This window comes from Dorea formicigenerans (genome assembly GCF_025150245.1).
GTDB classification, from domain to species: Bacteria; Bacillota; Clostridia; order Lachnospirales; family Lachnospiraceae; genus Dorea; species Dorea formicigenerans.
In genome coordinates, this window is record NZ_CP102279.1 from 1,638,431 (window position 1) to 1,696,101 (window position 57,671).

General features: G+C 41.4%; 52 protein-coding genes and 1 tRNA gene (2 of these 53 running past the window's edge). 4 read left to right on the forward strand and 49 right to left on the reverse strand.

Annotated elements, in window-relative coordinates; all coding sequences use genetic code 11:
- From NQ560_RS08070 to NQ560_RS08085, 4 genes are all read right to left on the reverse strand, one after another.
- Window positions 1-976 carry the 5' portion of an ATP-binding protein gene (locus NQ560_RS08070; RefSeq protein WP_005332586.1) on the reverse strand. 467 nt of this gene lie to the left of the window's left edge, so only the first 976 of its 1,443 coding nucleotides appear in the window; the start codon lies at window positions 974-976; its stop codon lies off the left edge, out of view.
- A 52-nt stretch (window positions 977-1,028) separates the two neighbouring features.
- Window positions 1,029-1,778 carry a YibE/F family protein gene (locus tag NQ560_RS08075; protein WP_005332585.1) on the reverse strand — a complete coding sequence of 250 codons (750 nt, stop codon included), beginning with the start codon at window positions 1,776-1,778 and terminating at the stop codon, window positions 1,029-1,031.
- Window positions 1,772-2,872, reverse strand: coding sequence for a YibE/F family protein (locus NQ560_RS08080; RefSeq protein ID WP_005332584.1), 1,101 nt, complete (start codon window positions 2,870-2,872; stop codon window positions 1,772-1,774). Before NQ560_RS08080 ends, NQ560_RS08075 begins: the two co-directional genes overlap by 7 nt.
- A 69-nt stretch (window positions 2,873-2,941) precedes the next feature.
- A complete protein-coding gene (locus NQ560_RS08085; RefSeq protein ID WP_005332583.1) occupies window positions 2,942-3,637 on the reverse strand; it encodes a DNA alkylation repair protein in 696 nt (231 codons plus the stop codon).
- Window positions 3,638-3,759: 122 nt separating this feature from the next.
- On the opposite strand from NQ560_RS08085, the gene NQ560_RS15770 reads away from it, so the two are divergent.
- Window positions 3,760-3,972, forward strand: a complete 213-nt coding sequence (locus NQ560_RS15770; protein ID WP_005332582.1) for a TrkA C-terminal domain-containing protein — start codon at window positions 3,760-3,762, stop codon at window positions 3,970-3,972.
- 3 nt (window positions 3,973-3,975) lie between these two features.
- Here NQ560_RS15770 and NQ560_RS08095 read toward each other — a convergent pair whose 3' ends face one another.
- The 17 genes from NQ560_RS08095 to NQ560_RS08175 all read right to left on the reverse strand — a co-directional run bounded on the left by NQ560_RS08095 (window position 3,976) and on the right by NQ560_RS08175 (window position 22,364).
- Window positions 3,976-4,464: a GNAT family N-acetyltransferase gene (locus tag NQ560_RS08095; RefSeq protein WP_005332579.1), complete on the reverse strand. Its 489-nt coding sequence runs from the start codon at window positions 4,462-4,464 to the stop codon at window positions 3,976-3,978.
- A 49-nt stretch (window positions 4,465-4,513) separates the two neighbouring features.
- Window positions 4,514-5,371, reverse strand: coding sequence for a DegV family protein (locus NQ560_RS08100; RefSeq protein WP_005332578.1), 858 nt, complete (start codon window positions 5,369-5,371; stop codon window positions 4,514-4,516).
- 16 nt (window positions 5,372-5,387) lie between these two features.
- Window positions 5,388-6,752 (reverse strand): PFL family protein, encoded by a 1,365-nt coding sequence (locus NQ560_RS08105; RefSeq protein ID WP_005332577.1) that lies wholly within the window; start codon window positions 6,750-6,752, stop codon window positions 5,388-5,390.
- A gap of 25 nt (window positions 6,753-6,777) precedes the next feature.
- Window positions 6,778-7,050: an ACT domain-containing protein gene (locus NQ560_RS08110; protein WP_005332576.1), complete on the reverse strand. Its 273-nt coding sequence runs from the start codon at window positions 7,048-7,050 to the stop codon at window positions 6,778-6,780.
- Window positions 7,051-7,157: 107 nt separating this feature from the next.
- Entirely contained in the window at window positions 7,158-7,955 is a 798-nt protein-coding gene (locus NQ560_RS08115; protein WP_005332575.1) for an MBL fold metallo-hydrolase, read from the reverse strand.
- Between the two features lie 43 nt (window positions 7,956-7,998).
- Window positions 7,999-8,589 carry a dephospho-CoA kinase gene (gene coaE, locus NQ560_RS08120; RefSeq protein ID WP_005332574.1) on the reverse strand — a complete coding sequence of 197 codons (591 nt, stop codon included), beginning with the start codon at window positions 8,587-8,589 and terminating at the stop codon, window positions 7,999-8,001.
- Between the two features lie 12 nt (window positions 8,590-8,601).
- Window positions 8,602-11,229: a DNA polymerase I gene (polA, locus tag NQ560_RS08125; RefSeq protein ID WP_005332572.1), complete on the reverse strand. Its 2,628-nt coding sequence runs from the start codon at window positions 11,227-11,229 to the stop codon at window positions 8,602-8,604.
- A gap of 240 nt (window positions 11,230-11,469) precedes the next feature.
- On the reverse strand, window positions 11,470-12,453 hold the full coding sequence (locus NQ560_RS08130) for an electron transfer flavoprotein subunit alpha/FixB family protein (RefSeq protein ID WP_005332571.1): 984 nt from the start codon (window positions 12,451-12,453) through the stop codon (window positions 11,470-11,472).
- A 4-nt stretch (window positions 12,454-12,457) separates the two neighbouring features.
- Window positions 12,458-13,249, reverse strand: a complete 792-nt coding sequence (locus NQ560_RS08135) for an electron transfer flavoprotein subunit beta/FixA family protein (protein WP_005332570.1) — start codon at window positions 13,247-13,249, stop codon at window positions 12,458-12,460.
- 61 nt (window positions 13,250-13,310) lie between these two features.
- On the reverse strand, window positions 13,311-14,477 hold the full coding sequence (locus NQ560_RS08140; protein WP_005332569.1) for an NAD(P)/FAD-dependent oxidoreductase: 1,167 nt from the start codon (window positions 14,475-14,477) through the stop codon (window positions 13,311-13,313).
- Window positions 14,478-14,538: 61 nt separating this feature from the next.
- Entirely contained in the window at window positions 14,539-15,774 is a 1,236-nt protein-coding gene (locus tag NQ560_RS08145; protein WP_040015436.1) for a Zn-dependent hydrolase, read from the reverse strand.
- 148 nt (window positions 15,775-15,922) lie between these two features.
- Entirely contained in the window at window positions 15,923-17,605 is a 1,683-nt protein-coding gene (locus tag NQ560_RS08150) for a PucR family transcriptional regulator (protein WP_005332558.1), read from the reverse strand.
- 143 nt (window positions 17,606-17,748) lie between these two features.
- A tRNA-Leu gene (locus NQ560_RS08155) sits at window positions 17,749-17,831 on the reverse strand.
- 60 nt (window positions 17,832-17,891) lie between these two features.
- Window positions 17,892-19,163: a diaminopimelate decarboxylase gene (locus tag NQ560_RS08160; RefSeq protein WP_005332556.1), complete on the reverse strand. Its 1,272-nt coding sequence runs from the start codon at window positions 19,161-19,163 to the stop codon at window positions 17,892-17,894.
- Window positions 19,160-19,891, reverse strand: a complete 732-nt coding sequence (locus NQ560_RS08165) for a TrmB family transcriptional regulator (protein ID WP_005332555.1) — start codon at window positions 19,889-19,891, stop codon at window positions 19,160-19,162. Before NQ560_RS08165 ends, NQ560_RS08160 begins: the two co-directional genes overlap by 4 nt.
- A gap of 142 nt (window positions 19,892-20,033) precedes the next feature.
- Window positions 20,034-21,470: a pyruvate kinase gene (pyk, locus tag NQ560_RS08170; protein ID WP_005332554.1), complete on the reverse strand. Its 1,437-nt coding sequence runs from the start codon at window positions 21,468-21,470 to the stop codon at window positions 20,034-20,036.
- 27 nt (window positions 21,471-21,497) lie between these two features.
- Window positions 21,498-22,364, reverse strand: a complete 867-nt coding sequence (locus NQ560_RS08175; protein WP_005332553.1) for a rhomboid family intramembrane serine protease — start codon at window positions 22,362-22,364, stop codon at window positions 21,498-21,500.
- 311 nt (window positions 22,365-22,675) lie between these two features.
- On the opposite strand from NQ560_RS08175, the gene NQ560_RS08180 reads away from it, so the two are divergent.
- A complete protein-coding gene (locus tag NQ560_RS08180) occupies window positions 22,676-26,920 on the forward strand; it encodes a 2-hydroxyacyl-CoA dehydratase (protein WP_005332551.1) in 4,245 nt (1,414 codons plus the stop codon).
- Between the two features lie 445 nt (window positions 26,921-27,365).
- On the opposite strand, the gene NQ560_RS08185 is transcribed toward NQ560_RS08180, so the two are convergent.
- The 12 genes from NQ560_RS08185 to NQ560_RS08240 all read right to left on the reverse strand — a co-directional run bounded on the left by NQ560_RS08185 (window position 27,366) and on the right by NQ560_RS08240 (window position 38,650).
- Entirely contained in the window at window positions 27,366-28,016 is a 651-nt protein-coding gene (locus tag NQ560_RS08185; RefSeq protein ID WP_005332550.1) for an HAD family hydrolase, read from the reverse strand.
- A 29-nt stretch (window positions 28,017-28,045) separates the two neighbouring features.
- On the reverse strand, window positions 28,046-28,750 hold the full coding sequence (locus tag NQ560_RS08190) for a TraX family protein (protein WP_005332549.1): 705 nt from the start codon (window positions 28,748-28,750) through the stop codon (window positions 28,046-28,048).
- 27 nt (window positions 28,751-28,777) lie between these two features.
- A complete protein-coding gene (gpmI, locus tag NQ560_RS08195) occupies window positions 28,778-30,316 on the reverse strand; it encodes a 2,3-bisphosphoglycerate-independent phosphoglycerate mutase (RefSeq protein ID WP_005332548.1) in 1,539 nt (512 codons plus the stop codon).
- Window positions 30,316-31,155, reverse strand: a complete 840-nt coding sequence (locus tag NQ560_RS08200; RefSeq protein ID WP_005332547.1) for an alpha/beta hydrolase — start codon at window positions 31,153-31,155, stop codon at window positions 30,316-30,318. Before NQ560_RS08200 ends, gpmI begins: the two co-directional genes overlap by 1 nt.
- 113 nt (window positions 31,156-31,268) lie before the next feature.
- Window positions 31,269-32,018, reverse strand: a complete 750-nt coding sequence (gene tpiA / locus NQ560_RS08205; protein ID WP_005332546.1) for a triose-phosphate isomerase — start codon at window positions 32,016-32,018, stop codon at window positions 31,269-31,271.
- 96 nt (window positions 32,019-32,114) lie between these two features.
- The gene (locus NQ560_RS08210) at window positions 32,115-33,308 is read right to left on the reverse strand and encodes a phosphoglycerate kinase (protein ID WP_005332544.1); all 1,194 of its coding nucleotides are present in this window, start codon (window positions 33,306-33,308) and stop codon (window positions 32,115-32,117) included.
- 148 nt (window positions 33,309-33,456) lie between these two features.
- Window positions 33,457-34,470 (reverse strand): type I glyceraldehyde-3-phosphate dehydrogenase, encoded by a 1,014-nt coding sequence (gene gap / locus NQ560_RS08215; protein WP_005332543.1) that lies wholly within the window; start codon window positions 34,468-34,470, stop codon window positions 33,457-33,459.
- 141 nt (window positions 34,471-34,611) lie between these two features.
- Complete coding sequence (locus NQ560_RS08220; RefSeq protein WP_005332541.1) at window positions 34,612-35,418, reverse strand: histidinol-phosphatase HisJ family protein; 807 nt, start codon at window positions 35,416-35,418, stop codon at window positions 34,612-34,614.
- Window positions 35,415-36,494, reverse strand: a complete 1,080-nt coding sequence (mnmA, locus tag NQ560_RS08225) for a tRNA 2-thiouridine(34) synthase MnmA (RefSeq protein ID WP_005332539.1) — start codon at window positions 36,492-36,494, stop codon at window positions 35,415-35,417. Before mnmA ends, NQ560_RS08220 begins: the two co-directional genes overlap by 4 nt.
- 18 nt (window positions 36,495-36,512) lie before the next feature.
- Entirely contained in the window at window positions 36,513-36,956 is a 444-nt protein-coding gene (gene nifU, locus NQ560_RS08230) for a Fe-S cluster assembly scaffold protein NifU (protein ID WP_005332537.1), read from the reverse strand.
- 33 nt (window positions 36,957-36,989) lie between these two features.
- Entirely contained in the window at window positions 36,990-38,171 is a 1,182-nt protein-coding gene (nifS, locus tag NQ560_RS08235; protein ID WP_005332535.1) for a cysteine desulfurase NifS, read from the reverse strand.
- A gap of 20 nt (window positions 38,172-38,191) precedes the next feature.
- Window positions 38,192-38,650, reverse strand: coding sequence for an RrF2 family transcriptional regulator (locus NQ560_RS08240; protein ID WP_022279039.1), 459 nt, complete (start codon window positions 38,648-38,650; stop codon window positions 38,192-38,194).
- Window positions 38,651-38,785: 135 nt separating this feature from the next.
- Between NQ560_RS08240 and NQ560_RS08245 the strand changes: the two genes are divergently transcribed.
- Window positions 38,786-40,138 carry a polysaccharide biosynthesis protein gene (locus tag NQ560_RS08245; RefSeq protein WP_040015435.1) on the forward strand — a complete coding sequence of 451 codons (1,353 nt, stop codon included), beginning with the start codon at window positions 38,786-38,788 and terminating at the stop codon, window positions 40,136-40,138.
- A gap of 14 nt (window positions 40,139-40,152) precedes the next feature.
- Here NQ560_RS08245 and NQ560_RS08250 read toward each other — a convergent pair whose 3' ends face one another.
- The 11 genes from NQ560_RS08250 to NQ560_RS08300 form a co-directional block, all read right to left on the reverse strand.
- Window positions 40,153-40,692, reverse strand: a complete 540-nt coding sequence (locus NQ560_RS08250; protein WP_005336570.1) for a hypothetical protein — start codon at window positions 40,690-40,692, stop codon at window positions 40,153-40,155.
- A 151-nt stretch (window positions 40,693-40,843) separates the two neighbouring features.
- The gene (locus NQ560_RS08255; protein ID WP_005332516.1) at window positions 40,844-41,383 is read right to left on the reverse strand and encodes an NUDIX hydrolase; all 540 of its coding nucleotides are present in this window, start codon (window positions 41,381-41,383) and stop codon (window positions 40,844-40,846) included.
- A gap of 16 nt (window positions 41,384-41,399) precedes the next feature.
- Complete coding sequence (locus NQ560_RS08260) at window positions 41,400-41,699, reverse strand: hypothetical protein (RefSeq protein WP_022279035.1); 300 nt, start codon at window positions 41,697-41,699, stop codon at window positions 41,400-41,402.
- Between the two features lie 140 nt (window positions 41,700-41,839).
- The gene (gene rny / locus NQ560_RS08265) at window positions 41,840-43,393 is read right to left on the reverse strand and encodes a ribonuclease Y (protein WP_005332505.1); all 1,554 of its coding nucleotides are present in this window, start codon (window positions 43,391-43,393) and stop codon (window positions 41,840-41,842) included.
- 122 nt (window positions 43,394-43,515) lie between these two features.
- On the reverse strand, window positions 43,516-44,136 hold the full coding sequence (locus NQ560_RS08270; RefSeq protein ID WP_005332503.1) for a regulatory protein RecX: 621 nt from the start codon (window positions 44,134-44,136) through the stop codon (window positions 43,516-43,518).
- Between the two features lie 3 nt (window positions 44,137-44,139).
- Window positions 44,140-45,231 (reverse strand): recombinase RecA, encoded by a 1,092-nt coding sequence (gene recA, locus NQ560_RS08275; protein WP_005332501.1) that lies wholly within the window; start codon window positions 45,229-45,231, stop codon window positions 44,140-44,142.
- Between the two features lie 154 nt (window positions 45,232-45,385).
- Window positions 45,386-46,678 carry a D-alanyl-D-alanine carboxypeptidase family protein gene (locus NQ560_RS08280; protein ID WP_005332500.1) on the reverse strand — a complete coding sequence of 431 codons (1,293 nt, stop codon included), beginning with the start codon at window positions 46,676-46,678 and terminating at the stop codon, window positions 45,386-45,388.
- Between the two features lie 100 nt (window positions 46,679-46,778).
- Window positions 46,779-47,360 carry an SMC-Scp complex subunit ScpB gene (scpB, locus tag NQ560_RS08285; protein ID WP_005332498.1) on the reverse strand — a complete coding sequence of 194 codons (582 nt, stop codon included), beginning with the start codon at window positions 47,358-47,360 and terminating at the stop codon, window positions 46,779-46,781.
- Between the two features lie 286 nt (window positions 47,361-47,646).
- Complete coding sequence (locus NQ560_RS08290; protein ID WP_005330340.1) at window positions 47,647-48,390, reverse strand: segregation and condensation protein A; 744 nt, start codon at window positions 48,388-48,390, stop codon at window positions 47,647-47,649.
- Window positions 48,391-48,463: 73 nt separating this feature from the next.
- Window positions 48,464-49,327, reverse strand: a complete 864-nt coding sequence (locus tag NQ560_RS08295) for a metallophosphoesterase (protein ID WP_005330339.1) — start codon at window positions 49,325-49,327, stop codon at window positions 48,464-48,466.
- Window positions 49,328-49,383: 56 nt separating this feature from the next.
- Window positions 49,384-50,250: an HAD-IIA family hydrolase gene (locus tag NQ560_RS08300; protein WP_005330337.1), complete on the reverse strand. Its 867-nt coding sequence runs from the start codon at window positions 50,248-50,250 to the stop codon at window positions 49,384-49,386.
- A gap of 144 nt (window positions 50,251-50,394) precedes the next feature.
- Between NQ560_RS08300 and NQ560_RS08305 the strand changes: the two genes are divergently transcribed.
- Window positions 50,395-52,200 carry an aminopeptidase P family protein gene (locus NQ560_RS08305; RefSeq protein WP_005330336.1) on the forward strand — a complete coding sequence of 602 codons (1,806 nt, stop codon included), beginning with the start codon at window positions 50,395-50,397 and terminating at the stop codon, window positions 52,198-52,200.
- Window positions 52,201-52,263: 63 nt separating this feature from the next.
- Here the strand turns inward: NQ560_RS08305 and NQ560_RS08310 are convergent, their stop codons facing one another.
- The 5 genes from NQ560_RS08310 to tsaA all read right to left on the reverse strand — a co-directional run.
- Window positions 52,264-52,677, reverse strand: coding sequence for a DUF3592 domain-containing protein (locus tag NQ560_RS08310; protein ID WP_005330335.1), 414 nt, complete (start codon window positions 52,675-52,677; stop codon window positions 52,264-52,266).
- 126 nt (window positions 52,678-52,803) lie between these two features.
- A complete protein-coding gene (locus NQ560_RS08315; RefSeq protein ID WP_005330333.1) occupies window positions 52,804-54,084 on the reverse strand; it encodes a D-alanyl-D-alanine carboxypeptidase family protein in 1,281 nt (426 codons plus the stop codon).
- Window positions 54,085-54,149: 65 nt separating this feature from the next.
- Entirely contained in the window at window positions 54,150-56,696 is a 2,547-nt protein-coding gene (locus NQ560_RS08320; RefSeq protein WP_040015219.1) for a heavy metal translocating P-type ATPase, read from the reverse strand.
- 22 nt (window positions 56,697-56,718) lie between these two features.
- On the reverse strand, window positions 56,719-57,024 hold the full coding sequence (locus NQ560_RS08325; RefSeq protein ID WP_005330327.1) for a metal-sensing transcriptional repressor: 306 nt from the start codon (window positions 57,022-57,024) through the stop codon (window positions 56,719-56,721).
- A 357-nt stretch (window positions 57,025-57,381) separates the two neighbouring features.
- On the reverse strand, window positions 57,382-57,671 hold the final stretch of the coding sequence (tsaA, locus tag NQ560_RS08330; protein WP_081445639.1) for a tRNA (N6-threonylcarbamoyladenosine(37)-N6)-methyltransferase TrmO. 481 nt of this gene lie beyond the right edge of the window; 290 of the gene's 771 nt are visible here — the last part of the coding sequence; the start codon falls outside the window, past its right edge; its stop codon occupies window positions 57,382-57,384.

Consider the following 57,671-nt stretch of genomic DNA (forward strand, 5'->3'; position numbering starts at 1 on the left):
ACATTCCTCTTCTGTCAATTTCTTTTGAGGATATCATATCTTCCACATCACTGGAAAATATAACCGGCTGTTCTTTCACGCATTCCAGCAATAGCTCTAATTTTTCTGTCGAAAGCAAATGCGCTTCATCCACAAGAATAGCGCTGTAATCTTCTAAGTTCATTGCATTTTTTATCTGATTATCCGGCCAAAAGTCAATCCGTCGTAATCGTTCATGTAGAATCTCCCATTTTTTTCCTGCCTCTCCACAGTGAATCATACATACTTTATGCTTCTGCGATAATTTCATGGCAATATCATAAAGTAACAGCGTTTTTCCTGTTCCTGGAAGTCCACTGAAACTATAATACCCAGTATGTTCTGTTCGGATTCTTTTTAGAATCTGACGCTTAATGTCTCTTTGCTGGGAAGTCAGGAAATATTCCTTTCGCAAAAATTTCAAAGGTTCTGTCAGAGGCGAAATCAGATACATTTCTGCCTGAAATAAATCTTCAATCTCTCCACCATAATCTGAACTTTTATTTTTCAAGAGTCCGCACAACTGCTGCCAGTCGGCCTCCACAATATGATCGTGGTTCGTCAGCCTTACAAGCCGGTTCTGACTGCTAATGTAAGTGTAAGAATAAATCGGGCGTCCCAGCACAGACAGATAATAACGGTTCTGAATCAACTGCTTCCGAATCGTCTCATCGGATACTGCGCCACTTTTCAGTTCAATATTCACAATCTGCTCGTCCTTGATCTGAAGCAGATCAAATTCCTTTCCAAGTCTCGGAATCTGGAAGGAATAAAAAAAACGAAGGGCGTATACTTCATCCATATGCGCTTCCAGTTCACGGACAAGAGATCTCATACTCTCCAGTTCCCATGTACGCATTTTCAGAAAATACTCCCTTCCTGATAGTTGCCGTTCCAGTTTTTGTAACTGTCCTATGTTCTGATTTCTTGTCACTGCATAAATAGAAATTGATTTCATTTCCTATCTCCTACATTTAAAATAGAATCTTTTCTTCAGTATAGTTGAATTTCTATTTTACAGCAAGCATTTTTGCCATTAGCACTGCCGCAATCGGCATCACCATTACACAGGCAATTGCACCGAAAATCATAGAAGCAAAATTTTGAAACAATATTTTTGAATTTAGCAAAAGTTCCAACGAATAATTTTGCATTTTCAAATAGGTAAATAACAATAGTGATTCTCCAAGATATGCAAACAGCAATGTATTTACCGTTGTTCCAATCACTTCTCTTCCGATTTTCATTCCACTTTCTACAAGCTCTGTAAATTTCATCTCGGATTTATGATTTTTCACCTCATATACAGAAGTCGTAACTGTCAGAGCCATGTCGAGAATTGCCCCCAGTGTACTGAGCAAAATAACTGAAACCATCACATTTCGCATACTGATATTCAAATCCATATTGTAATATAAAATGTCATCTCCAACAGATTGGATTTCATTCAATCCACCAGCCTCAGTACTCCATATTACAACATAAATGACAAAAAATAAAACCAGCATTGTAATAGCCACAGAAATAAATGCGCTCCAGGTCTTTACATTCGTTCCATTTTGATAAAACAATGTAATGCAGGATATCACGATTCCCGCTCCAACCGTAACAAATAGAACCGGTACTCCTGCTGCCATAAGCCAGATTGCAAAGCTAAGCAGAAGTAAATTCCCGACCAAGGCAATTAAAGATACAACTCCTCTGTCTCCTCCGACAATTACAATCAAGCTAATCAAAATCAATCCAAGTATTATCAGCATATCTTTTTCACCTTCTTTACAGACATTTTCATCATAACAGATGTTATAATAATCGATACCGGTATTGCCAATACAATACCAATACTCTCAACAAAAAATCGACATAATTCACATGGAATATGAAGTTTAATAATTGTAACGAACCTCACACTGTTATTCATCCGAATCAGACACATTGGAATAAGTCCACAGCCAAATACAAATAACAGTACATTAATCATCGTCCCCATAATATCATATCCAATTTCTCTTCCTGATTTAAACAATTCAAAAAATGTTACATCTGGTTTTTTCCGGACAATTTCACTCAAAGCGGCAGAAATTGCAACGGATACATCCATAATAGCTCCCAACCCGGACAATAATATTTCTGCATGAAACATTTCATCTGGATTATCAATGCTTCCAAGATATTCCATTGTGGAGTAATCCAGTTCTTCCATATGTCTCATTACCAGATCAAAAATCCCCATAATCATTGCGAGCACACACAATGTGGACAACAATGCTGCCCATGTTTTTCTATTAATTCCATTTAGCCCAATCAAAGTAGCTGCTGCAAAAAGTATTACCAATTTGTTACAAAGCGATAACACATTCGAACTGTCTCCACATTTCCAGAATCCCACGAAAAATATAATTAGATTTATTATGACTGTCCCGACAGTCAATGCTCCATGTCTTCCGGTTACAATAAGAAGAAGCAGAAGTAAAAATCCAAGCAGTACGACAATCTCAGTATCCCTTTTTACACCTCGTATTCCCGATCCAACATCATCTTTGGAACCATTCAGGAAAACTTTTTCCCCTTTATGGTATCCTTGCTTCAACATACCTGTATAAGTATATTCATGAGAAAACGAAACTTTTTTCCCTTTATTTTTCCCGTTTAGAACAACTCCTTGAATGTTCTGCTCGTATTTTTTCTCCTTCGTTCCACGAGTGCTTTTTCCTTCTCCGGTCATCCGCGTCTCAACCTTCGTAAGTTTCGCAATTGGCGTCTGATATAGCCAGGCATCATTCATAACAAATACAACTGCCAGAAAGTAGACCAGACCCAAAATACAATATACTTTTCTTTTTTTACTTTTCATTACATATTCGATTATTCTTTATACGGAAATTTTTCATCTTCTTACTTCTTTTCATTTATTCTATTACCTTCATATTTTGAGCGTTTTCAGATATACTTTCTGTTCTGGAGTGATTCGATAACTTTCAAGGGCTTTCTGTATCGACTTATTGTGTGTCCACACATCTAGTTTGCGCTCTTCAATAAATGGGAGTATCTGGTCATATTGCTTTGCGAGCGCGGTTGCAAAATACCATGCCCGCATCATATTCACATAATATTCGTCTGACTGAACCAAAGCTACTTTCCTGGGATATTCGATCCGGAATTCGTCTCCCAGATAATAACGCATCAGCATACCGATACCAAATCGGATTGTATAAGTGCGGTCTGATTTCATCCAGCGGCAGACCTCTTCTATAAATGTATCCAGATGATTTTTCATTACTTTGACTGCCAGCATATCACAGGTTGCCCAGTTATCGATGTATGGTAAAAATCGTTCCAGCTCTGCCAGACATCTGTCATAATCCTTAATCTGTTCAATCAAAAGCCCGTGCAGATTATTTTCATCATAATACTGATGTGGAAGAATTTTCAAGAATTCTTTTGCTTCTTCTGTTTTTCCATATCCTTTTGCAAATTTGCGAAGCACAGGCATTCGCACACCAATAACCGTTTCTTTCTCTATTGTCGGCAAGAGTTTTGCCTGAAAATCCCGATATTGTAAATCCTGTAATTCAAACAACTGTTTTTGTACACGCTCTGTTACTTTAACCTGATTCATAACTACCCTTCCTTCGTTAATTCATTTTGAGATTTCGTCCCAGATATGTCAGACTATATAATAACTGGAAAAATATGTTTGGGGAACTATTATGAAAGAAAAAATACTTAACATCATTCAAATTGGAGACATCTGACTTAAAAAATACAGACATTAAAGAAATTGCGGAAGTATTTGTAGACAAGCGCTACGCCGGAAAGACTGTCGGAGAAATGGAAGAAACACAGCAGATCACCATATTTCTTGTACTACGAGATGATCTTTCTGTGCTTCCACAAAAAAATACCATTTTAAAGTTAAACGATATTATCATTATCCGTGAACCTGATCTATAACACTTACAGTTCTTTATAGTGCACAATAATATCTTCGTACACACCATCTTTGTTCAGGAATCCACCCGGAATTGTCCCAAGCTGTGTAAATCCAAGCTTCTGATAAAGCTTCAGTGCAGTTGTATTACTTTTTACAACTGCATTGAACTGCAGCACACGGAAACCGATTTCTTTTGCTTTTTCCAGGCAGTCCGTCACGATTGCCTTACCAACGCCTTGCCCTCTTACCGTAATTTTTACTGCATAGCTGGCATTACAGATGTGTCCGCATCTGCCAATATTATTCGGGTGAAGAATATAAAGTCCGACGATCTCATCATTTTCGTTGACCGCAATACCTGTATAAGACTGCTCTTTAAAAAAAGCTTCTCCGTCTTCCACTCCCAAATCCTCAAGCTGTGGAAATGCTTTTCCCTGATCTACAACTTCATTCCAGATTGCAATTGCATCTTTCGTATCCTCACTTCGAAATTCTCTTACAGTAATCTCCATAGTTTTCCTCCCTGTATGAGTCCACACATTAAAATTGTAATTTCATTTATTACAATTTAATTTTACGACTGCAGGCAATTGCCCTTGCCCCTGGTCCAATATGACACGATACACTCAATGACAGCGGATTCATAACAATCTCATATCCCGGGAATCTTGCCTCTATCTCTGCTTTCCATTCTTGTGCTTCTTCAACAGAACATGTATAGGCAGCCTCGAGATGTACTTCTTCTCCGGCAAACCGTTCTTTCAAATCTTTTTCCATTGCATCAAGCATCGTCTTCTTTGCAGATTTCCATCCACGCGCTTTCGAAAAGGCATCCAGCTTATCGCCTTGAATCTGAAGAACCGGTTTTAAATTCAACACAGTACCGATAGCTGCAGCTGCCGGTGTGATACGTCCACCTTTTTTCAAGTACTTTAGTGTATCTACTGTAATATAGACACTGGACTCTAGTTTTTCACGCATCAGAACTTCTTCGATTTTCTGTACAGACATCCCTTTCTCTGCCATTTCAATCGCATCAAGAACCGACTGTCTCTGAGTAACAGAAATCCTCTGATTATTTACTACACGGACTTTTCCTTCAAATTCCATAGCAAGTCCCATGGCTGTATCACAGGAACTGCTAAGTCCACTTGACATCGGAATATAAAGGATTTCGTCATATTTTTTCAAAAGCTCTTCCCACAAATCCATCACATCTCCAGGAGATGGCTGTGAGGTAGATATCTCTGCATCCTCTGCCAGTTTTTTATAAAATTCTTCCTGGGACAATGTGATATCTTCATAGAATAATTCTCCGTTAATATAGAATGGCATCGGAAGAATATGGATTCCTAATTTCTTACTTTCCTCCTGTGTAATTCCACTGTTGCTGTCTGTAACAATTGCTACCTTTCCCATTCTTGTTAATAACCTCCTAATTCTTAAAGCTGTGCACCGGAGCCGGAATCCTTCCTTTTCTGCTCACAAATGCGCTACAGTCATATTCATTCACCGGTATGATCGGTGCATATCCTAACAATCCGCCAAATTTAGCGGTATCTCCAACGTCTTTTCCTATAACAGGAATCAGACGTACTGCTGTTGTTTTCTGATTGATCATTCCGATTGCCATCTCATCGGCAATAATTCCTGAAATCGTAGATGCTTTCGTCTTTCCTGGAATAGCGATCATGTCCAGACCTACAGAGCATACACAAGTCATAGCCTCTAATTTTTCCATTGTCAGCGCGCCTATCGTTACCGCATCGATCATTCCCTGATCTTCACTGACTGGAATAAATGCACCGCTAAGTCCACCTACATAAGAGGATGCCATAACACCGCCTTTTTTCACCTGATCATTCAGCATTGCAAGCGCTGCTGTCGTACCAGGTGCTCCAACACGCTCCAGACCGATTTCTTCCAGAATCTCAGCGACACTGTCTCCAATCGCCGGAGTAGGTGCCAGTGACAGATCGACAATTCCAAACGGAACACCGAGACGTTTTGATGCTTCTCCTGCTACAAGCTGACCGACACGCGTCACCTTAAATGCAGTCTTCTTGATTGTCTCACATAATTCTTCAAACCCCTGTCCACGCACCTGCTCTATGGCATGCTTTACAACCCCCGGTCCGCTGACTCCTACATTAATCACCGCATCGCCTTCTGTCACGCCAAGAAATGCCCCTGCCATAAATGGGTTGTCATCTGGTGCATTACAGAATATAACAAGCTTTGCACATCCAAGAGAATCGTTGTCTTTCGTTGCTTCTGCAGTCTCTTTTACAATCTCTCCGCAGAGACGGACTGCATCCATGTTGATACCTGTCTTTGTAGATCCTACATTAATAGAACTGCACACCCGATCCGTACAGGCAAGCGCCTGTGGAACAGAATGGATTAAAAGCTCATCACTTTTTGTCATAGCCTTTGACACTAATGCAGAATAACCACCGATAAAATTCACACCGACTTCTTTCGCTGCCCTATCCAATGTCTTTGCAATTTCCACAAAGTCTTCCGGTTTCTTGCATGCTGAACCACCGATCAATGAAATCGGAGTTATAGAAATACGTTTATTGACAATTGGGATTCCGTACTCCTGTTCAATCTGATCACCTGTCACAACCAGATCCCTTGCAACTGTTGTAATCTTTTCATATACTTTTTGATTCAACTTATCCAGATTAGAATCAATACAGTCCAAAAGACTGATTCCAAGTGTGATTGTTCTCACATCCAGGTTCTCATGTTCAATCATCTGCTGGGTTTCATTTACTTCGTAAAAATTAATCATGTCCAATCCTCCGCTTTATTCAAGATTACAAACGATGCATTTTTTCAAAGATATCTTCCCGCTGGCAGTGGATATCTACGCCAATTGTTTTTCCGAGTTCTTCCATCTCATTAACAACTACTGCAATTTCTTTTGTACAATTTGTGACCTCTACAATCATCATCATATTAAAATAACCCTCTACGATTGTCTGGGAAATATTTAATATGTTTACAGAAATATCAGAAAGATACTGACATACTCCCGCAATAATTCCAACCTTGTCTTTTCCAACTACAGTAATGATACATTTCTTCATGGTGTTCCTCCTCGTAATCTCCGTGTCAGTAAAATTTCTGACACTATGCTTTTTTGTAAGGCAGTTACAGATCAATCATTTTTGACCAGTGTTTTTTTACAAAACAGTTACAGATCAATAATCTCTGACACACTGCTTCTCTTTGCAACAGTGATTGGGAAATCGTCCCCTTTATATGGATTATCTCCCAAAGTAACCTCTAACTTCACCGTCTCATAGGCAAGCTCTTCATAATTGTTCTCTTTACTGAGATGTCCAAGAACAACATGTTTCAGGTTATCATGTAATATATCACATAACAGCCTTCCTGACAATTCATTTGATAAATGTCCTTTGTCTCCTGCCACTCTTCGTTTGAGCGGATATGGATATGGACCGACCTCCAACATCTTTAAGTCATGGTTTGCCTCCAGCACGATTGCGTCCAGATTTTTCAAATGTTCCACGGTATAATCGTCATACTTTCCAAGATCTGTTGCGACTGCAACGGATTTTTTCCCGTCACCGATTCGGTATCCGGACGGTTCATTTGCATCGTGAGAGATTTTGAATGGTTCTACTTTCAGCTCACCCAGTGTAAATGTTTCATCCGTCTGGATTTCATGGAATAATCCTTCCGGCATCTTTCCAATACTGGAAATCTTTTTGATTCCTTCTATTGTACCTTTTGTCGCATAGATCGGCACTTCATACTTTCTGCTGAACACGCCAAGCCCCTGCACATGGTCAATATGTTCATGAGTGATCAGAATCCCGTTAAGCTCCTCTCCCTTGATATCCAGAGCTTTCAGACCTTCCTCTACTCTTTTTTTGCTGATTCCTGTATCTACAAGAAGATGTGTATGCTCTCCTCCCGTATAGATACAATTGCCACTGCTTCCGCTGGCAATACTGCATAGTCTCATATATATGTAAATTCCTTCCGTATATCTTAGGTATGAGATCTGTCTATAATTCCTTTACAATCTGATCGATCTGGATCATTGTCTCTGCAAAGATTCCACTATTATCAATTACACGGTCACAGGCTTTCAGGAACATCTCCTTTGGCAGCTGTGCTGCAATAATCTCATCAATCTTCTTATTATCATATCCCCTGGAATAGTAAAGACGGTTTCTGCGCACTGCATCCTCCACATATATATACCAGAGCTCATCACAGATCTCATTATAATGATCTTCTACAAGAACAGCCGATTCTACAATCAGAAGATTCGTGTTCTTGCGTTCTTCTTTTTTGATTTTTTTATTTACTTCCTCTTTTACCGCCGGGTGTACGATCTCATTGAGTACATTTAACTCTTTGGGATCACCGAACACGATATCTGAAAGTTTCTTTCTGTCAAGCTCCCCTTTTTCGTCCAGTATTTCTGTACCAAAATGTTCTACGATCGGATCGTAACAGATTCCGCCTTTTTTCTGTAATTTCTTTGCCACCTTATCAGTCTGACAAACGGAAGCTCCGTATTTGTCACTTAAATATTCCAGTATCTGTGTCTTTCCTGCTCCTACTCCGCCAGTAATACCTATAATTTTCATAATCTCCACCCCTTACTTTGCTTCGTACCAGTTTTCTCCTGTGTGCATATCTATCTCCAGCGGTACATCTAAGGATGCCGCCTGCTCCATCTCCTCCCGGAGGATTTTTTCTACTTCCGGAAGTTCTGGTCTGTAAGCTTCTATGAGAAGTTCATCATGTACCTGAAGTACAAGTCTGGACTTCAGATTCTGCTCTTTCAGTCTACGGTTCACACCAATCATGGCAATTTTCATAATATCTGCTGCGGTTCCCTGGATTGGTGCATTCATTGCCACTCTCTCTCCGAAGGAACGCTGCATAAAATTGCTGGAAGAAAGTTCCGGAACCGGACGTCTTCTTCCGAACAATGTCACAACATACCCCATCTCTTTTGCATGTGCCACAGTATCATCCAGAAATGTCTTGATTCCCGGATATGTCTTAAAGTAATCTTCAATATATTTTGCAGCTTCTTTTCTGCCAATACTCAAGTCCTCAGACAATCCAAAAGAACTGATCCCATATACAATACCGAAATTGACCGCTTTCGCATTTCTTCTTTGAAGTGGAGTTACCTCTTCAAAAGGAATGTGAAATACCTGAGAAGCTGTAATTCTATGAATATCCTTTTCTTCCCGGTAAGCCTCGATCAGATTTGCGTCACCGGAACAATGTGCCAGCACACGAAGTTCAATCTGAGAATAATCGGCATCCACAAAAATGTATCCGTCCTCCGGCACAAATACCTTCCGGATCAGTCGTCCCAGTTCTACCCGGACCGGAATATTCTGAAGATTCGGCTCCGTACTGCTGATCCGTCCGGTCGCTGTAATTGTCTGATTGAACTTGCTGTGGATTCGTCCATCTTCTTCAATATAATTGACCAGACCATCTGCATACGTAGATTTTAGCTTTGTAAGCTGTCTGTATTCCAGCACTTTACTTACAATCGGATAATCCGGTGCAAGCTTGTCCAGCACACTTGCCGCAGTGGAATAACCACTTTTCGTCTTTTTACTTCCCGGAAGTAAAAGCTTTTCAAAAAGGATCACGCCAAGCTGCTTTGGTGAATTAATATTGAACGATTCACCTGCCATTTCGTAAATTTCTTTTTCCAGTTCACTAATCCGTCCGCCAAGCTGGCTGCTATAAACTTTCAGCGCCTCACCTTCAGCACGGATCCCATTTCTTTCCATATCATAAAGAGTAAATACAAGCGGCATCTCAATATCTTCAAATAGATGCAGCATCTGTGTTTCTTCTAACTTCTTGTATAACAAGTCACTGCCCTTAAACGCTGTATATGCTTCATAGCAAACCTTCACATAAGCTTCTGACTTTTCTTCAATTACAATATTAAGCTGCTCTCTTGCCACATCTTCGTATGTGTAATCATTCTTCAACGGATTCAAAAGGTAAGCCGCAACCGTTGCATCAAAGCAATGCTTCTGATTTTTGATTGGCAGCCACTTCATAGCTTCTTTGATATCGAACATGACAAAACGTCCGCAACTTTCATTCAGCTTACTCAGCTTTTCAAGAAGGAATTCCTTTGTAATCTGCTCAGTCACTTCAATACAGTATGCATGCTCTTCATCAAAACAAAGACCGATACCGCCAATTGCCGCTTCATTTGCAAAAAGCGGAAGTACATTTTCCGTATTCTGGAAGATCACCGCTCCAACACATGTGGATTCTTTTGCCTGATCCAGAACTTTTTCTGCCTTCTTATAATCTGTAATCTGTTCAAATCCGTCTTCCACCTGATTTGCCGGTGCAGTAACATCGAATTTGGACAAAAGATTCTTAAACTGTAGTTTCTGGAAAAATGCATATGCTTCTTCTGTAAATATATTACCAAGCTTCGCCTCAGACAGTTCATACGGAAAATCCGCATGCACTTCAATCGTGGCAAGTGTCTTGCTCATAACTGCCATATTCCAGTGCTCAGCAAGTGCCTTGGACGCTCGTGGCGGCTTCAGTTCACTCACATGTTCATATGCATTCTCGATTGAATGATATTCTGTGATAATCTTGGTCGCTGTCTTTTCTCCGATGCTTGGAACTCCTGGAATGTTATCGGCCGTGTCGCCCATCAGCGCTTTCAGATCAATGAACTCCTTCGGTGTCACCTGATAACGTTCTTTCACATCTGCCGCATAATAATCTTCCACTTCAGTACGACCCTGCTTTGTCTTTGGAATGCGGATCTTAACATGTTGCGTTGCAAGCTGCAGAAGATCTCTGTCTCCGGAAATAACGGACACTTCCATTCCTTCTTCTTCACATCGTCTGGACAGTGTTCCAAGAAGATCGTCAGCCTCCAATCCCGCACACTCTATAGTCTTAATCCCCATAGAGCAAAGGACTTCCTTAATAACCGGAACCTGCTGCCTCAGTTCGTCTGCCATCGGCTTTCTTGTTCCTTTGTAAGCGTCATACATCTTATGACGGAATGTCGGCGCATGCACGTCAAATGCGACCGTCAGATAATCCGGCTTTTCTTCATCCAGAATCTTGAACATGATCGTCAGAAATCCATAGATTGCATTCGTATGAAGTCCTTCGGAATTCGTCAGATCCGGAAGTCCGAAAAATGCCCTGTTTAATATGCTGTGCCCATCGATGAGCACAATTTTTTTATTTGTATTCTCGCTCATATAGTCTCCTTGTTAATAAACAAACTACCTTATTACTATACACCAAATCTGTTTTTTTTAAAAGCTATATATTATCAAAACAAATAAAATAACGCTAAATTTGATACATTTCTATCAAATTGTTCCATTCAAGACTCTGATGGCAAAAAAAGAAAGCCCGGCGATGAGCTTTCCTTTTTGTCATGCTTTTTAAAGCATGCATATATTCTAAAATTGAGGTAAGTAATTTCTGTCTTTATATTACAGTGTCAGGTAGTTCTCCAGAATTTCTTTTAAATCTGCCTGGATTCCGTAATCTGCAACTCCAAAAATCGCAGCATTTTCGTCTGTATTGACTGCAACATATAAATTTGTATCCTTGATTCCTTCTGTATGCTGAATTGCTCCGGATACACCAAAGGAGATACAGATCTTCGGACGGATTGTAAGTCCTGTCTGTCCAATCTGGTGATTGAACGGAATCATCTCTGAATCAACCATTGGTCTTGTTCCTCCGATTGCTCCTCCGACTTTCTCAGCAAATTTCTCGAGAAGTTCAAAGTTATCATCTTCCAGAACTCCACGTCCTCCGACAACAACAACTTCTGCTCCGAGAATACTGTCTGTTGTATTTTCTGCCGGAAGTTCTTCCAGAATCTCAACTCCAGATTTTTCAATTTTGATATCATCAAAAAATGTTACATTTGCATTTCCGCTTTCTTTTGCCTCACAGGCTGCATAGACACCAGGTCTTACTGTCATCATCTGCGGATAAATACCTTCTTTTGTAAGAATTGTAACAAATACATTTTCTCCGTAGGACGGTTTGTTCTGTTTAATATAGAAAGAACCGTCTTCTCTCTGAGCAGCCAGAACCTCTGTACAGTCCGCAGTCATACCACAACCAAGACGCATCGCTACTCTTGAGAAAATAGAACGTCCCTGTGGTGTTGCCGGAACAAGCACTGCGGATGGCTCGATTTTCTTTAACATTTCAGCAATTGCAGCACTGACTGCATCATCCTGAAGTGTGATATCATGATCTGCTTTTACTGCATAGATTTCATCTACACCAAGCTTATCTAATTCTTTTACAAGTTCTTCTGCATGGTCGGAAAGAACGATTGCCTGAACTTTTTCTTTTGTTGTCTCAGCCAGACCTTTTGCCGCTGAAACCAGTTCTGCAGCTACCGTCTCTAATTCACCATTATAACTTTCTGCATAAACACAAATTCCATTAGCCATAGGTCTACTTTCCTTTCTCCTCTTCAATCAGGTCATAAAGCTGTTTTGCAAGTTCTGCCGGTGTACCTGTAAGCATCTTAGCACTTCTCTTTGTCTCCGGCTGGAAGGAATCAACAGTAACTGTCGGTGATCCCTTGATTCCAATTTCCTCTGCTGCAAATCCAAGTTCAGCATTTGTATAGGTAACAAGTGGTTTTGATTTTGCCGCACGTTTACTTCTAAGTGTTGCAAGTCTTGGCTCATTGCAACCAAAGTTTACAGATAATACTGCCGGTGTAGCGCAGGAAATCCTGAAACTTGTATCGTGCATTTTCTTTACAACTTCAACTTTTCCTGCCTGATCTTCCTTATATTTTACAGACTGGATTTCTACAACATGTGGAAGATTTAATTCTTCTGCAACCATTGCTGCCACCTGTCCGGTTGCCCCGTCTGCTGACAGGGCACCTCCTAAGATCAGGTCAAATTCGCCATATAACTGAATTGCTTTTGCTAATACTTTTGCTGTTGCTACGGTATCTCCTCCTGCAACTGCTCTATCTGTAATCAGGCAGCTTTCGTCACATCCGAGTGCCATCGCATCACGCAATGCTTTTTCTGCATCCGGTGGTCCCATCGTAAATACTACAACTTTTCCGTCTGTCTGCTCTTTTAACTGCATTGCTTCTTCAATGGCATTCAGATCTGCCGGATTAATCATTCCTTCAGAGCTTGCACGTACAAGTGCATGTGTTTCCGGGTCTACAGATACATCGTTAGATACCGGAACCTGCTTAATAAGAACTGCTATATTCATAGTTTCCTCCTATTATTTTTACTTTCATCTGTTACTTTCAATGGTAACTTTCGTTTGCTTATTAGTCTTCAAGAAGTCTCTCGAATGCCCAGTTCTCAAGAAGTGGTGTGCTCTCGTCACGCATGATTAGTTTTGCAAGATCACGTGTTGCTGCCGGAACCTCGATGACTCCATTTCCACCAAATCCTGTTGAAAGCATGTATCCTTCTACTGGTGTCTTACCAAGTACCGGCCAGAAATCCTTTGGCTCTGCACGGTAGGATAACCAGGAAGATACAAGTCCGCTGTCTACGATTCCCGGAACCTTAGCATCCAACTGATCCAGAAGGAAGTCGATGAAGTAATCGTCTGTTCCACCTGTTGCAGGTAATTTGTCTGGATCCCACTGTCCTGCATGCATCGGATTGTTCAGATCCATAGATAAGTGAGATTTGCAGATAAAAATGTTGTCTCCTGCTCTCAGTGCATAGAACTCTGGGTATTTCAGTACTGGGAATGTGTAGTCTAATTTCTTTCCTGGAGGGCATAAGAAGAATGCTTCCGCTTTTGTATGCCAGATTGGTACGTTCAGTCCAACCATTTCTCCTGTAATTTTGCTCCATGGACCTGTACAGTCAACAACTACATCAAACTCATACTCTGCTCCATCGTCAGTTGTAAGACCTTTTACTTTGTTATCTACAATCTTAACATCTGTAACTTTCACGCCTGTCTTTACAGTTACGCCATTTTTCTGAGCTTTTTTCATATATGTATTGGAAATCATTGTTCCATCAAAATATCCGTCATCCTCTGTATATCCTGCTCCAAGAATATTTTCTGTAGAAATGTCTGGAAGGATTTCTTTGATACGGTCTTTATCTGTAATATACTCTCCTGTATATCCTGCTGCTTTTGCAAGAGCGATTCCTGTCTTAATAACCTTCTCTACTTCTTCATTTGTTGCTACTACAAGAGTTCCTGTCTTATCAAATCCTGCTGAACCTTTCTCTTCCTCTTCCATTTTCAGATAGGACTCGAAACCATAAAGTCTAACGTCCCAGTATCTGTTCTTGAGGGAATCATCAAAAAGACATACTGTTCCGGCTGATTTTGCTGTAGAAGCTCCACCGATTGTGTCCTTTTCAAATACTGTCACATCAGCTTCTCCTTCGTAGAGGCTTAAGTGATAAGCCAGTCCTGCTCCTGAGATTCCGCCACCGATAATACCAATTTTTTTCTTTGCCATAGTTTTTTACCTGCCTTTCTTTTTTTTAGGTTTCCTTAAAGTGCATCATGTCTTTCGACTTTTATTTTTCATCCAGTTTTAAAACTGTATTTAACAAAACATTGCAGCCATTCTCAATGTCTTCCGGCGCTGTGTATTCATATCTGGAATGACTGATTCCGTCTTTGCTAGGCACGAAAATCATTCCTGTCGGGAATACGCTTGTCATGATCAGGGAGTCATGAAATGCACCGCTTGGGATGACTGTATAATCAATTCCAAGCTCTTTTACCGCTTCCTCTATCGTTCCTCTTACTAATTCCGACATTGGTGCCGGATCATGATAAGATGTCGGAACAAATGTAGACGTAACTCCATATTTTTTGCAGATGTCCTCAAGAAGCTGTCTGAGATGATTTTCGATCAGTTTCATAACTTCTGCGCTCTGGTCACGAATCTCCAGGCTGAAAGTGCAAGTTCCTGGAATTACATTAACGGAATGTGGTGTAACTTTAATGGTTCCGACTGTTGCAACAGTAAATTCATTTCCATACTCTTTTACAATTTCCGGAACCTTGTTGATGAATCCAGCCGCAGCAACGAGTGCATCTTTTCTGTCAGCCATCGCAGTACTTCCTGCATGATTTGCCTCGCCTGCTACAGTCACATCATATCGGTTCACACCTGCAATCGATGATACAACGCCGACCGGTGTATGTGCTTTATAAAGTCTGGATCCCTGTTCTACATGAAGTTCGATAAAACTGTGTACCGTCTTTGGATCTCTTTTGGCTTTCATCACATTTGCACTTGTGATTCCATATGATTTCATCACTTCGCCTCGTGGCTCACCGTAAATATCCAGCTCATCATCACTGACATCAGGGTCCTGTCCACAAAGTGAACTGCTTCCCAGAAGTCCTTTTCCAAAACGGAATCCTTCTTCATCGGTAAACACAATCACCTCGATCGGGTGTTTCGGAACTTTTCCATGTTCCTTTAACACTTCACATACTTCCAATCCTCCAACGCAGCCAGTCACTCCATCGTATCGGCCTCCGTCCGGAACCGTGTCAAGATGGGAACCCATCATGATTGCCGGAAGATCATTATCCTGCCCATCCATATGAGCAATCAGGTTACCAGCTTCGTCCACATGGCATGTCATGCCAAGGCGCTTTGCCCAAGATGCAAAAAGTTCTCTTCCTTTTACATCTTCTTCGGAGAATGCCATTCTCGTGTACGTTCCATCTTCTTTTTTACCACACTGATAAATGTCTTCTAATCTGGAAACCACACGATTTATATTTGCTTTCATCCGAATTCCTCCTCCCTTGTGAATCTTTGTTTTTCTATGTCTCATATTATAGATATTTTTTTAACAATACGCATCTGCATAATTGGACAAAAAAATAACAGAGATTTATCAACAACTGATAAATCTCTGTTACTTTCTCAAAAAACTGCTATTTTTTTAAATTTTCCATCATTTTACATACAACTAAGCCAATTCGGACAGATAGTACTTCATTAGGGTTATCAAAATCTATGCCTGTGATCTGCGAAATCCGCTCAATACGATAGGCCGCCGTCTTATAATGTATATACAAGTCCTGAGCTGTCTTTGTCAGATTCTGGTTGTGTTCCAGATAAGTCTTAAGTGTCAGGATCAGATCCTGACGCTGCTGTTTTTTGTAATGATATAATTTTTGAAGAGATTCTGGTACATATTCCATCATTTCTTTCTCATCACTGAGCTGACAAAGCAGTTTGAAAATTCCCATGTCGGAGAAAATCATAATTTTGGACTGACTGTCTTCATTTTCATCTCCAAGAATATCAATAAACATCAGTGAATCAGTTGCCTCTTTAAAACTGCTCGGAATATGTTCAATCCCCTCTATCATTCGTCCGACTCCGGCACAGACTTTCAAATCTTTTTTCGTACTTGCCACACGCTTCTGGATTTTCATGACTATTTCTTTCAATTCATGACGATATTCTTCCTGTTTTCTCGCCGGATCTACTTCCTGGATCACAATGACTCTGTCCATATCATTCTGAATCTTCACATTCGGAAATTCAATAGCGATCGCATTGTTCAATATATTCGTGTATTTCACCGTGTCATTCAGATCGACCTGATTTGAGCTATATCCGAGATTGAACGCAATAATACGGTAGGACGCATCCATAGAAATTCCAAGCAGGGAACTGTCCCTTCGAAGTTCCTGAATTGAGTGAACCTTTCCATTCAAAATATTGTTCATAATATCACTCTGGAACTTTTTCTCAAGATCTGCCAGTGAACTTTGACGGAACAATTCCTGCTTCAACGCTGTTACTGCATTCTCAACTGCAATAAAATCCATACCGTTGACCGGATGTTCTGTTTCAGTAACAACCAGATACATTCTCGCATTATACATAACATTCAATCGCACAAGATACTGCCCAATCTTTTCTTCCGGTTTTTCCTCCAATGTAATTTCCTGTCTCCGGTATTTATAATTTGAATAGAAGTCTAAAGAATATTCTTTTGCGTCCGGCTGAATTTCAAATTCACGGATTCTCGTATCTGTTGTCGCCTGGCATTCCAGATTCTGATCAAACAATGCCACCGGGTTTCCAATCAGTTTTGACAAAATGTCTACAATACGCTGCACTCCATTTTCCATGGAATGAAAGGAAAGTGACAGTGCCGTGAAATTATCATGAGTTGTCTTAAAATACTTAAGTCTGATAACTTCCTCACTGAAAATATGCTCCATGATCGTATTAAGAATTTCTCGAAATGGCATTTCAAACGGAATCTCAATGACAGGAATTTCTGTCTTTTGAGCATACTCCTGTATGACCGCCATCTTTTCCTCCAGGAAGTCTACGGTTCTTCCTTGCTTAATCACAAGTGCACTTACTTTTTTCTTTGCAAGCTCCGCGATATAACTGCGGAACTCTTCCGGGGAACAATTCTGAAATGCATTCAATCCTGTCAGAAGGACCTCTCCACCACTGATAAAACGAACAATATCTGGAGATTCAATAATCGTAACACCACGGATTTCCTGGCCAATACCACCTTTGCCCCAGAGCAGATTCGCTTTCTGAAATAATTTCATATCAAGCATATCCTGTACTGTAAATCCCATAATCTTCTTCCTTTCGTCATTTCATTCTTTCTTCTTTTGTTCCTCTAAAAACATCGATTTTATTATAATGAATATCTAATAAATGTGCAAGAGCAAAAAAGCACCGAAAACTTTAAGTCTTCGATGCTCTTTCATAAATCAACTGCGGATGACGGGACTTGAACCCGTACATAGTCACCTACGTCAGATTTTGAGTCTGATGCGTCTGCCATTCCGCCACATCCGCATATCCCAGCTTTTTCAAGCCGAGATTAATTGTAACACACAACTGCGTGAAATACAACATTTATTTTATTAATTTTTTTCCAATATCAAAACAATCAAAGGTTGCGAAATAATCTGCTGGTGTTTCAGCTCTTCGGATAAGCTGTGTGCTTCCATCTTCTTTTAAGAGCACCTCTGCGGATTTTAATTTTCCATTATAATTGTATCCCATAGAAAATCCATGTGCCCCTGTATCATGAATCATAAGAACATCTCCCATATCAATCTTCGGAAGCATACGGTCAATTGCAAATTTGTCATTATTCTCACAAAGGGAACCTGTTACATCATATTTGTGATCACACGGCACATCTTCTTTTCCCATGACTGTAATATGGTGATATGCACCATACATAGCCGGACGCATCAAATTTACTGCGCATGCATCTACCCCAATATATTCCTTATGGGTGTGTTTCTCATGAATTGCTTTTGTTACAAGGCAGCCATAAGGTCCCAACATAAATCTTCCAAGTTCTGTATAAAGAGCTACATCTCCCATGCCTGCAGGCACAAGAACCTCATTATAAACTTCCCGCACACCGTCTCCAATCGCACGGATATCATTTGGCTCCTGATCTGGTGTATACGGAATTCCGATACCGCCTGACAAATTAATAAATTTGATATGAATGCCTACCTCTTTCTGAAGCTTTACAGCCACTTCAAATAATACTTTTGCAAGCATCGGATAATATTCATTTGTTACAGTATTACTTGCAAGGAAGGCATGAATTCCAAATTCCTTCGCACCTTTGCTTTTTAAAATCTTAAATGCTTCAAAAAGCTGCTCCGTTGTCATACCAAACTTGGCATCTCCCGGGTTATCCATAATATCATTACTAATCTTAAACAGTCCGCCCGGATTATACCGGCAACTGATCGTTTCTGGAATCTCACCAATTGTCTCTTCAAGGAAATCAATATGCGTAATATCATCCAGATTAATAATTGCTCCTAACTTGTGTGCAAGTTCATATTCTTCTCTCGGTGTGTCATTGGAAGAAAACATAATGTCCTCTCCCTTTACTCCCATTGCATCTGAAAGGAGAAGTTCTGTATAAGAAGAACAGTCACATCCGCATCCATACTCTCTCAAAATATCAATCAGAAACGGATTCGGCGTTGCTTTAACTGCAAAATACTCTTTATACCCCGGATTCCATGCAAATGCTTCTTTTAGTGCCTGCATATTCTTGCGAATTCCCTTCTCATCATAAAGATGAAATGGAGTTGGATATTTTTTAATAATTTCATCCAGTTGTTCTTTTGTTACAAATGGTTTTTTCTTCATTGCATGTTCTCCTCTCGTATTGCCAGAAGTTTTATTTCATTACTAAGAGCACTTTTATATAACTCTACAAAATTTTTCTGTCCGGAATAAAGGCATGTATTAATACTTCCTTCTCCATACTCTCCGGTCAGCACATATCTGGAATCTGTAATCACACCAATCTGCATTCCACGATTGTTTCCCATATAGACTCTGGCATTTCTAAAATTCACAGGTTGATCTGTCACAATTACGACTTTCTTTTTAGCCCGGATCAGACTTTCCAGCTCATCCACGAACAATAACAGGTAATTTCTTGTACAGGAAATGTATACTCTCTCTTCGGCTTTTGCCAGAAGATTACGAATCTTATCCAAAATATTAGAAGAACCTTCTATTGTAATGTACCCTTCTACATGATCTTTTTCAGATGGCATATGCTTCTTTAGCCATCTTTGGGACTCTTCCAGCCTCCGGATTCTATTCCGGCAAAATTCGTCCAATGGCACAGATACATATTTTTTTGTTGTTCCTTCTTCCACCAGATAAGCCGCACCTTTTTCAGTCATACTTGCAAGCGAATTATACGCATTGGATCTAGATATTCCAAGCTGCTTTGCGACTTCATAGCCTGTCGTCTTTCCTTCACTGATCAGGCAGCCGTAAATTCCTGCTTCCTGCCTTGTAAGCCCAAATTCCATCAGGCGTTCGATATATGATTTATCTTCCATTTTTTCACCTGTTCTCATTTTTATCCTTTTGTAGTAGTTCTCTCACGGAACACTATAGTATATTTCTCGCTATCAGTCAAGTGCTTAAATGAGAAATATATTCAAAAAACGAACAACAGATGAAAGAAATCTCTCATCTGTTGTTCATTTTCAGTAGTTCTTAATCTATCACTGCTATTTTCATAATATTGCTGACTCCGGCAACATTTCCGGAAATATTCGGGGAAGGGATTCCTGCTGTCAGGACTACAGTGTCTCCAGTCTCTGCAATCTGTTTTGCTCTTACAAGATCTAACGCGCTGCTACAGATTTCATCTGTAGAATTTGCATTAATAGAGCAATACGGACGTACTCCCCAGTAAATCTGCATTCTGCGAAGTGTATCTTCATTTGGTGATATACCGATAATCTCTGTCTTCGGTTTAAATTTGGACACAACTCTTGCAGTTGCTCCTGATACAGTTGGTGTAATAATACACGCTGCTTTCAGATTTCTTGCAGTTGTTACAGTTGCATATGCCAGAGCACTGGAAGCATTTCTCATTCTGTGTGCACCTGCTTTTTCCAGCATCTCCTTATAATCCAGATGCTGCTCCGTACTTTCTACAATGTGTACCATCATCTTCAGTGCTTCAACCGGATATTTCCCCTGTGCAGTCTCACCTGAAAGCATGACAGCGTCTGTTCCGTCGTAAACTGCGTTTGCCACATCTCCAACCTCTGCTCTTGTCGGACGTGGATTACGGATCATAGAATCCAGCATCTGAGTTGCTGTAATGACCGGTTTGTAATTATCATTACATTTCTGAATGATCAATTTCTGGAGATATGGAACTTCTTCTGCCGGGATTTCTACACCGAGATCTCCTCTGGCAACCATGATACCGTCTGCACAGCGGATAATCTCATCAATATTATCAATTCCCTCTGAGTTCTCAATCTTTGCAATGATCGGAATATATGGTGCTCCGCATTTATTTAAGTAAGAACGGATTTCCAAAATACACTCAGCATTTCTTACAAATGATGCTGCAATAAAGTCAATTTTCTGCTCAACACCGAATTTCAGGTCTTCTTTATCCTTTTCTGTAATTGCCGGAAGTCTGACTGGAACATTCGGGACATTGACTCCCTTTCTCTCGCCAAGTTCACCACCATTAACGATTGTACAGATAATATCTGTCTCCGTCTTTTCTTTTACTTTAAGTCCGATCAGACCATCATCGATCAGAATCATGTTCCCGATCTGCACATCATCGACCAGACCTTTGTATGTCAGAGAAACTTTTGTTTCATCTCCTTCGATTTCTTCATTCGTCAGAGTGATTGTCTCGCCTTCTTTTAACAATACCTTTTTTCCGTCTTTCAAAACACCTGTACGGATTTCCGGTCCCTTTGTATCCAGAAGGATTGCCACTGGTTTCTTCTCTTCTTCGCGAATCTTCTTCAACATGTCCATACGGCCTTTTTGTTCTTCATGTGAGCCATGTGAAAAGTTAAATCTTGCGATATCCATGCCTTCTTTTACAAGCCGTCTCATGATATTCTCATCGTTTGAATTCGGTCCCATTGTGCAGACAATCTTTGTTTTCTTCATTCCTGTTCTCCTTTTGTTGTTCAATTTCTAAATTACATGTTTATGAGTAAATAAATGCTCCTGGCAATATTCATAATTTCCATTGCACTTGGAACAATATCTAAACTCCAGTTTTGGGTCATCCAGTTCGGTTCTTCCGCAGACTGCGCATCTATGTCTTGCACCGTCTTTATAGTAATTGACCGGGTGTGCCTTATGAACCTGTCTGTGAAAATCATTTTTGCGCTTCACCTGTGAAGGACGGTATGGTCTTACATTTCTTGAATTCAGGAAAAATATCAGAAAATTCAAGATTGAGACAACTGCCGCCAGTGCATTTGCTTTATAGTATATTCCATAGGCACTTCCTCCATACGCCGGGAGAAATGCCTGGATAACTGCCCAGATAAAATACGCTCCGTCCAGCCACGCCAGCCATTTGGCTTTTACCGGAATGATGAAATATAGCATGAACTGTGCATTCGGATTCATAGCTGCGTATACAAGGAATAACGACATGTTCAGATATCCTGTTCCAAGCGGCAATACAAGCCCTGTCAGTACATAGACCAAAATGGCAGCAATCACATGAAACAGAACTCCGGCAAAGAAGTAGAGGTTAAAACGGAAAGTCCCCCATGCCCGTTCCAGTTCTTTCCCGATAAAATAATAAAGAGATAATGCCACCAGCATCCAGATCAGACTGTATGACGGAGGCTGAATGATAAATGTAATGATCCTCCAGACCTGTCCGTGCAGAATTGCCTGTGCATTCAGGCAGAGATACTGTGCATAAAATGCCGGATTTATCAAGTAGAGCACATATCCGGCTCCATACATGATGATAATGTACAACATCAAATTCGGAACTGCATATCTTCCGATCTTTCGTTCCATTTTGTCCATCCAATTCATATTGTCCTAACTCCTGTTAAAATTATTTTCACACATAGCCATTCTATCGTCTTGCTATTATTTTGTCAATCATACGCTCCCCAGCTTTCTGTAATTTTACATTTTTTACAATTTTTTTATTCGCATTTCATATTTCTTTTATGTTTCTTTTATGTTAAGAACACGATTTCTTAATTGTAATTTGGCGCAAACTGTCGTATAATATTTTAGTTATATTGGCAGATTATATTATAATAGGAAGAGATATCTGCCAAATGAATTTTAATCATATCTTTTTTAATAATAAACATTGAATAAGGAGTACATAAATTATGGTTCAAAACGACATTTACACTCTCGGTATTGACATCGGTTCTACTACGGTTAAGATTGCTGTATTAGATCAGGATAATGAAGTACTGTTCTCCGATTATGAAAGACATTTTGCCAATATCCAGGAGACTTTATCTGATCTTCTTGGGCGTGCCATTCATAAACTTGGTGCCATTCACGTCTCTCCGGTCATCACCGGATCTGGCGGACTGACACTTGCCAAGCATCTGGGGGTACCTTTCGTTCAGGAAGTTATAGCCGTATCCACGGCTCTTCAGGACTACGCTCCTCAGACCGATGTAGCTATTGAGCTCGGCGGTGAAGATGCTAAAATCATTTATTTTGAAGGCGGGAATATTGAACAACGTATGAATGGTGTCTGTGCCGGTGGTACAGGTTCTTTTATTGACCAGATGGCATCTCTTCTTCAGACAGACGCTTCCGGTCTTAACGAATACGCAAAGAATTACAAAGCACTTTACACGATTGCTGCAAGATGTGGTGTATTTGCAAAGACGGATATCCAGCCACTCATCAACGACGGTGCTGCAAGAGAAGATCTGGCTGCCTCCATTTTCCAGGCAGTTGTCAACCAGACTATCAGTGGTCTTGCATGCGGTAAACCTATTCGCGGACACGTTGCATTCCTTGGCGGACCTCTGCATTTTCTCTCCGAACTGCGCAAGGCATTTATCCGTACATTGAATCTGGATGATGAGCACATCATTGCCCCGAATCATTCCCATCTGTTTGCAGCCATTGGTTCTGCCCTGAACTCCAAAAAGGATCTGGACGTACCAATCCAGGAGATGCAAAAGCGCCTGGAAGGCAAGATTAAGATGGAATTTGAAGTTGACCGTATGGAACCTTTGTTTGCAAGTGAAGCTGACTTTCAAGAGTTTAAAAAGCGGCACGACAAGGATCAGGTTCCCATCAGAGATCTGGCTACCTATAAAGGAAAGGCTTTCCTTGGTATCGATGCCGGATCTACCACTACAAAGGCAGCTCTTGTCGGCGAAGACGGAACACTTTTATATTCCTTCTATCACAACAATGACGGAGATCCGCTTGGTACAACAATTACTGCGATCAAAGATATTTACAGCAAATTACCAGAAGATGTACAGATTGTACACTCCTGCTCTACCGGATATGGAGAAGCTCTGATCAAAGCAGCCCTTCTCCTTGACGAAGGTGAAGTAGAAACTGTCTCTCATTACTATGCAGCTTCTTTCTTTGAGCCGGATGTTGACTGTATTCTGGACATCGGCGGTCAGGATATGAAGTGTATCAAGATCAAAAATCAGACCGTTGACAGTGTACAGCTCAATGAGGCCTGCTCCTCCGGCTGTGGTTCATTTATTGAGACATTTGCAAAATCACTGAATTATTCTGTTGAAGATTTTGCCCACGAAGCTTTATTTGCAAGAAATCCAATCGACCTTGGAACACGTTGTACTGTATTTATGAACTCCAAGGTTAAACAGGCACAAAAAGAAGGTGCTGAGGTTGCTGATATTTCCGCAGGACTTGCATATTCTGTTATTAAGAATGCGTTATTCAAGGTCATCAAAGTTTCTGATGCATCGGAACTTGGAAAACATATCGTAGTTCAAGGTGGAACATTCTACAACAATGCTGTCCTTCGAAGTTTTGAGAAAATCGCAGGATGCGAGGCTATCCGTCCGGATATTGCCGGAATTATGGGCGCATTTGGTGCAGCTCTCATTGCACGTGAACGTTATGTAGAATGCGAAGGCACGACTATGCTCTCTATTGAGGACATTGAGGCCATGGAATATTCTACAACTATGACAAAATGTAAAGGATGTACAAATAACTGTCGTCTGACGATTAATCATTTCAGCGGCGGACGTAAGTTCATTACCGGAAATCGATGCGAACGCGGACTTGGAAAAGCAAAATCCGAGAATAAGCTGCCAAATTTATTTGAATACAAATTAAAACGTTATTTTGATTATGAACCATTGCCGGAAGGATCTGCAAAACGCGGTGTAATCGGAATCCCCCGTGTATTAAATATATACGAAAACTATCCGTTCTGGTTCACATTTTTCAATCAGCTTGGATTCTCTGTCAAACTCTCTCCTGCTTCTACAAGAAGCATTTATGAACTCGGTATTGAGTCCATTCCAAGTGAGTCTGAATGCTACCCGGCAAAACTGGCTCACGGACATGTACAATGGCTGATCAACGAAGGTGTGAAACACATTTTCTACCCAAGCATTCCTTACGAGCGCAATGAATTTGCAGACTCTGACAACCATTACAACTGCCCGATTGTTACTTCTTATCCGGAAAATATCAAGAATAACATTGATGCCATTGTAAATGGAGAAGTTGATTTTATGCACCCATTCCTCTCTTTTGCCAGCGAGGATACTATCTCCTATCGCCTGGTGGAAGAACTTGGAAAGAAATTTGATATTTCCGATCAGGAGATCCAGTCTGCCGTCCATGCAGCATGGGAAGAACTTGCAGCATGCCGTGAAGATATGCGTCGAAAAGGGGAGGAAGTTATCAAATTCCTGGATGAGACCGGAAACAGAGGTATTGTACTGGCAGGACGTCCATATCACATTGACCCGGAGGTTAACCATGGCATTCCAGAACTGATCAATTCTTATAATATTGCTGTGCTGACTGAGGATTCCATCTCCCACTTAAATCCAGCTGAGCACCCACTCAACGTGATGGATCAGTGGATGTACCATTCCCGTCTGTATGCAGCGGCAAACTATGTAAAAACAAAAGACAATCTGGATCTGATCCAGCTCAACTCTTTCGGTTGCGGACTGGATGCGGTCACAACTGATCAGGTTGCGGATATTTTAAATAATTCAGATAAGATCTATACATCTCTGAAGATTGATGAAGTCAACAACTTAGGTGCTGCAAGGATCCGTGTCCGCTCTCTTCTGGCTGCTATCCGCGTCAGAGAACAGCGAAATGACAAACGTACGATTCATTCCGCAGCTATTGAAAAAATATCTTTCACAAAGGAAATGCGCGAGAATTACACGATTCTCTGCCCACAGATGTCACCGATCCACTTCGAACTGATGGAGTCTGCATTTAAAGCTTCCGGATACAACATCGAAGTCCTTCCAAATGACAACAAACAGGCAGTAGATGTGGGGCTTAAATACGTTAACAATGACGCATGTTACCCGTCCCTTATGGTTGTCGGACAGATCATGGAGGCCATCCTTTCCGGCAAATATGATACACACAAGATTGCTGTCATCATCAGCCAGACCGGTGGTGGCTGCCGTGCTTCCAATTATATCGGATTTATCCGCCGTGCCCTAAAAAAAGCCGGTTACGAATATATTCCGGTTATTTCCATTAACTTAAGCGGACTGGAAGAAAATCCTGGATTTAAGATCACACCCGCTCTCGTACTTCGTGGTATTTACAGTGTAGTATTTGGTGATATCTTTATGAAATGTGTGTATCGGTTAAGACCATACGAAGCTGTTGCGGGATCTGTGAATGCAATGCATAGAAAATGGGTGGAAGTATGTAAAGAGTTTGTCTCTTCCGGCTATCCTTCCAGACGAAAATTCAAGAAGTTATGCCGGCAGATCATCGAAGACTTTGACAATAATATCGAACTTTTAGATGTTAAAAAACCACGCGTCGGCGTTGTCGGTGAGATTCTTGTCAAATTCCTTCCGGCAGCTAATAATCATCTGGTCGATCTGCTGGAAAGCGAAGGCGCCGAAGCTGTTGTTCCAGATCTTCTGGACTTCCTGCAGTACTGCTTCTACAATCAGAACTTTAAAGTAGAAAAGCTTGGATTTGCGAAATCAAAAGCAACTGCTGCAAACTGGGGCATCAAGGTCATAGACTGGTTCCGCGCTCCGGCTACCGAAGCATTTAAGAAGAGCAAACATTTTAACCCGCCGGCAGATATCCGTGATCTCGGAAAGATGGCTTCTGACATTGTATCTCTTGGAAATCAGACTGGTGAAGGCTGGTTCCTGACCGGCGAAATGTTAGAGCTGATCCACAGCGGTGCACCAAATATCGTGTGTACACAGCCATTTGCCTGCCTGCCAAACCATGTAGTAGGCAAGGGTGTTATTAAAGAGTTACGAAGACGCTACCCACAGTCAAATATCGTAGCGATCGACTTTGATCCGGGCGCAAGTGAAGTAAATCAGTTGAATCGAATTAAACTGATGCTTTCCACAGCAAACAAGAATTTAGAGGCGTAATTTATAATTTGTAGTGATACATAAAAAAGAATCCAGCTAGATGTGTTCCTGACACGAATGATTTCTGACATCTGCTGCGTCGTTTATTTCTCATATATTTTACAAACTCGTCCGTATGGACTCAGACAATGTAAAATATATGAGACTATACTCGCAGATGTATCAGAAATCACTCTACCGTCAGATAACATCACCTTGCTGGATTCTTTTTATTCACTAATATCACTACACTTTATAATTCCTTCGAAAAGCGAAAATCACCTTATAATTTTGTTCAAAATATAGAAAATCCAGGAAAATTATTATTTGGAGAAAGGTACTCTGGAGCGGTCGGTACTTAGGCGGTGTTTTTTAGCGCCTTATGTACCGCTACCAGCGGAAGGTAGCGCGAGCGTGCCTTTGACAAATAATAATTTTCTCTGGATTAATATTGGCGAATAAATTTTTATACGAATTGTAAAATGTCTTCTACATTTTCACGAATGTAATCCGCTCCGGCTTCTTCAAATTCTTTGCGGCTTCCAAATCCGTAGAGAATGCCGAGACAGTCAAGTCCATTTTCATGGGCGCCGATGACATCGTGTTCGCGGTCACCGATCATAAGTACGTTAGACTTGTCTGTAATATCATTTTTCTCAAGAGCATAGGTAATGACCTGCGCTTTTGTTCCTCTTCCACCGTCCATCTCCATACCCGCAACGCATGCAAAGTATTTAGTCAGATGAAAATGATCAATGATAATCTTTGCATATTCCTCCGGTTTTGATGTTGCAACAATTGCCTGCTTTCCGGCTTCATTTATCTTCTTTAAAACTTCTTCTAATCCATCATAAACACGATTCTCATAGATGCCTTTATCATGATAATATTCCCGGTAATACTTTACTCCATCCAGACTCTGCTCTTTTGTAAAACCGTAAAATTTCTCAAAGGATTCTGTAAGCGGCGGACCGATAAATTTATATAATTTTGTCCGGTCTGTCTCTTCGATGCCGAACTTTTTCAATGCATACATGACTGAATTGGTGATTCCAAGAGCAGAATCTGTAATAGTTCCGTCCAGATCAAATAAAAATATCTCATATTTTTTGCTCATATTCCTGTACTCCTGTTATTTATACTTCTCTACAACATGCAAAGCTGATGTACTGCCCACAAGAAAAGAAGATGCGCCGGATAGTATATGTAAAAGAACCATTTTGACGCTTTCCCTGCATGATTAGATTTCTTTCCATTGTAGCAGAATAAAATGATGATTCCTGCCACAACCGGTCCGATACCTGAACACAATGCATGAATCAGCGCACTGCCTGTACTCATACTCTCTAAATTTGACAAATAATTAAATCCTGCAAATAAACATGCTCCTATTCCAAATGATATTGCTGTTTTTATTCGATTTCCTTTACTTTTTGCAAATAAAATTGCAAAAACAGGAGCCAGTAATGCCCAGTCTGAATACAGGGATACAAAGATTAAAATTAATATTACAATCCATTTTTCCCATTTTAAAGTGGACATTTCCATAACCTTAAGAATCAGGAAACACAAAAATAAGGTACACAGCATATTCATCTGGACCATGCCAAATGCCAGACAAAATGGTATGAATGATATCACACCGAACAGCAGCAGCCGCTCCCCATATTTTTTCTTATCATGGGTATAACCGTAACCTTCCACCAGAAAGTAGCACATCGTAATTGCAGTAAAATACCCAATGTCGATCATAACTTCAAATAGTAACGTTCCCGGCGTCAGAAATATATTTGCAATATGGTTGCATGTCATGGTAATGATTGCAAGAAATTTAATTTGATCTCGATTCATGTTCTGCCCCTTACAATTTTTCACCGACTATTTCACTAAAAGGCTCTTTCCGGTCATCTCTGCTGGCTGTTTCATTCCCATTAATTCAATCAATGTCGGAGCAATATCTGCAAGGCATCCGCCTTCTCTTAATTTATATGCAGGATCTGCATTTACAAGAATAAATGGAACCGGATTTGTTGTATGAGCAGTGAATGGTTCGCCTGACTCATAGTCGATCAACTGTTCTGCATTTCCATGGTCTGCACAGATAAACATCTGTCCATCTACCTTCTTAATTGCTTCAACTGTTTTTCCTACACACTCATCAACCGCCTCAATAGCCTTGATTGCAGCTCCTTCTACGCCAGTATGTCCGACCATATCTGGATTTGCAAAGTTGATGATAATCACATCATATTTATCAGATTCAATTGCTTCAACTAATTTGTCACATACTTCATAAGCACTCATTTCCGGTTTCAGATCATAAGTTGCCACCTTCGGAGATTTCACAAGGATTCTATCCTCGCCCTCATTCGGCTCCTCAACTCCACCGTTAAAGAAGAATGTCACATGTGCATATTTCTCTGTCTCGGCGATACGTGCCTGTTTAAGTCCATTCTTTGCAAGGAATTCACCAAATGTATTGGTAATCTTTTCTTTTACAAATGCCACAAGTTTATTTTCGATTGTCACATCGTACTCTGTAAAGCATACGAATGTTGTCTTAATTCTCTCGCCTCTGTCAAAGCCTTCAAATTTATCATCGCAAAATGTTCTTGTAATTTCTCTCGCACGGTCTGGACGGAAATTAAAGAAGATGATGGAATCATTTTCTTTGACTGTTGCAAGCGCAGCTCCATCTTTTTCAACAACTGTTGGCAGAACGAACTCATCTGTTGTATCTTTATCATAAGATGCCTGGATTCCGGCTGGTCCGCTTGTTGCCTTTTCGCCTTCTCCGTATGCAATTGCACGGTATGCCTTTTCTACACGATCCCAGCGATTATCACGATCCATCGCATAATACCGTCCCATAACAGACGCTACTTTACCAACACCTATTTCTTTCATCTTAGCTTCTAACTGCTCTACATACTCTTTTCCTGATGCCGGTGGTGTATCACGTCCATCCAGGAAGCAGTGTACATAAACTTTCTTAAGTCCCTGTCTTTTTGCCAGCTCAAGAAGTCCGAAAATATGCTCAATATGACTGTGTACTCCTCCATCTGATACAAGTCCCATCAAATGAAGTGCAGAATCATTTTTCTTTACATTTTCACACGCTGCAAGCAGTGCTTTGTTCTCAAAGAAATCTCCATCCTGAATAGATTTTGTGATTTTTGTCAATTCCTGGTATACAATACGTCCGGCACCCATATTCAGATGTCCGACTTCAGAGTTTCCCATCTGTCCATCCGGAAGTCCGACAGCTAGTCCGCTTGCATATCCTTTTACAAATGGATACTCTGCCATTAACTTATCCACAACCGGAGTCTTTGCTTCAGCTACAGCATTTCCTTTCTGATTATTATTTAAACCGTAACCATCTAAAATCATAAGAACTGTTGGTCTCTTGCTCATTATTCTTCTCCTTCTTTCTTCATAAGTCTGTCAAGCCATGTATCAACAAGCGAAATCCAGCTTGTACATTCCTCCTGTACACCCCTTCCATCCAGACATTCTACCAGTTCATTGGCAAGGCTGAGTCCATGAATCCCTTCCGGATACACATGCAGCTCCACCGGAATGCCTGCTTTCCATAATGCCATGGCAAGCAGCAAAGAATTCGGCAGCGGTACTGTCTGATCTGTTGCTGTATGCCAGATAAAACAAGGCGGCATGGAATCTGTAATCTGATGATCCAAAGATAAGTTCCAAGCCTCTTCCTCTACTGTATCTCCAAGAAGATTCTGGAAGCTTGGCATATGCGCATATTTCGGATCCGATGTGATAACCGGATAACAGAGGATCAGGCCTCTTGGCTTTAACATCTCTCTTGGCATACCACTTTTCTCCACCAAAAACTCGCGTTTCCAAAATGCACAGTAATTAGCCGCCAGATGTCCTCCTGCTGAAGCTCCCGCCAGTACAATTTTCTTTGTGTCAATATACCATTCTTTTGCATGTTCATGAATCTGTCTGACACTCTCTGTCACTTCCAAAAGCTGTGTCGGATAAAATGCCTCCGGTGACACGGAATACTGTAACACACATGCATGATAGCCCAGACTCAAAAAATGCATGGCAAGGGGTTCTCCTTCCCGGTAACTGACCATGTGATATCCTCCGCCCGGACAAATCAGAATGATCGGCCGTTTCTGGATCTTCATCTCGTCCGGAAGTGTATCCAGTATATAAAACTGTGCTCGGCTCGTCTTATCAGAACCTTCCACTTGAATTGGTATTTCTTTATATATCATAATACTATCCTCTAGCGCTGTTTATTTTCGTAAACTGATCATACCTTAAGACTCTTTGACGAGTCAGGGTAAAAATCGCAGGAAGTGTCTGCCGCCCCCTGCGATTCAAAATCTTACTTGTAATTTACAATTTTTCCGAAATCTGCTTTCAGAGATGCTCCACCTACAAGTCCTCCATCGATATCAGCCTGTGCGAACAATTCTGCTGCATTTCCAGCATTTACAGATCCGCCATACTGAATACGGATAGCTTCTGCTGTTGCCTCATCATAGATTTCAGCGATACATGCACGAATACCTGCGCATACTTCTTCAGCCTGCTCGGTTGTTGCTGTCTTACCTGTTCCAATTGCCCAGATTGGCTCGTAAGCGATAACTGCTGTTTTTGCCTGATCTGCTGTCACATTCTGGAATCCGACTTTCACCTGCTGGCGGATGAAATCCATTGTCACACCCTGCTCTCTCTGCTCTAGTGTCTCACCACAGCACATAATTGGTGTAATACCATGCTCAAATGCTTTCAGGATTTTCTTATTGACATCAGCATTTGTTTCACCAAAATACTCTCTTCTCTCAGAATGTCCAAGAACAACATATTTGACACCTGCATCTACCAACATAGCTGGTGAGATCTCGCCTGTGTAAGCCCCGCTCTCTTCAAAATACATATTCTCAGCGCCAACCTGAATGTTGGTCCCTTTTACTGCCTCAGCAACTGGAATAATATCAATTGCCGGTACACAGAACACTACATCTACTTCGTCATTTGCAACTAAAGGTTTTAACTCATTTACAAGAGCAACTGCCTCGCTTGGAGTTTTATTCATCTTCCAGTTACCTGCAACAATTTTTCTTCTTGCCATGATTTTATCTCCTAATTTAAATTTTATTGTTCAGTATTTTTCTGAAATTAATCAAAGAAAAACATTGGATACGAGTGTATACTTGGTTTTCCTCACCTATTTATCGTTAGCAGCTGCAACACCCGGTAATTCTTTTCCTTCCAGGAATTCCAGAGAAGCTCCGCCACCTGTGGAAATGTGTGTCATCTTGTCGCCATATCCAAGCTGGTTCACTGCTGCTGCGGAATCTCCACCACCGATGATTGTAACTGCATCTGTATCAGCAAGTGCTTTTGCAACTGCCTCTGTTCCATGTGCGAAGTTCGGCATCTCGAAGCAGCCCATTGGTCCGTTCCATACAACTGTCTTAGCATCTTTTACTGCGTCACAGAAAATTTTCTCTGTCTCAGGTCCAATATCAAGTCCCTGCCATCCGTCCGGAATCTCACCGCTTTTTACAACTTTTTTATTTGCTCCATTGGAGAAATCATCTGCAATGACTGTATCTACAGGAAGAAGAAGTTTTACACCTTTCTCCTGTGCTTTCTTTAACATGTCAAGTGCATACTGGCAGTAGTCAGCTTCAAGAAGAGAATCTCCAACTGTACCGCCCTGAGCTTTGCTGAATGTGTAAGACATACCACCACCAATGATCAGTGTGTCGACTTTATCGATCAAGTTCTCTATTACAGAAATCTTGCTGGATACCTTTGCTCCACCGAGAATTGCTACAAACGGTCTCTCCGGATTGTTTACTGCATTTCCGAGGAAATCAATCTCTTTCTGCATTAAATATCCTACAACTGCTGTGTCCACATATTTTGTAATACCTACGTTAGAGCAGTGTGCACGGTGTGCTGTGCCAAATGCATCATTTACAAATACTTCGCAAAGAGAAGCAAGGTCTTTGCTGAAAGCATCTTCATTCTTTGTCTCTTCTGCTCTGTAACGTGTATTCTCAAGTAAGATGACATCTCCGTCTTTCATATTGGCTACTGCTGCTTTTGCGTTAGCTCCTACAACCTCAGGATCTGCTGCAAATTTTACTTCCTGTCCAAGAAGCTCTGAGAGTCGTACTGCAACTGGTGCAAGAGATAACTCCGGTACTGGCTGTCCCTTAGGTTTTCCCAGGTGTGAGCAAAGGATGATCTTTCCTCCGTCAGCAATCAGCTTTTTAATTGTAGGAAGTGCAGCAACAAGACGGTTCTCGTCTGTGATTTTTCCATCAATAAGTGGTACGTTAAAATCGCATCTTACAAGAACCTTTTTCCCTTTTACATTGATATCATCTACTGATTTTTTATTTAACATAACATTCTCTCCATTCTCAAAATGAATATACTCTGGCTTGTTCTGCCAAATGCTTTTTAAGCAATAAAATTATATTTCTATTACTTAAAAAGGATCCGGTCCATATTAGACCGGACCCTTTGTGAGTCTTTATGAAATACTCGAAATCTTATGCAAGCTCTGAGAAGTATTTGATTGTTCTTACCATCTGGCTTGTGTAAGAATTCTCGTTGTCATACCAGGAAACAACCTGAACCTGTGTTGTTCCGTTGTCAAGTGGCATAACCATTGTCTGTGTTGCATCGAACAGTGAACCATATCTCATTCCAACGATATCACTGGATACGATCTCATCTGTGTTGTATCCGAATGACTCATTAGAAGCTGCTTTCATAGCCTCATTGATCTGCTCTACTGTTACGTTACCCTCTACAACTGCTGTAAGGATTGTTGTTGATCCTGTAGGTGTTGGTACACGCTGTGCAGAACCGATGAGTTTTCCATTCAGCTCTGGAATAACAAGACCGATTGCTTTTGCAGCACCTGTGCTGTTTGGTACAATATTAACTGCTGCTGCACGAGATCTTCTTAAATCACCTTTTCTCTGTGGTCCATCAAGAGTCATCTGATCTCCTGTGTAAGCATGGATTGTGCTCATGATACCAGATTTGATCGGTGCAAGATCATTCAGTGCCTTAGCCATAGGTGCAAGACAGTTTGTTGTACAAGAAGCTGCAGAAATAACTGTATCCTCTGGTTTTAACTCATTGTGGTTTACATTATATACGATTGTTGGCAGGTCTTTTCCAGCTGGTGCGGAAATAACAACTTTTCTAGCTCCTGCTTTGATATGTGCCATGGATTTTTCTTTAGATGTATAGAATCCTGTACACTCCAGAACAACGTCTACACCGATTTCTCCCCATGGAAGTTCCTCAGCATTAGCTTTTGCGTAGATTTTGATCTCTTTTCCGTCAACAATGATAGAATCCTCTGTAGCCTCTACCTTATCAGCTAAAGCATATCTTCCCTGAGAAGAATCATACTTTAACAGGTGTGCAAGCATCTTAGGAGATGTCAGGTCGTTGATTGCAACTACCTCATATCCCTCTGCTCCAAACATCTGTCTGAAAGCTAAACGTCCAATACGTCCAAAACCATTAATCGCTACTTTTACTGCCATGATTAATTCCTCCTAAAGTTTTAAATTTAGTTCTTTGCATTTTATTCTATGCTGATATCTTCAACAAAAGTTTGTTAAAGATTCATCAACCTCTTTCATTGTACTAAAGAAAGTACAAAAATTCAAGTCTCTTTTCGAATTCTATCGAAGTGTCAAAAAAATCGGCTTTCTTTCCTTAAATTCTGTATAATATTTAAAATTACACCCTTTTAAAATGTCACACGCCTTGTCAAATTCCCATGCAATATGCTCTGGCCGATGCCCATCTGCACCAACTGTAACAATTTCGCCTCCAAGCTCTCTGTAACGCTTCAGAATATCCGGATGCGGATGTGCAAAGGGCAGTCCATATTTGAGTCCTGCCATATTAAGCTCAAGTCCTTTGCCATGTTCGATCAGTTCTCTTAAAAGAGCGTCTATCTCATCTGCAAACATCTTATACGAATATTCTTTTTCTTTGTTCTTACCATATCTTACCACATAATCCAGATGTCCCATAACATCAAAATCATGAAAATGTCTGATATCCTCCAGACTCTCCTCAAAGGTCATCCTGTATACTTGCGCATCAGTCTTTCCTTCAAACAGCTTTTCGGACGCCGGGTCTACGCCGTGAACCGAATGGACCGATCCAATCACCATATCAAATGGATACTTTGGAACGAACCTGCTGTAATATTCTGCAAGATGCGGTCTGAGACCAAGTTCAACCCCTATCCGGACCTCTATCTGATCCCGATATTGTTCCCTTAGCCTTGTCATAGTTGTAAAATATTCATCTACATCAAAAATCTGCTCTCCCTCGCCCCACTGATCGTCATCTTTGTCATAATGATCTGTAAAGCAGATGGCTTTTAAACCCTTCTGGATGGAAGCTTCTATCATTTTCTTTGGACAGACCTCTGCATCATAAGAAAAGCTGCTGTGCATATGTGCATCTGTTTTCATAGAATCGTTCCTCCTCCAAGAACATATTCTCCATCATAAAGCACCAGTGCCTGTCCCGGTGTAATCGCACGTACCGGTTCATCGAATGTACATAAAATTTCGTCTTCACCTGTACGTTCGACTGTACACCATGCACCTTTATGATTATAGCGGATCTTTCCCCACGCACGCTTCTTCCCATCAATGTCAGCAACCGACATGAAATTCACATGATTAGCACGTACATATCTGGACATGGATTCTTCATTGGTTCCCACAACTACTTCATTTGTCTCTGGACGGATTTCCAGTACAAATGCCGGATGTCCCAGAGATAATCCAAGACCCTTTCTCTGCCCCACTGTATAATGTATGATTCCTTTATGTTGTCCTACAATCGTTCCATCGGAAGTCACGAAGTTTCCCGGCCGGATTGAACCTGCCGCAGTGTTTTCTTCTATATATGTGGCATAGTCTCCATCCGGAACAAAACATATATCCTGACTGTCTGGTTTATGAGCAACCAGAAGTCCGATATTCTCAGCCATCTTACGTACTTCGTCTTTGCTATACTTTCCGACTGGCATCAGTGTTTTACTAAGCTGATCCTGTGTCAGATTATATAGCGCATAAGTCTGATCCTTCATGCTCGTCACGGAAGTCTTAATGGAATACCTTCCACTAGGAAGCTGTTCTACCTGTGCATAATGACCGGTCGCAATATAGTCTGCACCAATCTCCATCGCTCTTGTAAGCAGAGATTCCCATTTTACATAACGGTTACAGGCAATACATGGATTCGGTGTCCTTCCATGCAAATAGTCATCGATAAAATAATCGATGACATATTTTTTAAATTCATTTTTAAAATTCATAACATAATAAGGAATGCCCAGACGGGCAGCTACCCGTCTTGCATCTTCCACAGCGGAAAGTCCACAGCATCCGCCTTCTTCCTGCTGCTTGAATTCATCTTCATCCTGCCAGATCTGCATGGTCACACCGATCACATCATATCCCTGCTCCTTTAAAAGCCAAGCAGCCACCGATGAATCCACACCACCGGACATTCCTACTACTACTTTTTTCTTCTCCATCACATCTACCTTTGCGATTTAATACTCTTCTGCCTCATCCTCTTCACCTTCGTGAATATCTGATTTTGGTTTCTGGAGTCCTTCAATTGTAATACCGTTCTTCTGTGCATAGTCCCACAGTGCTGCATGGATTGCTTCCTCTGCAAGAAGGGAACAGTGTACCTTTACCGGCGGAAGTCCGTCAAGTGCTTCCATAACCGCTTTATTCGTAACCTCCATCGCTTCCTGAACCGTCTTTCCTTTTACCATCTCAGTTGCCATACTGCTTGTTGCAACTGCTGCTCCGCATCCAAATGTCTTGAATTTTACATCTTTAATGATCTGGTTCTCGTCGATGTCCAGATAAATTCTCATAATATCTCCACATTTTGCATTTCCAACAGTTCCTACTCCACTGGCATCCTCAATCTCTCCTACATTTCTTGGATGTTCAAAGTGATCCATTACTTTTGCTGAATACATTTATATTTCCTCCTGATGTTTGTGATTTATTATCTATTTTTGTTTTTTTAAGAAGTCCTCATAAAGTGGTGACATCTGACGGATATAAGCCACGATTTCTTTCAGACTGTCTACAACGTAGTCGATATCTTCTTTTGTGATTTCCTCATTCAAAGTCAGTCTGAGTGATCCGTGTGCGATCTCGTGAGGCAGTCCGATTGCCAGAAGTACATGGGACGGATCTAAAGATCCTGATGTACATGCGGATCCACTGGAACCACAGATTCCTTTCATATCCAATCTGATCAGAAGTGACTCTCCTTCGATGAACTGGAAGCTGAAGTTTGCGTTGTTCGGAAGTCTCTTTGTTGGATGTCCGTTCAGTCTTGTATACGGTATCTCATCTAAAACACGTTTGATCAGATAATCACGTACTTCTGTTTCTTTCTTTGTACGTTCTTGCATCGTGCGGACCGCACGCTCAGTTGCTGTTCCGATTCCCACGATTCCCGGTACATTTTCTGTTCCGGCACGACGTTTTCTCTCCTGAGCTCCGCCATGAACGAATGAACGGATCTTAACCCCTTTACGGATGTAAAGAAATCCAATTCCCTTAGGTCCGTTTAATTTGTGACCACTGGCACTCAACATATCAATATGACATTCATCAACATTGATTGGAATCTGTCCAAATGCCTGTACTGCATCTGTGTGGAATAGTATACCATGCTCATGAGCAATCTCACCAATCTCTTTGATTGGCTGGATCGTACCAATCTCGTTATTTGCAAACATCACAGAAATCAGGATTGTGTCCGGACGTATTGCTGCTTTGAGGTCATCTAATTTCACTACACCATATTCATCTACATCCAGATAAGTTACTTCGTATCCTCTCTTTTCAAGATACTCGGCACTATGAAGAATTGCATGATGTTCAATCTTTGTTGTGATGATGTGTTTTCCTTTATTTCCATAAGCCTCTGCAGTTGCTTTCAATGCCCAGTTATCAGACTCTGAACCACCTGCTGTAAAGTAAATTTCTTCTGTTTTGGCACCGAGCGCATTTGCAATGATTTCTCTCTGCTGTGTGATCACTTCTTTATTCTGTGCTGCAAAGCTATATACGCTGGAAGGATTTCCATAGTATTCTGTAAAATAAGGAAGCATAGCCTCTACAACCTCTGGAGCTGTCTTTGTTGTTGCCGCATTATCAAGATAAATTAATTTAGACATCTTACATTACCCTTCTTTCTCTATTGTTGACTGCATTCTCCGTGGATAACACCCTCCGGATTCAGTTCTTTGCTTTCTTTTACAAGCTCATCCAGCTTGATTTCATTTACGGTTTTATTAATACTGTCGTTGATTTTCTGCCATACATACTTTGTGACACATTCATCTGAAGCCATACACCCTTCTTCTGAATAAAATGCTGCGCATCTTACTGGTTCCAGATTGCCTTCCAGGGCACGCAGTACATCGCCTACCGATATTTCTGACGCATCACGGGCAAGCACATATCCTCCGGACGCTCCCCGGATACTTTTTACAAGCCCTGCTTTTTTCAGTAATGCAAAAAGCTGTTCCAGATATCGCTCAGACAATTTTTGTCTCGTGGCTATGCAGCCGATGGATACCGGTTCTTTCTCGCTAAATCTCGCCAAATCGATAATGGCTCGCAGACCATACTTTCCTTTTGTCGACAGTTTCAATATTTTCACCTTCTTTTCCAATCCCTAGCAAAATACTGGGGATTTACTTTAAGTAGAATATCACCCATTTTCCGTTCTGTCAAGCTTTTCCTACGAATATAATAAAGAAATAAAGGCATCTTTTGAGGTACTTTCATGGAGTTACACAATCCACTTATCAAAGGGACATTTATTTTAACCGTTACAGGTCTGCTCACCAGATTTATGGGGTTTTTTTATCGCATTTTCCTAAGCCATACATTTGGAGCGGTTCAGGTCGGACTTTACCAGCTTATTTTTCCCATTTATGCTCTTGGCTATTCCGCAACTTGTGCCGGAATCCAGACGATTCTCTCCCGCAGTGTTGCCAGCCGTCTTGTTCAGGGCAGAAAAAAAGAAGCCCGCCAGCTTCTCTATACCGGACTTCTCATCACGTTGTCCGTCTCCTGCTGTTTTACAATTTTTCTGCAAAAATTCGCGCCATTTTTGGCTGGCTCTGTACTTGGCGACCGAAGATGTGAACATCTTCTGATCCTGCTTTCTTACGTTTTTCCTTTCAGTGCTATACATAGCTGTATTACCGGATACTGCCTCGGCCTAAAAGACACCAAAATTCCTTCATCCTCTCAATTATTAGAACAAACTGTACGTATTTTCAGTGTTCTCGTTATTTGTCAGTTTTTAAACCACACCGAAGGATCTTCCGGCATCTGGATTGCTGTTCTGGGGTTGATATTCGGTGAAATAGCTTCTGCCCTTTATAGTCTAAAATGCGTTCGTAATAAACCTGGGCTTCATTTTCTTATTCCGTCTTCCCTTTCCTTACAGCAAATGTTTTCCGATGCAAAAGAGCTTATAAAACTGTCTCTTCCCCTTACCGGTAATCGTATACTTTTAAATATACTGCAAAGTATCGAAGCAGTCTCTATCCCTGCTTCTTTACTAATTTACGGGCTTTCCACCTCAGATGCCCTGAGTACTTATGGTGTCCTGACAGGCATGGCTCTTCCTTGTATTCTGTTTCCATCCGCTCTTACTAATTCTGCTTCCACAATGCTCTTACCTGCTATCACAGAAGCCCAGACTCAAAAAAACGTACAACGCATAAAGAAAATGATTCGAAGTTCCCTCTGTGGTTGCATTTTTCTTGGAACTGGATGCCTGGCCGGATTCTTTCTACTTGGTCCCGTATTAGGAAGACTGCTCTTCCATAGCTCTCTTGCCGGAGAGTTCATACGCACCCTTTCCTGGATGTGTCCATTTTTATACGCCAACAGTGCACTCATCAGCATTATCCATGGTCTCGGAAAAACTGGCATTTCTTTCTTGCTAAATACGCTAAGTCTTTTCATTCGAATCATTGGTGTCTTATATTTTACAGTATATTTTGGAATCCCGGGATACCTGCATTGCCTTCTGGCAAGCCAGATATTCCTTTTCGTAACCGGGATTTTGTATATAAGCTATCATTTACGCCAGATGCTTTTAATCTCTCATTACAACACATAAAAGAATGCTAGTTTTTATAATGTTCTTAAAAACATTTTTAGCAATACCGGGTTGACCAGACACTCTAATGCAATTCCCATAGTAAGAAATAATACAAAACTTAACGTCTTCGTAGAATTCCATTCGCTCACCGGATATCGGAACAAATATAGTAAAAGCATTGCATAAGCCGGTATATAGCACAAAAAATGCGGAAGCATACTTATAACGCATAATATCAATCCTTTGACTCCCAGCATAAGAAGTGCCGATGTCAGAATCATGCCACTTGCCAGTCCAGCCCATAAAAGAAACAGATAAGCTGCTATTTTCCGGAACTTTGTCCCACCAAGTATTGCAAGTCCGCCTGCCGGAAGCAGGCGTATCTGCGCTACATACCACATATAATCAAAAGATTTCAAATCATAGCCAAGATACTGGCTTCTGAACCACTCGCTCCAGATTCCTACATCTACAACATACCTGGTCGAAGCAACATTCAAATATATGATTCCAAGAAAAAAGCCCAGCATATAAATCAGAATAGGATACCTTTGCCTTCTTTGTATCTTCACACACGTAACCTCCTGTTCAGATACTTTTGCATGTAGTCTCCCTCTATTTATATGCCTGGACTTTCTAGATATTCTTATTTACTTGTTGTGATTCTTCTTTGTTCATAAATCTGCTTTTCCATCTCATGTAAACACTGATGTCTGCAGATTGCTATTTTCCATATTTGTCCGCATATGCGAGAAGTGCTGCCACCGTCTTGGAATCTTCAATCTCACCGGAATAAATCTTTTTTCTCAATTCATCAATGGTGTAAGCTCCCACATTGATAAATTCATCCTCGTCCAGATGCTGGTGTGACGGAATCAAATTTTTCGCAACGTAAATATCAATCTTCTCATCGCAAAATGCCACTGTTGTCCGAAGTGTAATCAACCATTCAAGATCCTCTGAACTATATCCCGTCTCCTCCTCCAGTTCTCTGGAAGCGCATTCAATTCCAGGCTCTCCCGGCGCATCCAGTTTCCCTGCCGGAATTTCAAGCGTATCTCGCTCCAACGCATTACGATACTGGGTAACCATGAGAATTTTTCCATCATCCATGACCGGAACAACTGCGGCTGCCCCGTCATGATGGATAAAATCCCATTCTGCCGTGTTACCATTTGCAAATTTCATATGGTCTTTATAAACTTTTATGACTGTTCCTTCATATGCCAGATCTCTTCCGACACGCTTCACTTCTTCGCTCATAATTCAGCCACCTTTCTTATATAGATGATACAAATGCTTCCATCATATTCATTTTCTTCTTGAGAGCTTTTTCTGTCATACCTTCATAAGTGAACCACAGCAGTTGGTCTTTTTCTGCGTCCGGTGTCACAGCCGTCATATATTCCTCTGTCAGAATCTTCGCAGCATTTGCCGTATTTCCAATCAGAACTCCATTGTACATCTTCTCATCCACTTTTGTAAAATCGATGCAGACTGCCCCATCTTTTTCCTCCGTTGCCAGCGTCACAAGCGGCATCTCTTCGATTCTCTGTACGATATATTCTTTGAAATCCATCACATACATCTCCTTTTATTTACTATCAACCATAATTGTAGCATTTTAGGACTATTATAGCAATTTCTTATTATACAAAAAAGGAACCATCACCATAAGCTTTTATGCTTTATATGTGATGATTCCTTATCATTTATCTTCTACTTGGCATAATCTGTAACTCTTGATTCACGAATTACATTTACCTTAATCTGACCTGGATATTCAAGTTCAAATTCAACCTGTTTCGCAATATCTCTAGCCAGCAATACCATGTCTGCATCAGATACTTGTTCTGGAACTACCATGATACGAATCTCTCTACCTGCTTGAATTGCAAAAGATTTCTCAACGCCTTTAAACTGATTGGCGATATCTTCTAATTGTTTTAACCTGTTTGTGTATGTTTCTAATGTTTCTCTTCTTGCACCCGGTCTTGCTGCAGAAATCGTATCAGCAGCCTGTACAACACATGCAATCAGGGATTCCGGCTCTACATCGCCGTGATGGGCTTCAACCGCATTGATAACGGTTGCTGACTCTTTGTATTTTCTGCAAAGGTCAACACCGATCTGGATATGTGATCCTTCCACATCATGATCGATTGATTTACCGATATCATGTAAAAGTCCGGCTCTCTTAGCCACTCTGACATCGAGACCGATTTCTCCAGCAAGAAGTCCGGATAACTGTGCCACTTCAATAGAATGCTTCAATGCATTCTGTCCATAGCTTGTTCTGAACTTCATTCTACCAAGAAGCTTGATAAGCTCTGGATGAATTCCATGAACACCAACTTCAAGTGCAGCTGACTCTCCTTCCTCGCGAATCATAGAATCGACTTCTTTCTGCGCTTTTTCTACCATCTCTTCGATTCTTGCCGGATGTATACGTCCGTCAACGATCAACTTCTCAAGCGCAATTCTCGCAACTTCACGTCTGATTGGATCAAAGCCTGATAATACAACAGCTTCCGGGGTATCATCGATAATCAGTTCCACACCTGTCAGTGTCTCCAAAGTACGGATATTACGTCCTTCTCTACCAATAATTCTTCCCTTCATCTCATCATTCGGAAGCTGAACTACAGAAATCGTAGTCTCAGCTACATGATCTGCTGCACATCTCTGGATAGCAGTGACAACACATTCCTTTGCCTTCTTATCTGCTTCTTCCTTTGCCTGCGCTTCCATCTCTTTGATCATCTTCGCAGTATCATGTTTCACATCTTCTTCAACAGTTTTTAACAAATATTCTTTTGCCTGTTCGGAGGTAAGTCCTGAGATTCTTTCTAGTTCCTGTACACGTTGTTGACTCAGCTCGTCAACTTTCTTCTCACGCTGCTTCAACTGTTCTTCTTTTGCTTTAAAGCTTGCTTCGCGCTTCTCAATTGCCTCAGACCGTTTATCCAAAGCTTCTTCCTTGGAAAGTACACGCTTCTCATATCTCTGTAATTCAGATCTGCGTTCCTTTGACTCTCTCTCAAGTTCATTCTTATTCTTGATTGATTCCTCTTTAATTTCCAAGAGAGACTCCTTCTTCTTAGCCTCGGCTGTCTTCACTGCATCATCGATAATCTCACGCGCTTTGTTCTCCGCATTACCAATCTTAGATTCTGCATTCTTCTTCAGATTGGAAACGGTCACAAAGTGACTGATGACTGCTGATACAATGATAAGCACTACTGCAACAGCAATTACTATTCCTATCGGCACAGGAGCACCTCCTTATTTAGTTTTCATTGTACAAATACAACAGTTAAATTCTATACTGTTTTGTGAAAGATGTCAAGCTTAACCATTGGAAACTTCTATAATTTAAATATGTTTTCTTTATATCAACTGTACATCTCACACTCATATATCTGCATGGTTCTTCTGATATCATCATAGCCAAAACCTTTTCTGACAAGGTACGCCATTATTTTTTTCTTTTCCTCCGGCGTCGTATTCTCCCGATCATAATGCTTTTTCTCTAGCAGTCTGCGAATTGCCTCCGTAGAATCTTCACGCTCATAGCTCTCTTCAAATGCTTCATCAATTAGTTCTCTGGACACTCCTTTTCCCACAAGCTGCATATAAATCTCCCGCCTGCTTTTTCGTTCTTTCCTTGATTCAATAAAACTTCTTGCATATTCATAATCATTGATATAACCAAAAGATTTTACATAACTGATTGCAGCCTCCACGATATCTGCCGGATATTCATTACGCGTAAGTTTCTCCCTAAGCTGCGCCTCTGTACGCCACATATCATTCAAAAGATGCATTGCCCGAAGCTTTGCTCTTTTTAATATAACCTCTGTTCGAATCTTCTCATAGCTTTCCTGCGACAATTCCTGATCTTCGGCTATATGAAAACGGGACAGTTCCCCCTTATACAATATAAAAGCAAACTGTCCATCTACATATACCTTATACTTTGTCTTTGTCACAGCTTCAACTCTTGTGACAACCATCTGTTAGTCCTCTTTTTCTGCCTCTGCTGCTACTTTGACCGCACTGTCAGCTTTACTGCTTTTTCCTTCCTTTGTATCCGCTTCCTCTGATGCTGATCCGTCAAAATTATAGTGTGCACGAATCTGCTTATCCAAAGACTCCATAAGTTCCGGATGCTCTGTGAGATAAATCTTAGCATTCTCACGTCCCTGGCCGATCTTATCTCCATTACAGGAGAACCATGCACCACTTTTGTTGACAAGTCCAAGATTTACTGCAAGATCCAGAATATCTCCTTCTTTTGAAATACCTTTTCCGAACATAATATCAAATTCTGCCTCTTTGAACGGAGGCGCGATCTTATTCTTCACAATCTTCACACGGGTTCTGTTACCAATCATCTCTCCGCCCTGCTTGAGCGTCTCGATTCTTCTGACGTCCATGCGGACAGATGCATAGAACTTCAATGCACGTCCACCGGTCGTAGTCTCCGGATTACCGAACATAATACCAACCTTCTCACGGAGCTGGTTGATAAAGATTACCACACAGTTAGACTTGCTGATAACAGGAGTCAGCTTACGTAGTGCCTGGGACATCAGTCTTGCCTGAAGTCCTACATGGGAATCTCCCATATCTCCTTCAATCTCCTGCTTCGGTACAAGCGCTGCAACAGAGTCAATGACAATAATATCCATCGCGCCGGAACGCGCCATTGTCTCAGCAATCTCAAGCGCCTGATCTCCACTGTCAGGCTGTGAAATGTAAAGTTCATCAATATCTACTCCAATGTTACGCGCATAAACCGGATCAAGGGCATGTTCAGCATCAATAAACCCTGCAATCCCGCCTCTTTTCTGAACTTCCGAAATCATATGCAGTGCAACTGTTGTCTTACCACTGGACTCTGGTCCGTAGATCTCAACCACACGTCCTCTTGGAACACCTCCGAGTCCCAGTGCAATATCCAGACTTAAAGATCCTGTCGGAATTGTCTCCACTGATACCTGGGCTGCCGGGTCTCCAAGCTTCATGACCGTACCTTTACCAAAATCCTTCTCTAACTTTGCAATAGCCGCATCTAAGGCTTTCTTCTTATCTTCATTATTCGCCATAATTAAATCTCCTTGATATTCTCCGAACGAATGTTCGGTATCTGATTAATATAGTATTATAACCGCCGCAAATTGTCAATAGAAAAAACAAGAAAAAGTGTGTAAGAATTGTTTCCCCTGACAATGTTAACTGTATCATGGTTTTCGATCTCCGTCAACGCAAATCCACGAAGAATGTATTCCATCTTGTATAGCCAAAAAAGCGCTCCATACATCTTTTCAGGCACCAGGAAAATGTCCGTTTTTTAAGCCCGCTTCTTGTCAAAACATCGTATTTTCCAATAATATTTTTATCTAATATGTACCGCACTTCTCCCACTTTCTGCCCTTTTTCTACCGGTGCAGACAAAGCTTTTTCCATCTGCACGGAAATCTCTACATTTTCATCAGTTCTTAATAATACTTTTAACACTTCCGGCTTCTGTTGAATTTCAACCTCAGCCACGCTGTTTTTCTGATAAATGTTCTGGTCGTTACCACTATCTTTTACAACAATCTCCTGCTTTGGAAGCTCCTGCCATACGTTTCGGTACTCATAATTCGCAAGTCCATATTCCATAAGTTTCTTCGTGTCACTCCATTTATATCCTTTATGATTCGGCCAGCCACAGGCAAGCAATGCCACGATAAATGTCCGTTCATCACGTCTGAGTGCACCGACATAGCAATATCCTGCATCTGCCGTAAAACCGGTCTTGCCAGAAATCGCCCCGTCCATCATAGTCAGAAAAGCATTGTGATTCGTGCATGTATAAGAAGAAGTTCCTTTAAGATCCCGGAAATGGTATTCTTTCGTTCCGGTAATATCCAGAAACATTTCTTTTTCCGGAGAATCCATAATACAATATTTCATAATTTTCGCCAGTTCCATGGCTGTTGTGGCGTGCACGCCGCCTTCATCCTCTCCGTCCAGTCCGTTTGGCGTTACAAAATGTGTCTTAGTAAGCCCCAGTTCTTCTGCTTTTTCATTCATCATTTTTACAAATGCTTCCACGCTTCCGGCTATCTCCTCTGCAACCATAACTGCGCTGTCATTGTGCGATTCCAGCATAAGCGAGAATAAAATATCCCTCAGATAGAACTGCTGCCCTTCCCGGACACCCAGATGAACTTTCGGCTGACTGGCAGCATATGCGGACGCTGTGACTATCTCATTATCTGTCATATGCTCCAGTGCTATGATGCAGGTCATAATCTTTGTGGTGCTTGCCATAGGCCTTATGGCTTCCTCTTCTTTTCCAAATAAAACACGCCCACTGTCAGCATCCATAAGGACTGCCGATTGGGCGTATAGATTTTGTGGCTCGTCTGTATTTTGTTTCATTTTGTCAGCCATCTGACCCGATAGATTCTGACCCGATTCCTGAATTTCATATCTTTCCAGCCAGGCGGCAGATATGCATAACAAAAGTAAGACTGCGATAATTTTTATTTTGTTCTGATTCATATCCAGTACCCTGAAGCACCGTTATCTTTACAGATTATGATACTCTGCGCACAAATATGTATCTCTTCTTTACTTTATCTGTTTCATTTACTATATCTGTTTATACATTTAATTTAAGCTGTACTTCTTCCTCTGCCTCTTCTTTAAATGTTTCTACCTGTTCCGGCTGCATGCTCGGAAGATCTTCGATAGACTGAATACTGAATCTTCGCAAGAATTCTTCTGTTGTGCCAAATAAAATCGGCCGTCCCGGTGCATCCAGTCTTCCCACTTCACAGGCAAGATTATATTCTACCAGTTTATTTACCGCGTGATCTGATTTGACTCCACGAATTTTTTCGATTTCAAGCTTTGTCACCGGCTGACGATATGCAATGATTGATAATGTCTCCAGCAGAACATCTGTCAGAACACATTTCTTCGGCTGTTTTGCAATACGAATGAGATAGTCATACATCTCCCGCTTCGTGCACAACTGAAAGGAGTCTTCCAGCTCAATAATACGAAGGCCTCTGTCCTCTGCTTCATATTTGTCCTGCAACCGATGAATGATCTTTCTTGTAGTCGCTTCATCGTGCTCAATCGCCGCCGCGATCTTCTTAAGTTCCACTGATTCGCCCATTGTAAATAAAATGGCCTCTATCACAGCCTCCATCTTACCTATCTCCGTTTTTTTACCCATATAATTTCTTAGTCACTCCATCTTTCAAGAATGCCTCGGCATTCTTGCTGCGAGGTGCGCGTCATGCAATTGCATGACATACTTCTACTGCGCACCTCTGCAATCCTGCCGGAGGCTATATCAGCTGGGGGATTGACTCCCACCACTGATACCAGCTTGTTTCTCACCACCTATAGAGGTGGGAGTCATCTCCCAGCTGATATAAATCTGATGACTTTTCTTAAGGGAACCACTTTTACTTCTGTCAAAACCATCCAGACGGTTCTCCAACTAATACTACACTTCGTTAAAGATTTGCAGTAATCATAATATCATCAAATGCATGTTCCTGCTGTACGATCAGGATTCCTTCCTTGATCAACTGCAACACTGCCAGAAATGTTACGACAGTCTGCATCTTGGACTTCTGGCTGCCCAAAAGTGTGCGGAAACTGAAATGCTTGTGTTCCCTTGCATAATCTGTCACAGTCTCCAGCTTTTCCTCAACCGTAACTTCTTCTTTCTCTAATTTACCAAATTTGCTTCTTACCGGATCGATCTTGTCTTCCTGACGCCTGATCACGTCCTGAAAAACACGGTTCAGTGTTGCCAATGTCAGATCTCCTAAAAGTTCGTCCAAATCTACCGGCTCCACATAATCCATGACTTCCTCCGGGATAGTCGGATCTTTGTACATCGTCCGGCCACCATCCAGCTCTCGGTCACGAAGCTCATAGGACATATACTTGTACATCTTATATTGAAGAAGTTGTTCTACCAGTTCCTGTCTTGGATCTTCCTCTTCCCCATCCTCTGTTACTTCCTTCGGAAGCAGCATCTTACACTTGATATCCAAAAGTGTCGCTGCCATGACAAGAAATTCACTCATCACATTGAGATCTTCCCGTTCCATGGCTTTGATATAATCCATATACTGGTTCGTAATCTCCACAATAGGAATATCGTAAATATCTATTTTATTTTTATCGATCAAATGTAACAGCAGGTCAAGAGGTCCTTCGAACACCTGCAATTTTACCGGAATTCCCATGTCTCATTACTCTCCATAAATTTCCATGACTTTTAGGTCTGACAATCTATTATACTTGATTCTCTCACATTTCTCAACAATTATTTAAACTCAGAACAACAACCTCTGCCGGATTAAAGAGCCTGATATGAATGGTGTGGGTTCCAAGCCCTTTACTTACAATGACAGTCTGGTCTCCCACGCGCCGCATTTCTCCTGAATACTTTGGAAATAATACAAAATCCGGTCCAATCACACCTCCGATTCCCGGAATTCTCACCATACCTCCATGCAGATGCCCACTTAGGATCAGATCTGCTCCCCAGGCAAGGTATTCTTTCATATAGGAAGGATTATGTGCGAGAAGAACCTGAAATGCTTCCGGATCCCGATTTCCGATCCGCTCTTTTATTGCTCCCTCTGGCATCTCTCTTCGTTTCAAATGCGTGTAACACTCCAGTGGAATCTCAAGCCCCGTCAGGCGGACTTTTGATTCATCACTTAAAACTGTCGATTCATTTTCCAAAAGATGTACTCCCAGATTCAGCAATTTTTCCCGATATAAAGCATAAGACTGGTCATACTTCTGTGGTTTTAATTTCATACGCTCTTCATGATTTCCATTTGCATAGTAAACTGGTGCAATTTTCACAAGCTCTTTCACACAGGCAAGGGCCGGTTCATAGGAATGTCCGTTCTTTCCAACTAACATATCCCCACCGATTAGAATCAGATCCGGTGACTCTTTTTTCACTGCATCAATTAATCTGCAATTATTCACTCCATAGACCTGATTGTGCAGGTCACTTAAAAAGACCCATGTTTTCTCCCCTGCAAGCTTCGGTGACGCCACCTGGTAACGAGTCACGCGAAATGTATGAAGTTCCCGATACATTTCCGCAAATACAAGAAGTACTGCTGCCACCAGTATTCCGATTATGATTCCTGTTGTCGACATAGATATTCTCCTGATTTATTCTTCCATTTATTTACGTTTGTTTATCACACGTTTATTTATATCTGTTTTGAACACATCTGTATGTCTGGATTTTTCCCTTCCGTCACCGCTTCCCGGCTTTTCCGAAATGCCTCATACAGCTTTCGGATATTTTCAAATGCATAATCCGGCATAAATTCTGTCGCCACCAGATCCTCTGGCTTTGCCTCTCCTGTATACACAAGAGCCGTTTCCACTCCCGCGTTAATTCCACATGCAATGTCCGTGTAAAGGCGATCGCCAACTACAAGCACTTCCTCTGGTTTCGCACCTACCTGCTCCATACACATTTTTACAATCTGTGCATTCGGCTTACCTGCATAGTAAGGTGTCCGATCTGTTGTCACTTTCAACATCTCGCAAATTCCTCCACAATCAGGGACGAAGCCAAATGCAGTTGGACACCGGTAATCTGGGTTTGTTCCGACAAAATCCACTTCCGGACGAAATAATGCCTTACATGCTTCTTCGACTTTTTCGTAGACAAGTGTTCTGTCAAATCCCACAACTGCGCATGCTACATCTTCCTCTGCCTCGTGGGTCAGCTTTAGTCCAAAGCTTTTTAACTCATCTTCAAAAGACGGCGTTCCTACTACAAGCAGTTTCTTATCTTCATAGTGCTCCTTCAGATACTTACATGTTGCATAAGATGCAGTCACAAACTGATTTTCTACTGCGGAAATATTCCATTTCTTAAATTTCTCTATATAATCTTTTCGGCTTTTGACCGAATTGTTCGTAATATAAAAAGCTCGTCCGCCAATGCTTTCAATATAATCAAGCAACTCCCGGCTGCCATCATAAATCGTGTCATCAATGGCAAGTGTCCCGTCTATATCAAACAAAAAATATTTTTTACTCTCTAAATCATTTCCTTTTAACATTAAAAAAGCTCCTTGCTGGAATTTTGTCCATTTATACTATATAATGATGATGGTGTCGGGATTAAAAGACCCAACTATGATGCATCTTTACACCCTTGCATTATTATATACTGATTTAGAAATCATGTCGAGGAGGTTTTTATCATGACAGTTTCAGAACATATTGACGCGCTGAGAAAACTTATGAAGGAGCGCGGATACGATATCTATATTGTTCCGACTGATGATTTTCATCAAAGTGAAAATGTCGGGGCATATTTTCAGGCCAGAACATTTATTACAGGCTTTGATGGTTCCGCCGGAACCGCGATTATTACTTTAGATCACGCCGGACTTTGGACAGACGGACGTTATTTCTTACAGGCCGAGCAACAGCTTTCAGGCACTCCGGTTACTCTCTATCGCATGCTGGAACCAGGTGTCCCGAGTATCAACGAGTTCTTGGAAAAACATTTACCGGAACATGGTACAATCGGTTTTGACGGACGTGTCATCTCTATGAAAAACGGAAAGGCATATCAGGAAATTGCCGAGAAAAAGCATGGTCATATTGTTACTTCCGAAGATCTGATCGACCTGATCTGGAAAGACCGCCCGGCACTGTCAACAAAACCGGCATTTGCCTTGGAATTAAAATACACCGGTGCTTCTACAACGGAAAAACTTGCCCGCGTCCGTGAAGCTATAAAGCAACACGGGGCTACTACTCATGTCGTTGCTGCCCTGGATGACATTTGCTGGATTACCAATCTGCGCGGACGGGACATTGACTATTTTCCTCTTCTTCTCTCCTACGCCATCATCACCATGGATGAGATGAAACTATACGTTGATAAGCAGAAGCTGACCGAAGAAATGTGTAATAACCTGACTGCTGCCGGAATTACATTTCACCCATACAATGATATTTACGAAGATTTAAAGCATCTGGATTCAGAAGAGACTGTCCTTTTAGACCCGTCTCGTATTAACTATGCGCTTCGTAACTGCATTCCAGAAGGAGTCTCTGTTGTCGAAAGCGAAAATCCTTCCGTATTGATGAAATCTGTAAAAAATGAAACAGAACTTCACAATATCGAACAGGCTCACATCAAAGATGGGGTTGCTGTGACTCGTTTTATGCATTGGCTAAAGACACACGTTGGTATCTCTTCTGAATCTCCTGTCACGGAACTTAGTGCAGCCGACAAACTGGAAGAATTTCGGAAAGAACAGGACGAATATCTCTGGCAGAGCTTCGAGCCAATCTGTGCCTCTGCCGAACACGCAGCAATTGTTCACTACAGCGCAACCAAAGATAGCAATGTACCAGTCACGGAAAATGGTCTCTTCCTTACAGACACCGGCGGCGGTTATCTGGAAGGCTCCACAGACATTACAAGAACCTTTGCATTTGGAAATGTTCCACAGAATATGAAAGAAGACTTTACTTCCGTTCTTTTATGTAACTTGCATCTGGCAAATGTAGTGTTTCCATATGGTACTACTGGTGGAAGTTTAGATGTTATCGGACGTCTTCCACTTTGGAAACGTGGATTAGACTTCAATCACGGAACCGGACACGGCGTTGGCTATCTTATGAACATTCACGAAGAACCGGCAAGATTCCGCCGTTATCTCGGAAATAAGGCTCCAATTCAGGACATTGCCCTGGAGCCGGGAATGATCATCACTGACGAACCAGGTGTCTACATTGCCGGTTCTCACGGAATTCGTACAGAGAATGAACTTATGATCTGCGAAGGCGAGACAACCGCATATGGAAGATTCTTATACTTTAAACCAATTACACTTGTACCGATAGATCTGGACGCAGTCGTACCTGAAATGATGACCATCGAAGACAAAGAACTTCTAAACGCTTACCACAAGCGCGTATACGAAACACTTGCACCACATATGAAAGAAGATGAACGCAAATGGCTGGCTGAATATACAAGAGCGATTTAATCATGAAAAACCTCTCTCACTGATTTACAGTGAGGGAGGTTTTTCAGTTCATTTCTGTTAATATTATAAACATGTAAAAATAAAAATTCCTATACATACAAGAATCGGTATGCACCCAATAATTCCAAATACAATCGCAAGAATCTTATAGACCTTATTATCATATCCCGGAATGTAAGACTGCTTTGGCTTTGCCGGATTGTACATGACCGGAACTTTTGTACCGACTTGTGGAACACAGTGCTTGATGGACGCACCTTCATTCGTATATTTCATTCCATTTGCATAATATTCATATACCGGATAAAAGCTCAAACTTCCATCACCCGATGATTTGCTGTTGATTCTTATGACCAGCCCGACCGTATTCATCGTACAGTTTTTCTTTTTTCCATGTGAAATCAAACCTATAATAATCGCCGGAAGCCAGAACGCTGCTCCCAGACCACATAGTGTTAATACAAGACCCAGTTCCATATGTTTCTCTCCTCGTTTGTTATCTCATTTCTAGTAATTTAAAAATATCCTATTGCTTTAAGGTGCCCGGATATTTCCGCTGTCAATATAATATAATCACAATCACTTTCATTTAGCAATGACTAATTATAATGTCCACCCACGCACGGCTTCTTTCATGGCACTTCCGTAACTGATTTCTTCTACATCTTCTGTTGCAAGAATGTCTACTTTGCCAATCTCTTTTCCATTCAGCGAATAAATTACTTCGCCTATTTTATCCCCCTGTCTGACCGGTGCTGTCGCATTCTCTTTTAATTTTACTATTTTCTTTATCGTAGATAAATCTGCACCTGTCACATCTACATAAGAAAATAATTCCATCTGCGCGGCGCCAACTTTCTTTTCAACTCCATGTTTTACCGGCACATCTTGGATTTTCTTTACTGTATCTTCCTGATACTTCTGACATTTTCCAAATCCATAATTCAGCAGTGTAATTGCGTCCCTCATTCTTGCTTTGCTGTCATCTGCCGCCATAATGACAGCAATCATATCCGTGTTATCTTTCCTTGCTGTTGCAGAAATACAGAACTTTGCCTGACTGGTCGACCCCGTCTTAAGCCCAGTCGCATATTCGTATTGCCGGATCATTTTGTTCGTATTTGTAAGTCCAAACTGTGTAGAGCCCTTTTTCGTCGTGTGCGTAATATCCTCCATCCAGATATTGCAGTAATCAAAAATCTGTGGATATGTATGGATCAGCTCTCTGGACATTAGCGCAATGTCCCTTGCCGTCGTCACATGTCCCTCTGCGTCAAGTCCGTTACAGTTGACAAAATGTGTATTCTCCATGCCAAGACCCTTCGCCCGCTCATTCATCTGATTTACAAATTCCTGTTCATTTCCACAAATGTACTCTGCCATGCAGACACACGCGTCGTTTGCACTGGCTACGGAAATACATTTTATCAGTGTCTCTACTGTCTGCACTTCACCAGGTTCTAAGAATACCTGGGAGCCACCCATAGAAGCCGCATATTCCGACGTTGTCACCTCGTCCTCTAAATGTATCTTTCCTTCTTGCAGCGCATCAAAAATCAGCAGCAATGTCATGACCTTTGTGACACTTGCCGGCGGTCTCTTGGAATCTGCATCTTTTTCATAAATTACCTGTCCCGTAGATGCTTCCATTAAAAGAGCAGACGGTGCGGAGATGTCCACATTTCCCGTCTGCTGCGTATTTACATTATCTGTATTTTCTGTTGTATCCGATGAATTCTGCTCTCCTGCTCCAGCGTTCTGGCCAGTGTCTGCGTCTGTATTCTGTCCCGTATTCGTATTCAGAATAATCAGTTTTTCAGACTGCGCAAAAACCGGCTGTGTCAGTAGAATCAAGCAGAATAACCACACCAGAAACTTTTTCATAATCCATGCTCCAACACATACTTTTGTAGTAAATATATGACCGCACGATTCATTTTATTAATCTTCTACTCGATTCCTTTTACCGGATAGTCCTGTGCCTCTACTGCATTTTTAAGCACTTCATCAGCAACCTCTTTTTCCAGTGTCACTACGGCTGTTCCTGCCTCGTGGCTTACAACTGCCTCTTTGACACCATCAATTGCTTCCAGAGTTTTCTTTACTCTTGCCTCACAGTGTCCGCACATCATTCCTTCGATTTTCATTGTCTTTGTCATGGTTGATTCCTCCTGTTTCTTTTTACTTTCCTTTTTATGTTTTATTTTTTTATCTTTGCTTGCGTCATACATTTTGAAGAGATTCAGTCTCAGTGCATTTGTAACAACACAGAAGCTGGATAAGCTCATGGCTGCCGCACCGAACATCGGATTCAGTTTCAGTCCGAATAATGGATACCAGATACCTGCTGCCAGTGGGATTCCGATAACATTGTAGAAGAATGCCCAGAACAGATTTTCATGAATGTTCCGAAGTGTTGCACGGCTCATGCGGATGGCTGCCGGCACGTCACTTAGGCGGCTCTTCATCAGTACCACACCTGCCGCGTCAATGGCAATATCTGTTCCGGCTCCAATTGCGATTCCCATATCTGCTCTTGTAAGTGCCGGTGCATCGTTGATACCGTCACCGACCATAGCAACCTTTCCTTTTGTTTTAAGTCTTCGGATCACGCTTTCTTTTCCTTCCGGAAGTACGCCTGCGATCACCTCGTCAACACCTGCCTGCGCGCCGATTGCTTTTGCAGTACGCTCATTGTCACCTGTGAGCATAACAACGTGTATTCCCATGTTCTGAAGTTCTTTTACCGCTCTCGGACTGTCTTCTTTGATGACATCAGCCACTGCAATAATTCCCATAAATGTTCCGTTCTGGCTGAAGAATAGTGGTGTTTTGCCCTGTTCGGACAAATGTTCTGCCTGACGCTTCATTTCTTCTGATACTTCGGAATACTGTCCGATATAGTTCAAGTTTCCACCAAGAACTTCTGCGCCACCTATTTTACCGGAAAGTCCATTTCCCGGAACTGCCTGAAAGTCAGATACTTCTGTCAATTTTTCTCGCTCAGACTGCTCTACTTCTGATTCTACACGTCCTGTGATTGCTTTTGCAAGTGGGTGTTCACTCTTCTTCTCCAAAATGTATGCAAGAACCAGTAATTCAGATTCACTTACTCCATTTGCAGGGAGAATATCTGTGACCTGAGGTTCGCCACTTGTTATAGTTCCGGTTTTATCAAGAGCAACAATTTCCATTTTTCCTGTCTCTTCCAGAGAAACGGCTGTCTTGAACATAATTCCATTTTTCGCGCCCATACCATTTCCAACCATAATTGCGACCGGAGTTGCAAGTCCAAGGGCACATGGGCAACTGATAACAAGTACGGAAATTCCTCTAGCGAGAGCAAATCCGACGCTCTGACCGGCTAAAAGCCACACAACAATCGTAATCACTGCGATTGTAATAACCGTTGGTACAAATACACCTGATACCCGGTCTGCAATCTTTGCAATCGGTGCTTTTGTTGCCGCCGCATCGCTGACCATCTGAATAATCTGGGACAGTGTTGTGTCCTCTCCGACTCTTGAAGCCTCACATTTTAAGAAACCGGACTGATTGACTGTCGCAGCAGATACTATATCATTTGGCGCCTTATCTACCGGAATGCTCTCACCGGTCAGAGCTGCCTCATTGACTGCACTGTTTCCTTCCAGAACAATACCATCTACTGGTATATTTTCACCAGGTCTTACTATGAAAATGTCTCCTTTTTTCACCTGCTCAATGGAAACTGTTTCTTCTTTTCCATCGCGGAGCAGTACTGCCGTCTTCGGAGCCAGTTTCATCAGACTCTTAAGAGCATCTGTCGTCTTACCTTTGGAATGTGCCTCCAGCATCTTTCCAACCGTAATAAGAGTCAGGATCATAGCTGCAGACTCAAAATAGAATTCATGCATATATGACATTACGGCATCCATATCCATGCGCATCTGCGCATCTGTCATAGCAAACAGCGCATAAACACTGTATCCATAAGAAGCTGTAGAACCAAGGGCAACCAGTGTGTCCATATTCGGCGCTTTATGAATCAGTCCTTTAAATCCGCTGATAAAGAACTTCTGGTTGATGACCATAACAATCGTAGTCAAAAGCAACTGAGCCAGTCCCATTGCCACATGATTGTCCGCCATAAATCCTGGCAATGGCCAGTTCCACATCATATGTCCCATGGACAGATACATAAGTGGTATAAGGAAACACAAAGAAGCAATCAGCCTCCGCTTCAATACTGGTGTATCTCTGTCTTTCAAAAAATCATCATTGTTTCCGGCAGCACTGCCTGTCTTTTCATTTGCTGCACCTTTCAGCGATGCACCATATCCGGCATTTTCCACTGCTTCTATAATTTGAACTGACGTTGCTGTTCCTTCGACTCCCATGGAGTTCGTCAGAAGGCTGACCGAGCAAGATGTAACACCCGGCACCTTTGACACAGCCTTCTCTACTCTGGAACTGCAGGCCGCACAGCTCATTCCTGTCACTGTATATTGTTCCATCATTAAAACACCTGCCTAACTATTACTTCATAAGTTTTTGGAGCGTGGCAACCAGTTCATCGATTGTCTCTTCTTTCCCTGCACGGATATCTTCCGCTACGCAAGTGCGGATATGATTAGCAAGAAGCACCTTGTTAAAGCTATTCAGCGCCGCATTGACCGCTGAAACCTGAATCAGAATATCCGTACAGTATGTGTCCTCTTCCACCATACGCTTAATTCCTCGTACCTGGCCTTCAATCCGGCTTAAGCGGTTCAAAAGATCCTTATATTCCTTTTCTGTCCGTTCCTTTTTCTTATGACAACAACATTCTTTCTTTTCTTCCATAGTATGCACACCTTTCTTGATTACAGTGACAGTATATACCCCTTAAGGGTATATTGCAAGTTCTTTTTTCATAAATTTTTCTCAGTAAAGAAATCAAGTTCAAGAATGCCTCGGCATTCTTGCTGCGAGGTGCGCGTCATGCAATTGCATGACATACTTCTACTGCGCACCTCTGCAATCCTGCCGGAGGCTATATCAGCTGGGTGATTGACTCCCACCACTGATACCAGCTTGTTTCTCACCACCTATAGAGGTGGGAGTCATCTCCCAGCTGATATACTTCTTTCATAAAATGCACTTAAAAAGACCATCTACACTTTTTCGCAAATGATCTTTTTAATGTTAATATATCTTATATCATTCTTTTTGCTTTTTCGTCACACTTACCACGTAAAGTGTGCTTCCCTCTACACGAAATTTCACCTCAAACCCAGCAAATCCCATGCCATATACTCTCTCCGGGTCATTCTGATAAGAAGGTCTTGGATCCTGACTCAGTATCTGCATCAAGACTTTTCTCTTTTCTTCCGGAATCTTTTTCATACCCTCATCAGGTATATGCACTTCCAGATGATAGGTCTGTTTTTTATGCGCAAATCCTCCGCTCGCCTCCGGGTGCGCATCCACATAAGGCAGATACGGCTTGA

Excerpts from the sequence above, each read along its gene's own strand:
- NQ560_RS08075 (WP_005332585.1), bottom strand. The coding sequence starts at position 1,778 with ATGCTGATAATACTTGGATTGATTTTGATTAGCTTGATTGTAATTGTC.
- NQ560_RS08080 (WP_005332584.1), bottom strand. The coding sequence starts at position 2,872 with ATGAAAAGTAAAAAAAGAAAAGTATATTGTATTTTGGGTCTGGTCTAC.
- NQ560_RS08085 (WP_005332583.1), bottom strand. The coding sequence starts at position 3,637 with ATGAATCAGGTTAAAGTAACAGAGCGTGTACAAAAACAGTTGTTTGAA.
- NQ560_RS08095 (WP_005332579.1), bottom strand. The coding sequence starts at position 4,464 with ATGGAGATTACTGTAAGAGAATTTCGAAGTGAGGATACGAAAGATGCA.
- NQ560_RS08100 (WP_005332578.1), bottom strand. The coding sequence starts at position 5,371 with ATGGGAAAGGTAGCAATTGTTACAGACAGCAACAGTGGAATTACACAG.
- NQ560_RS08105 (WP_005332577.1), bottom strand. The coding sequence starts at position 6,752 with ATGATTAATTTTTACGAAGTAAATGAAACCCAGCAGATGATTGAACAT.
- NQ560_RS08110 (WP_005332576.1), bottom strand. The coding sequence starts at position 7,050 with ATGAAGAAATGTATCATTACTGTAGTTGGAAAAGACAAGGTTGGAATT.
- NQ560_RS08115 (WP_005332575.1), bottom strand. The coding sequence starts at position 7,955 with ATGAGACTATGCAGTATTGCCAGCGGAAGCAGTGGCAATTGTATCTAT.
- coaE (WP_005332574.1), bottom strand. The coding sequence starts at position 8,589 with ATGAAAATTATAGGTATTACTGGCGGAGTAGGAGCAGGAAAGACACAG.
- polA (WP_005332572.1), bottom strand. The coding sequence starts at position 11,229 with ATGAGCGAGAATACAAATAAAAAAATTGTGCTCATCGATGGGCACAGC.
- NQ560_RS08130 (WP_005332571.1), bottom strand. The coding sequence starts at position 12,453 with ATGGCTAATGGAATTTGTGTTTATGCAGAAAGTTATAATGGTGAATTA.
- NQ560_RS08135 (WP_005332570.1), bottom strand. The coding sequence starts at position 13,249 with ATGAATATAGCAGTTCTTATTAAGCAGGTTCCGGTATCTAACGATGTA.
- NQ560_RS08140 (WP_005332569.1), bottom strand. The coding sequence starts at position 14,477 with ATGGCAAAGAAAAAAATTGGTATTATCGGTGGCGGAATCTCAGGAGCA.
- NQ560_RS08145 (WP_040015436.1), bottom strand. The coding sequence starts at position 15,774 with ATGAAAGCAAATATAAATCGTGTGGTTTCCAGATTAGAAGACATTTAT.
- NQ560_RS08150 (WP_005332558.1), bottom strand. The coding sequence starts at position 17,605 with ATGGGATTTACAGTACAGGATATGCTTGATATGAAATTATTTCAGAAA.
- NQ560_RS08160 (WP_005332556.1), bottom strand. The coding sequence starts at position 19,163 with ATGAAGAAAAAACCATTTGTAACAAAAGAACAACTGGATGAAATTATT.
- NQ560_RS08165 (WP_005332555.1), bottom strand. The coding sequence starts at position 19,891 with ATGAGAACAGGTGAAAAAATGGAAGATAAATCATATATCGAACGCCTG.
- pyk (WP_005332554.1), bottom strand. The coding sequence starts at position 21,470 with ATGAAGAAAACAAAGATTGTCTGCACAATGGGACCGAATTCAAACGAT.
- NQ560_RS08175 (WP_005332553.1), bottom strand. The coding sequence starts at position 22,364 with ATGAATTGGATGGACAAAATGGAACGAAAGATCGGAAGATATGCAGTT.
- NQ560_RS08180 (WP_005332551.1), top strand. The coding sequence starts at position 22,676 with ATGGTTCAAAACGACATTTACACTCTCGGTATTGACATCGGTTCTACT.
- NQ560_RS08185 (WP_005332550.1), bottom strand. The coding sequence starts at position 28,016 with ATGAGCAAAAAATATGAGATATTTTTATTTGATCTGGACGGAACTATT.
- NQ560_RS08190 (WP_005332549.1), bottom strand. The coding sequence starts at position 28,750 with ATGAATCGAGATCAAATTAAATTTCTTGCAATCATTACCATGACATGC.
- gpmI (WP_005332548.1), bottom strand. The coding sequence starts at position 30,316 with ATGAGCAAGAGACCAACAGTTCTTATGATTTTAGATGGTTACGGTTTA.
- NQ560_RS08200 (WP_005332547.1), bottom strand. The coding sequence starts at position 31,155 with ATGATATATAAAGAAATACCAATTCAAGTGGAAGGTTCTGATAAGACG.
- tpiA (WP_005332546.1), bottom strand. The coding sequence starts at position 32,018 with ATGGCAAGAAGAAAAATTGTTGCAGGTAACTGGAAGATGAATAAAACT.
- NQ560_RS08210 (WP_005332544.1), bottom strand. The coding sequence starts at position 33,308 with ATGTTAAATAAAAAATCAGTAGATGATATCAATGTAAAAGGGAAAAAG.
- gap (WP_005332543.1), bottom strand. The coding sequence starts at position 34,470 with ATGGCAGTAAAAGTAGCGATTAATGGTTTTGGACGTATTGGACGTTTA.
- NQ560_RS08220 (WP_005332541.1), bottom strand. The coding sequence starts at position 35,418 with ATGAAAACAGATGCACATATGCACAGCAGCTTTTCTTATGATGCAGAG.
- mnmA (WP_005332539.1), bottom strand. The coding sequence starts at position 36,494 with ATGGAGAAGAAAAAAGTAGTAGTAGGAATGTCCGGTGGTGTGGATTCA.
- nifU (WP_005332537.1), bottom strand. The coding sequence starts at position 36,956 with ATGTATTCAGCAAAAGTAATGGATCACTTTGAACATCCAAGAAATGTA.
- nifS (WP_005332535.1), bottom strand. The coding sequence starts at position 38,171 with ATGTCTAAATTAATTTATCTTGATAATGCGGCAACAACAAAGACAGCT.
- NQ560_RS08245 (WP_040015435.1), top strand. The coding sequence starts at position 38,786 with ATGGAGTTACACAATCCACTTATCAAAGGGACATTTATTTTAACCGTT.
- NQ560_RS08255 (WP_005332516.1), bottom strand. The coding sequence starts at position 41,383 with ATGAGCGAAGAAGTGAAGCGTGTCGGAAGAGATCTGGCATATGAAGGA.
- NQ560_RS08260 (WP_022279035.1), bottom strand. The coding sequence starts at position 41,699 with ATGGATTTCAAAGAATATATCGTACAGAGAATCGAAGAGATGCCGCTT.
- NQ560_RS08270 (WP_005332503.1), bottom strand. The coding sequence starts at position 44,136 with ATGGTTGTCACAAGAGTTGAAGCTGTGACAAAGACAAAGTATAAGGTA.
- recA (WP_005332501.1), bottom strand. The coding sequence starts at position 45,231 with ATGGCGAATAATGAAGATAAGAAGAAAGCCTTAGATGCGGCTATTGCA.
- NQ560_RS08280 (WP_005332500.1), bottom strand. The coding sequence starts at position 46,678 with ATGAATCAGAACAAAATAAAAATTATCGCAGTCTTACTTTTGTTATGC.
- scpB (WP_005332498.1), bottom strand. The coding sequence starts at position 47,360 with ATGGGTAAAAAAACGGAGATAGGTAAGATGGAGGCTGTGATAGAGGCC.
- NQ560_RS08290 (WP_005330340.1), bottom strand. The coding sequence starts at position 48,390 with ATGGGAATTCCGGTAAAATTGCAGGTGTTCGAAGGACCTCTTGACCTG.
- NQ560_RS08295 (WP_005330339.1), bottom strand. The coding sequence starts at position 49,327 with ATGTCGACAACAGGAATCATAATCGGAATACTGGTGGCAGCAGTACTT.
- NQ560_RS08300 (WP_005330337.1), bottom strand. The coding sequence starts at position 50,250 with ATGTTAAAAGGAAATGATTTAGAGAGTAAAAAATATTTTTTGTTTGAT.
- NQ560_RS08305 (WP_005330336.1), top strand. The coding sequence starts at position 50,395 with ATGACAGTTTCAGAACATATTGACGCGCTGAGAAAACTTATGAAGGAG.
- NQ560_RS08310 (WP_005330335.1), bottom strand. The coding sequence starts at position 52,677 with ATGGAACTGGGTCTTGTATTAACACTATGTGGTCTGGGAGCAGCGTTC.
- NQ560_RS08315 (WP_005330333.1), bottom strand. The coding sequence starts at position 54,084 with ATGAAAAAGTTTCTGGTGTGGTTATTCTGCTTGATTCTACTGACACAG.
- NQ560_RS08320 (WP_040015219.1), bottom strand. The coding sequence starts at position 56,696 with ATGGAACAATATACAGTGACAGGAATGAGCTGTGCGGCCTGCAGTTCC.
- NQ560_RS08325 (WP_005330327.1), bottom strand. The coding sequence starts at position 57,024 with ATGGAAGAAAAGAAAGAATGTTGTTGTCATAAGAAAAAGGAACGGACA.